The following is a 53,453-nucleotide window of genomic DNA, read 5'->3' as shown; positions in this document are numbered from 1 at the left end:
GCCGTTACGATGCTCGTCTCTTCGACCAGCGGGACGTGGTCGGCAACGGCCAGCAGGTCATGGAGAACCGCTGGAAGGGGAAACCTGCCCGCGACACCGTCTGCGATGGTATCGGTGCGCTCGGTGGTGACGATCGATCCTGCGCGCCATGACATGGCCATCGCGGGGGCGCCTTTGGGCTGGATGCAGACGACGTCCGTCGCCGGCGACAAGGTTTTGAAGACATGACCCACGCCTGTCGCCAGTGCGCCTCCGCCGAGCGCTAGCGCAATGACATCGATGCGATCGAATCCTTCCACGAGCTCCAGACCGATGGTGCCGGCACCTTCACAGGTATCGAGGTTCTCGCTGTCCTCAACGAGAAATGCATCGCCGTTGGCGGCGATTTCCCGGGCCCGCTCGCGCGCATTCTCGATATCGCCGTCCACGAGTTCGACAGCGGCGCCCAGCCGACGGATTCGATCGATCTTTGCGGCATTGGCACTTGTGCCTGCGATTACCGTAACCGGGATACCGCGCGCCCGGCCGCTATAGGCGAGTGCTTGCCCCAGATTGCCGGCACTGGCGCACACTGCGGCATTCGGCCCTTGGCTCGATGCGAGGCGTGACATGACGACCTCGCTCCCGCGCCCCTTGAAGCACCCTATCGGGTTGGCGGTCTCCAGCTTGACGATCAGCTCGCAGTCCAACAGCTCGCCGAGAGCGGGACACTCGAAGTGGGGCGTGTCGCGAAACACCTTTGAAATGTGGTGTCTGGCGTGCACGATGCGTCGGAAATCCAGTCGCGTGTCTGGCTCCGCGCCTTCGTAGCGTTCTGTGGGCTTTCCACTGATGGCCTGCATAGACGATCTCCGAAACGATGGAAAATCATACCAGCGTGTCGGAGTGCCCCCCGTCCTCGTGCGCAATCACGAAACGCTCCGGAGGGCGCCATCTGCCTGGCTAACGCCGCGTCCGCGCTTGCGCGGCAAGCCTGACAGCGGCATTGGCCGCGCCATAGCCGTCGTACCCGCCGCGCCGCTCGGCGATTTCGATCGAGAAGCGCCCACCGATCTGTTCCGTGTATGCGTGCAAGAACTCGCCGCCGCGCTCGTCGCGGTCGTACAGAATGTGATGCTCGCGCAGCGTTTCGATGAATTCGTCGGCTAACGCATAGCGGGCCGAAAGGTCGTCGTAATAGTTGCCCGGTATCCGCAGCATGGGCACGCCGTTCGCGCGGAAGGCGGCCAGCGCGCCGAAGATGTCCGGCGTTTTGAACGCAACGTGGTCCAGCCCGGAGCCGCGATAGGTTTCCAATGCTCTAGCCGCTGCCGTATGCCGGTCGAGCGATGCATTCAGCGCGATACGCACCGATCCGTCGCGGCTGCGCATCGCCTTGCTGCGCACGAGGCCATACGGATCGGGAACGAGCCACGCCGGTTCCGCTTCAAAACCGAACGCGGTCCTGAAAAATAAAATCCAGGTATCGAGCGAATCGCCCGGTAGCGAGAGGCTGACGTGATCAATGCCGGTGATCCTCGATTCGTGCGGCGTCGGGCTCGGCGTGAGGACGAAATCGGATTCGAACAGCGTGGGCGCACCCGGCGTCTCGTCGACGAAATATTGGAGGCTGCCATCCGGCGCGAGCACGCTCGGCAGCACGCGCTCGTTCGGGCCCACTCGTCCCGAGAACGGCTTGTAACCGAAGCTTGCCGCGTGCTCGAACGCAGCGCCGGCATCGTCCACGTGAAACGCCGACGCGCAGAGCGACAGGCCATGCCGCGCGTGAAACGCGCCGGCGAACGAATCGCGCTCGGCATTGAGCACGATTGCGGCCGAGCCCTGCTGAAACAGCGTGACGTCCTTCGAGCGGTGCTGGCCGGTACGCGCAAAGCCAAGCTTGCCTAACCAGTCCGTCAATTGTGCAACCGCCGCATCGTCGACGGCGAATTCGAGGAACTGGAAGCCGACGTGCGCAGGCGCTGCCGGCGGCGCGAACAGGGCAACACCGGGCGCAGCAGGCGTGTGGGTGTTTTCGAGCAGCGTGCGTGCGCAGTCTTCGAGATAAAGCAGCGAGCGATAGCCGTCCATCGCCGTACTGGCCGGCGGTGCGGCGCGAAATCCATCGTTGAATATCTCGAGCGAAAGCGGCCCCGCATAGCCCGATTCGACGACGCGCGCGGTAAAGCCTGCCACATCGAGGTCCCCCTGGCCGGGAAAGCAGCGGTAATGGCGGCTCCATTCGAGCACGTCCATCGCGAGCTTCGGCGCATCGGCAATCTGCACGAAGGCTATCCGGTGCCCGGGGATCGAGGCGATGCCGTCGATCGGATCGCCGAGCGACAACGTGTGGAAGCTGTCGAGGGCGAGCCCCAGATTCGGATGATCGACCGCATCGACCATCGTCCAGGCTCGTCCGTAGGTCTTGACGTGGCGGCCCCAGGCGAGCGCTTCGTATGCCACCACGATGCCAGCGCTTTGCGCCGCGCATGCCAGCGCGCCCAACTGATCGACGATGAGCGCTTCGTCGCCGATCGCATCGGGCGACACGTTGCTGCAAACGAGCAGGCGATCCGAACCGAGCGCATGCATCAGTTCGAACTTGCGCCGCGCACGTTCGAGATTGCGTGCGAAGCGCTCTTCGCTCACGCCCTCGAAGTCGCGAAACGGCTGAAACAGCACGATTTCGAGCCCCAGGTCATTCGCCGCGCGTCGGACATCGCCGGGCGTTCCGTCGAAATAGAGCAGATCGTTTTCGAAGATCTCCACGCCGTCGAAACCTGCCTGGCGAATGGCGTGCAGTTTTTCGAGCAGCGTTCCGCTGACGGAGACGGTTGCAATGGAGCGTTTCATGAAGGACTCCCGATCGCGCGGTTTGCGTGCTGCCGCAGCGGTCGATCAAGGAAAAATGTACGAGTTGATCACAGATTCATGCGCAGTAATGCCCATGCTGCACGCGTTCGGTCGATTGTATTCTAGGAACTAACTAGATGGTACAAATTCGTACAAACCCCAACCGACAAGCGCGGGAAAAAGCGCGACACTTGCGTCCGACAGGAATCAGGATCCAGGAGTCAGTCGTGACAAGGACAATCGAACGCTCGTTTCTGGTCGGTTTGATCGGCTCGGGCATAGGCGGATCGCTATCCCCGGCAATGCACGAGGAGGAGGCCCGCCGCCTCGGGCTTACGTACGTGTATCGCCGCATCGACCTCGAAATGCTGCGCCGCGATGTATCCGCATTGCCGAATCTGCTCGAAGCTGCCCAATCGATGGGATTCGATGGCGTAAACGTGACGTATCCGTGCAAGCAGGCCGTCATCGAGCTGCTCGATGAGCTTTCCGACGACGCGCGCGCGCTCGGGGCCGTCAACACCGTGCAGTTCAAAGGCGGGCGCCGCATCGGCCACAACACGGACTGGTCCGGATTTCGCCGCGCCTTCGAGCGCGGTCTACCCGGCGCATCGTGCGAGCGCGTCGTTCAGCTCGGGGCGGGCGGAGCGGGTGCGGCGGTGGCGCACGCTGCGATGACGATGGGCGCGCGCGAGCTCGCGCTCGTCGATGTCGACCCTTCTCGGGCGCGGGCGCTTGCGGCCGAGCTGCAAGTGCGTTTTCCGCAAGCGCGGGTTCATGCGATCGACGGCTCGCCGGCGATGCTGGGGGATGCGCTTGCGGCGGCCGACGGCCTCATTCACGCGACACCTACCGGAATGGCGAAGCATCCCGGGCTCCCGCTTCCGTCGGAATTGCTGCACCCGCGCCTGTGGGTGGCCGATGTCGTCTATTTCCCGATCAAGACCGAGCTGCTGAGCGCGGCAGAAGCGCTGGGGTGCCGCACGTTGACCGGCGGCGGCATGGCTGTCTATCAGGCTGTCGAGGCATTCGAGATTTTTACGGGCATCGCGCCGAATGCCGAACGGATGTTCGAGCACTTCCAAACCTTGCTGCGCTGAACATCGGACCCTGGCGCCGCCGCGTTACCGCACTCCCACCACACTTATTCGATCGATACTGACAGGAGACATCAACCATGCGACAGCAGATTCCTTCCGGCGTGCCGGGGCAGCCGCCAGCCGCCGAACGTACGGCCTCGAGCACCATGCGCCGTTCGTCCGCGCGCTACGAGATCCTCGCGCTGCTCGCAATCGGTACGATGATCAACTATCTCGATCGGACGGTGTTGGGCATTGCGGCGCCGCAGCTCACCAAGGAGCTCGGCATCGGCGCCGCGGTGATGGGCATCATGTTTTCCGCTTTTTCGTGGACCTATGCCGCCTCGCAGATCCCGGGCGGGATCTTTCTCGACCGGTTCGGCAGCAAGCTCACGTATTACATCGCGATGACGTTCTGGTCGGTCTTCACGCTTGCGCAAGGTCTTGTACACGGAGTGGGATCGCTGCTCGCGTGCCGGCTCGGACTCGGCGTTTCCGAATCGCCTTGCTTTCCGACCAACAGCCGCGTCGTGGCAACCTGGTTTCCCCAGCGCGAGCGGGCGTTGGCCACCGGGACTTATACGGTCGGCGAATACATCGGTCTTGCGTGCTTCAGTCCGTTGCTGTTCGCGTTGATGGGCGCTTACGGATGGCGCTCGTTGTTCTTCGTGGTGGGCGCGGCCGGTATCGTCTTCGGTCTCGTCTGGTGGCTCTTTTATCGCGAACCGCACGAACACCCGCGTGCCAATGCGGCCGAGATCGAATACATCGAGGCGGGCGGTGGTCTCACGCGCGACGAGCGCAACCGTGCACGCGCATCGAGCAGCTTTTCGTGGAGCACGATCGGCGAGTTGCTCAAGCATCGCCAGCTCACGGGGATTTGCCTTGGCCAGTTCGCCGGCAATTCGACGCTGGTCTTCTTCCTGACGTGGTTCCCCACCTATCTGGCCACTGAACGGCATATGGGTTGGCTCAAGATCGGCTTCTTCGCCATTTTGCCGTTCATTGCGGCTTCGATCGGCGTGATGTTCGGAGGGTGGTTGTCCGACTCGCTGCTGCGGCGCGGGAAGTCGGCGAACGTCGCGCGCAAGCTGCCGATCATCACCGGGCTCCTGCTCGCGTCCACGATCGTGCTGGCCAACTATGTGAAGAGCGACACGGTCGTCATTGCGATCATGTCGGTTGCGTTCTTTGCGCAGGGCATGGCCGCGCTGGGCTGGACGCTCGTTTCCGACATCGCGCCCGAGGGCTTGCTCGGTTTGACCGGCGGCATCTTCAACTTCGCGGCGAACCTCGCGGGCATCGTCACGCCACTCGTGATCGGCTTCATCGTCGCGGCAACGGGATCGTTCGTCGGCGCGCTCGTTTTCATCGGCGTAGTCGCGCTGATCGGGGCGCTCTCGTACGTATTCGTCGTCGGCGATATCAAGCGGATTTCGCTGGCGTCATAACCGCCCCCGCTCACCGCGGGACCGGGGCATCTTACGGCGGCGCAATGCCGCCGTCGCCGCTGGTGCGTCTACGCTGATTGCATCACGGCTCGCGAACGAAGCGCAGCACGGCATCGACGATCATGTCCCGATGCCGTGTCCGCAACCGCGGATGCGACGGGTCACGGCCGAACGCCGCGCCGAACGTATAGCGGTTCGACACGCGGTGAAAGCAGAACGAACTGATGAGCAGGTGCAGATCGATCGGATCGATATCGGGCCGAAAGCGTCCTTCGGCGGCCCCGCGCGCGAGCAAATCTTCGATCGTATTGACGATGCTGACGTTGCGGCTTTTGAATGCCTTCAGCTGCGTGATGTATTTCGCGCTATGGACGTTCTCGATTGCGATGAGCCGAACGAAATCGCGGTGCTTGTCGTGATAGTCGAACGTGAATTCGACCAGGCGGCGCATCCCTTCCTCGGGCTCCAGTTCTTCGACGTTGAGCGCTTGCTCCAGCGTGCGAATATCGCCGTAGACTTTCTCGAGCACGGCTTCGTAAAGCCCTTCCTTGCTCTCGAAGTAGTAATAGAGCATGCGCTTCGTCGTATTGGTTCGCTCCGCAATCGCGTCGACGCGCGCACCCGAAAGCCCCATCGCGGAGAACTCCTGCGTGGCGACTTCGAGGATATTGCGCTTCGTTTCTTCGGGATCGTATTTGCGGCGGGCTTCGGCGGGTAGCTCATTACCGTTGGACACGGTTGCCTTGACGGGGGCCTTTTTCATTTTGCGCGGGTGCGGCTATGACGGCGCATTCTAGCATGCGTCGATCACCGGCCGCGCCGCGTCAGCAGGCCTTAGCCCGCCGCGCGGGCATGTTCGAGCGCTTGCAGATTGCCTTCGCCGAAACCATGATGACCGCGACGCTCGACGACCTCGAAGAAGATTTCGGTGGGCCCCCGCCTGACGAACGTTTGCAGGAAAAGCCGTGGCGCGCCATTTTCCTCGATCGCGCCGTCGACCAGGACGTTACGGCTGCGCAGCGCCTCGATATCGAGCCCATGCCCCGGCAATCGGGCGTCGATTTCCGCGTAGTAGCGCGGCGGCGGTTCGAGAAACTCGAGTCCGTTCGCACGTAGCTTATCCACGCAGCTCAGGATGTCGTTCGTCGCAAGGGCGATGTGCTGCACGCCTTCGCCGGGATGATCGGGCAGATACTCGTGCAAGAGCCGCGTGCGCTGCGTGCCTTCTTCGTAAAGCGGGATCGTGATGCCACCGCAAGGCGACTGCATGACGCGCGAATCGGACGAAACATGCCAGTCGGCGTGCAACTCGTGAATCTCGCGAAAGTCGAGCATCTCCCGATAAAAGTCCAGCCACTCGGAGATTCGCCCCGCACCGACCATCTGCGTGAAGTGATCGACCTGCGACAGGCCGGCGTCGCTGCCGGTCGTTGCGCTGCCGGTCGCAGCGGGGAGCGGGCGAAAGTCGATATCGAAGATCGTCTGGTCGCCGGTCGCGCCGCCGCGGCCGTGCCACCGATCCACGAAGTAGATGTGCGAATTACCGATGCCTTGAATCGCGGGAATCACGAGTTCCGACTGACCGACGCTTTCGCCTTCGAAGGCCCATGCGCCACGCTCCGTCGCGCGCTCGAACGCGCGTTGCGCATCGTTCACGCGCACCCCGATCGCGCAAATGCCCGCTCCATACTCCTCGGCGTAGCGGGCCGCGAACGAGTCCGGTTCGGCATTGATCAGGAAGTTCATCGTGCCCTGGCGGTAGAGCGTGACGGCCTTGCTGACGTGTCGCGCGCGCGCCGTGAAGCCTAGCTGCTCGAAACGCCGCGCAAGCGCGTCGGGCGCGGGCGCCGCGAACTCCACGAATTCGAGTCCGGCGATGCCAAGCGGATTGGATGGCGCGCTGTCACCGACGAGCGGCTTTGCGGACGAATCGGGAAAGTCGGTGATCATTGGGACAGCCTCCTCGGGCTCATGCAGCGCTTGCCGCGACGCGTAATTTTAACCATTCAGTACATCTACCTGCGAGCCTGCCGGCGCACACAGCGTTTTTCGATCGGCCGGCCGGTCGGTGCAAACCCCGAAAGCGTGCGATCATCGCACGGAACATTGCGATCATCGCACGTCGTCCGCCGGAAATCCGTTGTCTGCGCAAGCTCGCCCGCTTATGCTCCGTGCAACTGTCGCACAGCGCGGTGCTTTGGGGTACCGCAGCCTCGAACGAACAGGCCAGGCGCGTTCGCGTCGATTCGAATAATCCGGAGACATCGTCATGATTCCAGCAGCTCACGCACTCGACAAGGCCGCGATCGATCCGTCGCGAAGCCGCGCGCGAAAAGCCGCGCTCGGCAGCTTCGTCGGCGCCGTCGTCGATTGGTACGATTTTTTGCTTTACGGCATCGTCGCCGCCCTCGTGTTCAACTCGGCGTTTTTCCCGAGCGTGGGACCCGCGATGGGCATGATCGCCGCGTTCGCGACGTTCGGCGTGGGTTTTCTGTTCCGGCCATTGGGCGGTGTCGTTTTCGGGCATTTCGGAGACCGTCTCGGCCGCAAGCGCATGCTCGTGTTGACCGTCATGCTGATGGGGCTGTCCACCGCATCGATCGGGCTTTTGCCGACATTTGCCAGCATCGGCTGGTGGGCGCCCGTGCTGCTCGTCGCGCTGCGGGCCATCCAGGGCTTTGCCGTGGGCGGGGAGTGGGGCGGCGCCGCGTTGATGGCCGTTGAAAGCGCGCCGGAAGGCAAGAAAGCGTTCTATAGCAGTGGTGTGCAGGTGGGTTATGGCGTCGGCCTGATTCTTTCGACGGGGATCGTTTCGATCATCAGCCAATCGATCGACAATGCGGCGTTCAAATCCTGGGGGTGGCGCCTACCGTTTCTGTTCAGCGTCGTGCTTGTCGGTGTGGCGCTGTGGATTCGCTCGAGCATGGAAGAGTCGCAGGAGTTCGTCAAGGAAGTCGAGGTCGGGCACCACAAGGCGCGCCTGCCGGTGCTCGAAGCGCTGCGCAACCATCCCGGCGGCTTCGCGCTCATCATTGCACTGCGGCTGGCCGAGTTGTTCACGATGTACATCGTGACGACATTCGCGCTCAGTTACTCGACGGCAAACCTCGGTATGTCGCGCGATCTTTTCCTGCATATCGGCTTGATCGTGGGCTCGGTCAGTTGCGTGACGATCCCGTGCTTTGCATGGCTGGCCGACAGGTTCGGGCGGCGGCGTGTTTATTTGACGGGCGCGCTGATCGGTGCGCTGGCGGCTGTACCGTTCTTCCTCGCGCTCGAAGCGCGCGCAACGCTGCCGATCGTGATTTTCGCGGTGTTGCTTGCCAATATCTCGCATGACATGGTCGTGAGCGTCCAACAACCGATGTTTACGGAGTTCTTCGGCGCTTCGTACCGCTATAGCGGCGCCGGGGTGGGCTATCAGGTGGCGAGTGTGGTCGGCGGCGGTTTTACGCCGTTCATCGCCGCGGCGCTCGTTGCCTTCGCGGGTGGGTCTTGGCATCCCGTTGCGGCTTACCTCGTCGTCGGCTGTCTGCTCTCGTTCGTCGTGGCATGGCGAATGGGCAAGCGTTGAGCGCGCTGTTGCGCAAAGCCGGGATCGCGGTCGTGCCCAGGGCCCGCGCGTATTCGTCCTGTCTGCGAGCCGCTCCATGAAGCGGCCGCCGGCCCTCGACAAGCGCGACTGGATCGCCGGGCTCGAGAAGGGGCTCGCCATTCTCGAAGCCTTCGATGACAAACACGCCCGCATGACGGCGACCGAAGCCGGGGTGCGTACGGGCCTCTCCCGTACCGCCGCGCGCCGCTATCTGCTGACGCTCGAGCATCTCGGCTATGTCTATACCGACGGCAAGCTCTACGGCCTGACACCGCGCGTGCTGCGAGTCGGCTGGTCGTATTTCGATTCGGCCCGTCTGCCTCGTCTCGTGCAGCCGTATTTGCAGCAGTTGAGCGCGACGCTGAAGGAATCGGTCTATGTGAGCGTGCTGGACGAATGGGAACTGGTGTTCATCGCGCGTAACGGCGCGTCGCGCGTCATGACCACGGGTTTCGTGCTGGGCGCGCGCGTGCCGGCGCCGCTTGCTTCGCCTGGCGTGGTGCTGCTCGCGCATCAGCCGAATCAGGACGCCATGAACGAATGGCTCGATACGACGGAGCTCGCGCCGTTCACCCCGTACACGATAACGGACAAGGCGCAGTTGCGCGAGGCGATCCGGCGCTCGCGCGCGGAAGGCTTTGCCGTCGTCGAACAGCAATTGCAGGTCGGCGTGCGAGGCATCGCCGTTGCGCTCAAGAACCGGCAGGGCGTTGCGGTTGCCGCGCTCAGTACCAACATGCCGATCGGCAAGGAAACGACTGAAGCGGCGCTGCAGCGCGTGCTGCCTTATTTGCAGGAAACCGCGCTGGCGATGATGAACGTGCTTTAGGGCGTTCGCGCGTCTGCCGCCTATTGGGCCGGGAGGTGGCGAGGCGCGGCATGGATTGGCTGCGGCGCTCTCAAAGCGCTTCGCGCACCGCGCGCAAAAACTGCTGCGTCCGTTCGTGCTTCGGTGCGGAGAAGAATTCCCGCGGCGGCCCTTGTTCGACGATCTTTCCCTGCGAAAAGAAACAGACGCGGTCCGCGAAGTCCTTCGCGAAACCCATCTGATGCGTGACCATCAGCATCGTCAGGTTGTGCTCCTCGCCGAGCCGGCGAATCACATTGAGTACCTCGCCGCAAAGCTCGGGATCGAGCGCGGACGTGACCTCGTCGAACAGCATGACTTTCGGCCGCATCGCCAGTGCGCGCGCGATCGCGACGCGCTGCTGCTGTCCGCCCGAGAGTTGCGACGGATAGTGATTGCATTTGTCGGCCAGACCGACGAGCGATAGCAGCTCGCGCGCACGTTCGACGGCTTCGTTGCGGGCGAGCCCCAGCGAGTGGATCGGCGCTTCGATCGTGTTTTGCAGCGCGGTCATGTGCGGAAACAGATTGAAGCTCTGAAAGACCATGCCGATCTTGCTGCGGACGGCGCGCAGGTGGCGCGGCGAGGCCGGCACGAGCTTGCCGCCGCTGCGCATGTGGGTGAGCGGTTCTCCGTCGACTTCGATCATGCCGCTCGTCAGCGGATCCAGCGTCATGAGCACACGCAGCAGAGTCGATTTGCCCGAGCCGCTGGGCCCGATGATCGCAACCTTTTCGTTCGGCGCGACATCGAGATCGAGCTCGTCGAGCACCGTCAGGGCGCCATAGCGTTTCGTGACACCGAGAAAGCGCACCATGGGTGCGGCTTGCGCTCGTTGCGGTGTTTGCGCGGCATCCTCGCCGCGCTGGGCGAGGGTGCGTTCGTCGTCTCGCTTCATCGGTTGCTCCATGACGGGCGTTGCGGGAGATGCGGTTAGATTGGTCGGCGTGTCGGACGAGGTTTTCATCATGGCAGCCTCACCGCGCGTTCGACACGACGCACGAGTGCGGCGAAGCTCACGCTGATGATCAGAAAGAAAACGCCGGCGAGCGTGATGGGCTCGAGATAGCGGAACGTCTCGGAGCCGATATTCTTCGCCTGCTGCATCAACTCGACAACGGTAATCGCCGACAACACAGGCGTGTCCTTGAACATGGCCACGAGATAGTTGCCGAGCGCCGGGATGACGGGACGAATGGCCTGCGGCAGCACGATGCTGCGGTATGTGCGCCAAGGCGATAGCGAAAGCGCGCACGCGGCTTCCCATTGCCCGCGCGCGACGCAGTTCAATCCCGCGCGATAGACCTCGGACGTATAGCATGCATAGTGCAGCGCAATTCCGATCGTACCGGCCGTCAATGCGGACATCGTGATCCCGTAGACGGGCAGCACGTAGAAGATGACATAAACCTGAATCAGCAACGGTGTGCTGCGGATGAATTCGACGATGAACGTCACCGTATAAGAGACAGGCTTGATGGGGCTGCGTCGCAGTACGGCGAAAACGAGCCCCAGCGCCAGCGCAATGGCGAAACCGACGAGCGTGATGAGAATCGTATAGACCGACGCGTGAAGCAAGGCCGGCAGAATGCGCTCGGCATAGCCGAGATCGAAAAGGCGGTCCGTGCCGTTCATTTGGCGCCTCCCCGCGCGACACCGTAGCCATGGCTGACGCGGCGCTCGAAATAACGCATGACGGTGGCGAGCAATTGCGCGAGCACGAAGTAGATCACGAGTGTCAGCGTGAAGATCTCGGCGGTCTCGAACGTCGCCTGGTCCAGCTGGCGTGCTCTGAACGAGAGATCCGAGAGCGTGATGAGCGAAACGAGCGAGGTGCCTTTGAGCAACTCGATCATCAGGTTCGTGGCGGGCGGCAGCGCGTTGATCATCGCTTGCGGGGCAATGATGCGTCGCAGCCGAGTCAGTGCGGGCAGGTTGAGCGCAAGGGCCGCTTCGTATTGTCCGCCGGGCACGGAGCGCAGCGCGCCGCGCAGGATCTCGGACCCATAAGCACCATAGTGCAGCCCGAGGCCGATGATCGCCACCTGGAACGGCGTCATGCTGATGGAGATCGGCGGCAACGGCAGGACGAAAAAGAACCAGAAAAGTTGCACGAGCAACGAGGTGCCGCGAAACACCTCGACGTACACGTTGCCGATCCAGCGCAGCGGCGCGAACGGCGAGAGTTTCGCCGCAGTCGCGACGCAGGCCATGACGATCGCGAGGAGCGTGCCGAGCGCGGCGATCTGCACCGTGACGAGTGTGCCGCGCAGCAGCAAGGGGAGCAATTCCGACATTGGACGTTTCCTCGTGTCCGGATGTTTCGGGAGCGGGCGGCGTTAGCTCGCGCGAATCGGCGGCACACCGCCGCTCAGCTACCGCTGCAGATCTCGGCCGCGGTTTTGGTCGTCAGATTCGACTTGTCGAAGCCGAACGGTGCAACCGTTTGCAGATGATCGGGAGTGCCGAGCCAGCTGTGCAGCACCTTGTCGACGGCGTCGCGCAAGTCCGTATCCTCCTGGCGAAACGCCAGCGCGCCGTAACCGGTGTGCTTCGGATCGTCGGTAAAGCTGGTGACGACTTCGACCTGCCCCGGGTCCTTCTTCGCAAGCGCCTTCATCGTGAGACCGGTGCCGACGGCGGCATCGACGCGGCGGGCGCGCACGGCCTGCAGTTGAGCGGTCGTATCGGGTACCTGCAGGAGCTGGTCCGTTTTCACGCCTTCTTGCTGCGAGTAGCCGACTTCGACGGTACCGGACATGACCGCAAGCTTCGCGTCGGGCAGTTTCGCGATGTCCTTGTAGCTTTGCAGCTTCTTCGGGTTGCCTTTTTGCACGAGCAGCGTGTCCTGGATCTGGTATTGCGGATCGGCGAACGCAACCTGCTTGCACCGTTCCGGGGTGATGTACATACCCGCGGCGATGACGTCGAAGCGGCCCGCCTTGAGGCCCGGAATCAGCGAGCCCCATTCCGTCAGCACGGCATCGACTTTCTTGACGCCGAGCTTGGCAAAGACCTTCTTGGCAATCTCCGGAGATTCGCCGGTGACGGTACCGTCGGGGGCAGTGTAGGCGAACGGGGCTTCGTTCGCGTAGCCGATGCGGACTTCGCCGGTACGCTGAATGCGTTGCAGCGTCGTTTCCGCGAACGCGCTCGGTACTAGCATGACGAAGCCGGCTGCGACGAGGCAACCGGCGATGAGCAATCCTGACAACTGGCTGAATCGATTGGCTTTCATGACATTCCCGAGCGTAGTGGGTGAGTCCGTTCGGCGACGAGCGCGCCGGCCTGATCAGACAAGGCCCGCGATCGGGCCGGCGAGATCGATGCCAAAGCCGTGAAACCTTGTCCTGAGCGCAGGATACAAAGCCATTTTTTTGTTCTCGATTGCTCTAGGACAATAATTCTCCCTGTGCGTTTTGTCACACCATGCGAAATGGGACGAGCGGAGGCAGACAGTGATCCAAGATTGGCGCGATGCGGTACGGGCGGTCCACGGCGTGGAATCGAAGTACAAACGGCTCGTCAAGGCCATTGCGGCGGACATCGAAGCCTCGGTGCTGACGGCCGGCACGCGGCTGCCGCCGCAGCGAGACGTGGCCGGCGAACTGCAAATCAGCGTGCAGACGGTCACCAACGCGTACAAGGAGCTCGAGCGCCAGGGGCTCATTCGGTGCGAGGTCGGGCGGGGCAGCTTCGTCGCCCCGCGCGTCACCGAAAAGATGGCCAACTACATGCTCGATACGGCCGAGCGCTCCGTCATCGATTTTTCGATCGCACGCATCATCCACACGCCGGAGCACGATGCGATGTGGCGCAAGATCTGCGCCAAACTCGCAAAAATCGAAGATCAGCCCTGGATTCGCGCGTTTCGGCCGATCGCCGGTTTCGAGCATCATCGGCGCGCGGGTGTGGCCTGGCTCGACGCGCTTCGCATGCCGGCGTCGACCGATACGCTGCTCGTCACGAATGGCGCTGCGCACGGCATTTTTCTCGCGCTCGCATCGCTCGTGCGGCCCGGCGATACCGTCGTCTGCGAAAGCTTGACCGATCACGGCGTGATCGGGTCGGCCAACGTACTTGGGTTTACCCTCAAAGGTCTCGAGATCGACGAGTTCGGCATCCATCCCGAGCATTTCGAGGAGCTTTGCGACAGCGAACGCGTGACGGCATTGGTCTGTACGCCCAATCTGAACAATCCGACCGTGGCGCTCATGCCTGAATCCCGGCGGCGCGCGATCGCGCGGATTGCGGAGCGCTATGGTGTTTATGTCATCGAAGACGATGTTTACGGTCCGCTGCTCACGAAGCCGCTGCCGCCGATTTCGAGCCTGATTCCCGAGCTCTCGTTCTATTGCACGAGCATGACGAAATCGGTGCTCGCGGGACTGCGCATCGGTTATCTGAGCACGCCGCGCCGGCTCGCGTTGCGCACCGAGAGTACGCTGCGCGTTTCGAGCTGGATGGCGACTTCGCCGATGGCGGAGATCGCCACGCGCTGGATCGACGACGGTACGGCTGCCCACCTCGTGCAGATACAGCGCGAGCGCCTCGCGCGCAGGCAGGCGCTCGTCGCGCAGATGCTCGGCAGCTACGTGCAGGGCAGCCATCCCCACGCACTCTCTGTATGGCTGCGCGTGCCGGAGCACTGGCAGGCCGATCATCTCGTGCGGGCACTGCGCAAGCGCCATATCGCCGTGACGTCGCCCGATCCGTTTCTCGTGCGCGGTGTCGAAAGCCGGCCGAATGCAGTGCGGCTGTGCGTGGGGGCGGAAGTCAGCGACGACGTCTTCGCCGAGGCGCTGCAGACCGTACGCGAAGTGTTCGAACAATATCCGCAGGTCCACGCGGTCGATTGACGGTATCGATCGAACGCGTGCGCCGAATCCGAAATGAACTAGGACAATCGAATTCGTTTTTCAGGACATTAGACTGGGCAGCACTGATGAGCCGCATGCCCTTGGGGCCGCGCTCGACTTTTATCGGTGTACCCGTCTATGTCAGTCATTTCGCTTGCCGATGTCTACCGTGCGCGGCGTCGCCTCATGGGCCGTGTCGTCCCTACGCCGCTCGTCGAATCCGCGCGCCTTTCCGAGCTCGCCGGCACCCGCGTCTACCTGAAGCTCGAAACGGTGCAGCCGACGGGCAGCTTCAAGATCCGTGGCGCGACCAACGCGCTCGCGCAATTGGTCGAGCGCGGTGTGACGCGCGTCGTCACCGCATCGACGGGCAATCACGGCCGGGCCGTCGCGCATGCCGCGCACGCGCTGGGTCTCGAGGCTACGGTCTGCCTTTCGTCGCGGGTTCCCCAGAATAAGGTGCAAGCCGTGCGGGCGCTCGGCGCGAAGGTATGTCTGGCCGGCAACAGCCAGGACGACGCCGAACGAGAAGCGGTGCGGCTCGCGGCGCAAGAAGGGCTCGCGTATGTCCCGCCCTTCGACGACCTCGACGTCATCGCCGGACAGGCGACGATCGGGCTCGAGATCATCGAAGCGCTGCCCGCCGTCGCGCAGATCGTGGTGCCGCTGTCAGGCGGCGGGCTTTTTTCCGGTGTTGCATTCGCGGCTCGGCAGTGCTGTCCCGACGTCAAGCTCACGGGCGTCACGATGCGCAGCGGCGCGGCCATGCACGCCAGCCTTGCAGCCGGCAAACCCGTATGCGTCGACGAAATCGCGACATTGGCCGATTCGCTGGGCGGCGGCATCGGTCTTGCGAATCGATACACCTTTTCGATGACGCGATCGTTGATCGACGATGCGCTTTTGGTCGATGAAGAAGCGATCGCACGAGCCATTGTCCATGCGTATAGGCACGAGCGGCTGATCCTGGAGGGCGCCGCCGCGGTCGGCATAGCCGCCGTACTCGGCGGTGCCGTGTCGGCTTCCACGCAGGCGCGCCGCGGTCCGATCGTTCTCATCGCAAGCGGCGCGAACATCGATATGGATCTGCATCGGCGCTTGCTGCTGGAAGCGCCAGACGTCGAACCGGAGCACGTCTTCTCATGAGCGACATTCTCATTGCCGGCGAAGCAACGCTTCGCGAACTCGTGCCGCTCGATCGCGCGGCCATCGATCAAGTGGAGGCGGCGTTCGTCTCTCTGGCGACGGAAGCGGTCGCCATGCCGCCGATTCTTCGATTGGACGTGCCCGCGCATCGCGGCGAGGTCGACGTGAAGACAGCCTATCTGCCGCGTTTCGAGAGCTTCGCGATCAAGGTGAGTCCCGGCTTTTTCGACAATCCGGCGCTGGGGCTACCGAGTCTGAACGGGCTCATGCTCGTGCTGTCGGCGAAGACGGGCGTGACGCAGGCGGTACTGCTCGACAACGGCTATCTGACCGCGGTGCGAACGGCCGCAGCCGGCGCCGTTGCGGCGCGCTGGCTCGCGCGACCGGATGCGAAGCGGGCAGCGGTCATCGGCGCGGGAGAGCAGGCACGCCTGCAACTCCAGGCACTGACGCTCGTTCGCGATATCGAGGCCGTGACCGTCTGGGCGCGCAAGCGGGCCTCGGCCGAGCGGTTGGCGGCCGATGTCCGCGGGACGCTCGGATTGCCTTGCGAGGTGATGTCGGACGTCGGTGCGGCATTGCGTTGCGCCGATATTGCCATCACGACGACGCCCAGCCGCGAGCCGCTCGTCGGTCCGGGCGATTTGCACCCCGGGCTCCATATCACGGCGATGGGATCGGACGCCGAGCACAAGAACGAGATCGCGCCCGCTGCGTTGGCGCAGGCGCGCTATATCTGCGACCGACTCAGTCAGACGCGCGTGTTGGGTGAGCTTCGCCACGCGATCGAATCCGGCGTGTGCGAACGGGACGCGGTATTCCCTGAACTCGGGGCAATCGTTGCGGGCCGCGCCGCGGGACGCACGAGCGCCGCCGACGTGACGATATGCGATCTGACAGGCACCGGTGCGCAGGACACGGCGATCGCGGCACTCGCGCTCGAGCGCGTGCGCGCGGCCGGGGCGGGTACCGCGTTTCGTAACGTATGAGAGTTGGAATGCGGTCTGTCGCGGTGCGGGGCAGACCGGGATCGATGCGAGAGGAGCATATGGCAGAAGACATCCGGCAACAGTTGAAGGGCGAACCCGTGGCGGCGGCCGTACGTCTGCCGTTCGAGCGGAGCGAATACGACGCGCGCATAGCCAAGGCGCGCCGCGCGATGGCGAACTCGGGAATCGATCTGCTGATCGTCACGGACCCAAGCAATATGGCCTGGCTCACGGGGTACGACGGCTGGTCGTTCTACGTGCATCAATGCGTCGTGCTGGCCCACGACGGAGAGCCGATCTGGTTCGGGCGCGGACAGGACGCGAACGGTGCCAAGCGCACGGTCTTCATGGACCATGCGCAGATCGTCGGCTATCCCGACCACTACGTCCAGTCGCGCGAGCGCCATCCGATGGACTACCTCTCGCGCGAGGTGATCGAGGCGCGCGGGTGGGGTGGGTTGCGCATCGGCGTCGAACTCGACAACTACTACTTCAGCGCGGCGGCCTTCGCGTCGCTCGCGCGCAATCTGCCCAACGCAAAGTGGGTCGATGCGACAGGACTCGTCAATTGGCAACGGGCCGTCAAGTCGCCGCGCGAAATCGAATACATGCGGATCGCGGCGCGCATTGTCGAGAAGATGCACGCGCACATCGTCGAGCGTATCGAACCCGGTATGCGCAAAAACGATCTCGTGGCCGAAATTTTTGCAGCGGGCGTGACCGGTGTGGGAGAACACGGCGGCGACTATCCGGCCATCGTGCCGCTTTTGCCGACGGGCGCCGATGCGGCCGCACCGCATCTGACCTGGGACGACACCCCCTTCGCCCGCGATGCGGGGACGTTCTTCGAGATTGCCGGATGCTACCGGCGCTACCACTGCCCGCAATCGCGCACCGTCTATCTCGGCAAGCCGCCGAAGCATTTCGTGGAGGGCGAGCGCGCCGTCGTCGAAGGCATCGAAGCGGGCCTGCAGGCCGCGAAACCGGGCAATACCTGCGAGGACATCGCCAACGCATTCTTCGCCGTACTCAGGAAATTCGGCATCGAGAAGAACAGCCGCTGCGGTTATCCGATCGGTGCAAGCTACCCGCCCGATTGGGGCGAGCGCACGATGAGCTTGCGCCCCGGCGACAAGACTGTACTGGAGCCCGGTATGACGTTCCACTTCATGCCGGGGCTGTGGCTCGACGATTGGGGGCTCGAGATCACGGAGAGCATTCTCATCACGGCGAACGGTGTCGAGACGTTTTGCAACACGCCGCGACGGCTCTTCGTGAAGGAGTGAGGGACGATGCGCGCTTCCCCGATTCAACCGACGATCGACTTCGAAGCCGAAGGCGAACAGCACGGTTTTTTGAAGCTGCCCCACTCGCACGATGCCTCCGCTTGGGGGGCGGTCATGATTCCGATCACGGTGATCAAGCGCGGCGCGGGGCCGACGGCGCTCATTACCGGCGGCAATCATGGCGACGAGTATGAAGGACCGATTGCACTGTCGAAGCTGGCTTCGACACTCAAGGCGAGCGAGATTGCCGGGCGGGTGATCGTCGTGCCGTTCATGAACTACCCTGCGTTTCGCGCGGGCACCCGTACCTCGCCGATCGACAAGGGCAACCTCAATCGCAGCTTTCCGGGGCGTCCCGACGGCACGGTGACCGAGAAAATCGCCGACTATTTTCAGCGCCATCTGCTGCCGCTCGCCGATTACGTGCTCGATATTCACGCGGGCGGCAAGACACTCGACTTCGTACCGTTTGCGGCGGTTCACGTATTGCCGGATGCGCAACAGCAGGCCCGTGCCGACGCCGCGATGCGCGCATTCGGTGCGCCCTACTCGATGCGTATGCTCGAACTCGACAGCGTGGGACTCTTCGATACGGCGGCGGAAGAGGCGGGCAAAGTCTTCGTGACGACGGAACTCGGCGGCGGTGGAAGCGCAAGCGCGTCGAGCGTTCGCATTGCCGAGCGCGGCGTGCGTGGATTTCTCGCTCACGCCGGCATCTGCGATGCCGATGCCGGCGCTCGCGCGGCACCGCGCACGACGACGTTGCTCGATATGCCTGATGGGGATTGCTACACGACGAGCGAGCACGATGGCTTGATCGAGATGTGCAAAGACCTCGGCGATACCGTCGAAGCAGGGGAAGTGCTGGCGCGCGTCCACGACATCACGCGTACGGGCGCGCGGCCCCGCGAGTACCGCGCGCGCCGCGGCGGCATCTTCGCGGCGCGTCACTTTCCAGGTCTGGTCCGGGTGGGCGATACCATCGCGGTGGTGGCCGAGGTCGTCGAACGCGGCATCGCGACGCACTGAGCAGGCGGTCGAATTCACGACGAAGAGCACGCGATGAACGGGAACGGATACAAGCTCGACCGCTACGATCTCGTCATCCTGCGCGTGCTGGCGCGCGACGGCCGGATCACCAAGTCGCGTCTCGCGGAGGAAGTGAATCTCTCGATCTCGCCGGTGTGGGAGCGCGTGCGCCGATTGGAGGACATCGGACTCATCCGCGGCTATCGGGCCGAGATCGATTGGGTGGGAGCGTTCAAGGGAAGCCGCATCGTCGTCGAAGTCACGCTCGCGCGCCACACGGCTCACGATATGCGGCGCTTCGAGGAGCGCATCGCGGCCGCGTCCGAGGTCCAGCAGTGCTATGCGACGGGAGGCGGGGTCGACTATGTCATGCATGTCGCTTCGCGCGATATCGATCACTACCAGCGTTTCATCGATTCGCTGCTCACCGACGAGCTCGGAATCGAGCGCTATTTCACTTACATCGTGACCAAGGTCGTCAAGGCTTCTCCAAGCGACGCGCCGCAGTGGGTCGTGGCGGCGGGCGCGGAGTCCCCCGGCAATTGATCCGGTTTTGCCGCGCTCGGAAAAATTCGTGCAACGGGCCGTTCAAACGAAAAAAAGTGCTTGTGCAGCGGCACAAAACCAAAAATGTCGCGGAGCGTCGGCCGATACAGTGAGAGACATGGATCGATCGACGAAGGAGTCTTCCATGTTGCTGGGCCATCCCGTACTAATGAAGTCGCTTTGCTACATCGACGGACGGTGGGTGCATAGTGACGATGCCAAAACGGTCGCCGTGCTGAATCCGGCGGATCAAAGCCTGCTCGGTCATGTGCCGATGCTGACGCACTCGCAGATCGAAAGCGCGATCGCGGCGGCGCAACGCGCATTCGAGCGTTGGCGCTGGACGCCAGTCAACGAACGCGCGGCGGCGCTTTCGCGTTGGCACGAGCTCGTTGCGCGGCATCGCGACGATCTGGCAGCGATCGTTTCTCTCGAGCAGGGCAAGCCGCTCAAAGAGGCGCGTGGCGAAATCGCCTACGCGGCGAGTTTCATCGACTGGTTCGCTCACGAGGCCAAACGCCTGGCCGGACGCAATATCGCGGCACACATCGACGATGCGCACCCCGGCACGGTCATCGAGCCGGTTGGCGTGGCGGCGCTCATCACGCCGTGGAACTTTCCGGTCGCCATGATCACGCGCAAGGCCGCCGCTGCCCTTGGCGCCGGGTGCACCGTCGTGATCAAGCCGGCCCACGAGACACCGTTCTCGGCCCTGGCGCTCGCGCAGCTCGCGGAAGAGGCTGGATTTGCTCCGGGCGTATTCAACGTGGTGCTCGGCGATCCTCAGATGGCAATGGAGACGCTCGTTCGCGACGCGCGTGTGCGAGCCGTGAGCTTCACGGGATCGACACGCGTCGGTGCGCTCGTGACACGCGCCGCCGCGCGGGCCGGCATCAAAAAGATCGCGCTCGAGCTGGGCGGCAATGCTCCATTCGTCGTCGCGGCGGATGCGAATCTCGAGCAAGCCGTCACGGTTGCCGTTGCGGCGAAGTTTCAGACCTCGGGCCAGGATTGCTGCGCGGCGAACCGGATCCTCGTCGCGCGCGAGCTCTACGACGCATTCGTCGAACGTTATACGCAGGCGGTTCGCGCATTGAAAGTCGGTCCGGCATTCGAAGCCGATGTCGATATCGGTCCGCTCATGCATCAGGCGGCATTCGATGCGACGCTGGCACGCGTGGCCGACGCACGCCAACGCGGCGCGCGCATTACGACGGGCGGCGCGCCGCATCCGTTGGGCGGCTGGTTCTTCGAGCCGACGGTGATCGCCGATGCGGCGCCTGGCATGCGTGTCTACGACGAGGAAAACTTCGCGCCGATCTCGGCCGTCTCATCGTTCGATTCGCTCGACGAAGCGATACGACGGGCGAACGACACCGACTATGGCCTCGCCGCCTACGTCTGTTCGACGAATGTGAACACCATTTTTCAGCTCATTCGCCGGCTCGACTTCGCCATGGTGTCGGTCAACGGCGCGCGATTCACGGGTGCGCCGATTCCGTTCGGCGGCATGAAGGCTTCGGGCCTCGGCCGGGAAGGCGGGAGCGAGGGCTTCGAACCGTTCGTCGAGACCAAATATTTCTGCCTGGGCCAGCTCGGCCTCCCGGCGAGCGAAGCCGCCGCATTCTGAAAACCTGATGCAGCCCGAACTTTTTTGGAGAATCCCATGACTGAATTCGAACGTCTCTTTGCGGCGGACCGCGCCCACTTCATGCACCCGTCGACGCATGCCCACGATCACGCCGCCGGCGTGCTGCCGGGGCGCATCGTCACCGGGGCAAAGGGAATACGTATCGAGGACCACGAGGGGCGCTCGTATATCGACGCCTTCGCGGGCCTGTATTGCGTCAACATCGGCTACGGGCGCACGGAGGTGGCCGAGGCGATTTACGAACAGGCTAAAAAGCTTGCTTATTACCACACGTACGTCGGCCACTCGACCGATACGGTGATCGAACTGTCCGCACGCATCATCGACTGGGCGCCCCAGGGCATGAAGAAGGTCTACTACGGCATGTCCGGCTCGGACGCGAACGAAACACAGATCAAGCTCGTCTGGTACTACAACAATGTGCTCGGACGCCCCAACAAGAAGAAGATCGTTTCTCGCGATCGCGGGTACCACGGTTCCGGCATCGTGACAGGTAGCCTGACCGGTCTGGCGAGCTTTCATCAATGCTTCGATCTGCCGATCGACCGCGTCAAGCATACCGTTTGTCCGCATTGGTACCGCAAGGCGCCGGCCGGCATGAACGAAGCTCAATTCGTCGCCTACTGTGTGGACGAACTCGAAAAGCTCATCGCCCGCGAAGGCGCGGATACCATCGCCGCATTCATTGGCGAACCCGTAATGGGTACGGGCGGCATCGTGCCGCCGCCGGCCGGCTATTGGCCCGCCATCCAGCAAGTCTTGAAAAAGCATGACATTTTGCTGATTGCCGACGAGGTGGTATGCGGTTTCGGGCGACTCGGCTCGAAAATGGGCTCCCAGCATTACGGCATTCAGCCCGATCTGATCACGGTCGCGAAAGGACTGACGAGTGCCTATGCACCGCTTTCCGGCGTGATCGTCGGCGAACGTGTCTGGGACGTCATCGACAAAGCCTCTAGCGAGTTCGGCGCGATGGGGCACGGATGGACCTACTCGGGTCATCCGATTTGCGCGGCGGCGGCGCTCGCCAATCTCGATATTCTCGAGCGCGAGCGCATTGCCGAAAATGCGGCATCGAGCGGAGCCTATCTGCTCGAACGGCTGCATGCGGCGTTCGACGCTCATCCTCTCGTCGGCGAGGTGCGGGGTGCGGGCATGTTGGCCGCGCTCGAGTTCATGGCCGACAAGGACGAGCGGCGTGCGTTCGATACGGGGCTCAAAGTCGGCCCGCGAGTATCGGCCGCGGCGCTGCGGCGCGGACTCATCGCCCGCGCCATGCCCCATGGCGACATTCTCGGCTTCGCACCGCCGCTCATCACGACGCGTGCCGACGTCGACGAGATCGTGCGCCTCGCGCGTGAAGCGGTTGACGAGGTCGCGTCGGAACTCGCCGCTGCCGCGGCAGCGGCGTAAGGCTGCGCGAGCACCGTATCCCCGATCTGCCGAGTCCCCTTTTTTGCGCCCCTTTGCGGGCGCGAAGAGGGGGTTTTGTCTTTTCTTTTGCTTTTTTTTCCGATATCGACGAACGATTCGCAATAATCGCTGCGGCAATGTGCGAATGAGCGGGCGCGAGCATTGCTAGTGCGCGTGTCGAGCGCAATAACGCATATTCGAACCTGGCCGAATGGATGAATATTTCACCGCGCCATTCCACAATTGCCGCAAGCACCGCTAGAATGCGTTCCGTTTGGCTTCTGATATTGGAGGAAAGAGTCCGTGTCGACCTACAAAGAACTACTTGCGAAAAAGCAGGAATTGGATGCGCAAATCGAAGATGCGCGCCGCGCCGAAGCACAGCATGCGCTGCACCAGATTCGCGAAACGATTGCCGCATTCGGCTTTACGCCCGAAGACGTTTTCGGTACGCGCCGTAAGGCCAAACCGACCAATCGCGTGCCGCAATTTCGCGATCCGGAAACCGGCGAAACCTGGGGCGGCCGGGGACCGCGGCCCCGCTGGCTGAAAGGGAAGGACCCCGAGCAATTCCGCGTCGCGCGCTAAAGCCCGCTCTCGCCGGGGCCGCTCAGACGATGGCGCCGGGCAGGAATGCCTCGAGTTTGTCGATCAGCGTCGAGCGGCAAAACGGCTTCACCATGAAATCGGCTGCGCCCGCTCGAACGCTTTCCAGGACCACGGTGCGCCGACTTTCGCCGGCCACCATGATGATCGGAATCTGCGCCAGGGGCTCGACGGATTTGAGGCGGCGGGTCAGCTCCATTCCGCTCAGGTCGGGCAAGTCCACGTCCGTGAGCACGAGATCCGGGCGGCGAGCCCGGATCGCGCGAAAGGCCTGCGCGCCGCTCGCGGCGCAAGTCAGATCGACACGCGTGCCTGCGAGCAACCGTTCGAGCGTGCAGCGCTGCAATCCATCGTCGTCGACGGCTAGCACGTGCGGGCGCAGGTGGCCCGTGATGGCGTTCATCGCGTGCGCCGCGCGCAATTGCGGCCCGAGCGCACTCGCCAACGCCTGGGCGGCGCGGCAAAGCGCGTCCACCGATTCCCCCAGCCGATCGAAGTGACTGCGCAACGCGTCGCCGTCGCCGTTGCGGCAAGGCGTTGCCGCGGCCACCGTGTGCGTCACGTCGACTTGCGCGGCGAACGAGCGGGCGTAGCGTTCCAACGCGGGCTCGAGGCTTGCCAGATGACGCGCATAGGCAGCCAGCCGGCCTGCGGCCGGCGCGTCCGATTGGGCGTTCGACAGCAGGTGCAGCGCATGGTCGATGGCCAGGGCGAGGCGCGGGCCGTCATGGGTCGCGGGCCAGAAGACGACGTAGTCGTCGAATGTGCCTTCCTTGCACGCGTCGTAGACCCGCCGAACATCGTCGGGGCCGCACAGCACGATCGTTTTGTGAGCGGTCTCGTGAACGAGCGTGCTTTCGCCGTAAAGCCGATCGCAGCAACGCTTCGCGCCATCGAGCGTATCGAAGGCCAGCACGAGCACGTTCGGGCGATAGACTTCGAAGTCCGAAGCGATGTCGGCGGGGTTCGTCGAGACGCGCACTGCGGCGAATGTGTCGGCCAGCCTCCGGGCGACGGGCACGGCGTGGTGCACGGTATCGGCTGCAACAAGAATACGCGGATCGTCTCTCAACGGGCTCACCCCTCGGCGCGTCGAGCGCGGGTGCGGCCCCAATGCCTGCCAGCCGACCCTCGTGGCTACGACGGCAAGGCTTGCGAGAGCGCGCGTGCGGCTTCGACGACCTTACTGTAGGCCGCGCCGAATCGAGTGCTCAGTTCGGTAAAAGACATATCCACCGCTTCCCTTGCATCGCTTTCGATGCGCGCGCAGAGCTCGCCGAGGGCGAGCGCGCCGATCGAACGCGACGAAGATTTCAGCTTATGAGCGACGGCAGCGGCCTCAGGGGCGCGTCGCGCGCTCAGATGCTCGAGCAGTTGCTGCGCGAGAGCGGCGGAGCATTCGATGTATTCCGAGAGCAACGCCTGCACCGTTTCGTTGTCGTCGCCGACGATTCCACGCAGGACGCTCAAATCGACGACGGACGAGAAATCGCAGGCTTGCGCCGATTCGACGACGGTGGTCTCTTGCGGAGCGCCGGCTGGCTCGGCGGTGAGGTTATCGGGCGGCGCAGTGTGCTGCGAGGGTGCGAGCCATTGTTCGATAGCCTGCTGCAGTAGTACGAGCTTGAGCGGCTTCGTCAGATAGTCGTCTATGCCGAGCGCTTTGGCGCGGCTCGCCTCCCCATGAATCGCATTGGCCGTCAGTGCCACGATCGGCACGCGCTTGCGTGCTTCGCTGGCCTCCTGGGCGCGGATGGTCTGCGCCAGTTCATAGCCGTCGCGATTCGGCATGTGCAAGTCGGTGAGAATGAGGCCGTACGGTGCCGCAAGCCACATTTGCAGCGCTTCTTCTCCATCGGTTGCCATATCGGCCGTGTAGCCGAGCAATTCGAGCTGTCGCCCGATGACCTTGCGATTGATCTGGTCGTCTTCCGCGACGAGTATCTTGGGCGCGTTCGGCGCCGCCCTCGCGTGCTGACCTTCGGCAACCGCGGCGTCGCCGCGGGCGCTGCAGTGCGGTGCGCTGCGCCCCGCTGCCAGCGCCAGCGCATCGACGAGTGCGCGTCGGCGCAACGCCTGCGCGCCCGCCACCACGGTACCGTCGGGTTCCGACTGCAGCACGAGGCTGCGTCCGGAGGAGATCAGGACGCGGCCCTTCGCCGAGATGGCTGCGCTGTGCCGCATCGCTTCGCCGCAGACGAGGAGTGCGGCGCCGCCGGCGATCGCGAGGCGGTGCTGAGCGTCCTCGACATCCTCGGCGAGTTGCACGTTGACCCCGGCGCTGCGCAGGTAGGTGGCAATATCGTCGGCATTGAATTCGGTTGAGGGCGCAACGATGCACGCGAGTCCGGACAGATCCTGCTGTACGCGCGCCGGTGCATCGGGAACGCGTTCGAGCGGCAGTCTGACGATGAACGTCGATCCCGCGCCGAGTTCGCTCGTCACCGTGATGTCGCCGCCCATCAGTGCGGCGAGCCGGCGACAGATCGCGAGTCCAAGTCCGGTTCCGCCGAAGCGGCGCGTCGTCGAAGTCTCGGCCTGACTGAAGGGGCGGAACAGTTGGGCTTGCATGTCCTGCGACATGCCGATGCCGTTGTCCGAGATCGCAAAGCGAACCGTCGCGCCATCCGGAGCCTCGGGCTCCACCCGCAGCGATACATGCCCAGCGATACCTTCCCGCCCGCCGGAGAATTTGATTGCGTTGCCGACCAGGTTGTAGAGGATTTCCCGCAGGCGGGTATCGTCGGAGAACACGAGCGCGGGCAGCGCGGGCGACACATAGGTGCGCAGCGCAACGCCGCGCGCATCGGCCACTGTGGCAAGCGAAGCAGCCAGCCCATCGACGACATCCTCGATCGCAACGGGCACCGACTCGATCTGGAGCTTGCCGGCTTCGATCTTCGAAAAGTCGAGAATGTCGTCGATGATCCGCAAAAGCGCGGACGCGCAATCGCGGATCGTGAATACCATTTCCTTTTGATCGGCTGTCAGCGGCGAGCGCGCGAGCACTTCCGTCATGCCGATGACGCCGTTCATCGGCGTGCGAATCTCATGACTCATCGTTGCAAGGAACGCGCTTTTCGCGCGCGAGGCGGCTTCCGCGTCCGAGCGGGCCTGGTCGAGCTGTTCGGCTTTGGCTATCTCGCGCTGATGTGCGGCGGCGAGACTGCGCACGAGACCGCGAGTGCGACGATCGGCGAGAACGATCAAGAGCGACAACAACACTGCCGCGATCAGCAGGAACATGCTGCGCAAACGCCATGGCGCGAGAAATTCCTGGGTGGAGTAGCCGACTGCCACGGCAAGCGGGTAGTCGGCAAGCTTCCGATAGCTGACGATGCGGTCCTGGTCGTCCATGTACGACGGCATGTGCAAGTCGCCGGAACGGTGCTGTTCGAGCGCGCGCCGTAGCAGATTGCCGGGCGGCAAGGTTGCGCCGATCGACTTGGACTGGCCCGTCCGAAGCGCGCGGATCACGTAGTCGCGCGTTCCCACGACCGTCACGATGCCATCCTTGCCGATGCGCAGACCGTTATAGAGCTCCGTGAAGTAGGAGGGATCCACCGATACGACGACGACACCGAGAAAATGCCCGTCGTGGCTGTTGATTCGCTGCGACAACTGCAACGAAGGTTTGCCGCTTGCACGCCCGACGATGGGCTTGCCGATCACCAGTGCTGTGCTCGCGTTGTGCAGATGGACCTTGAAATGCTCTCGATCGGAAAGATCGATTGGCTTGAAGCCGGGAATCGTCGACGCACGCAGGAAGCCCTGGGAATCGATGACGGCCACTTGGACGAATACGTCGAGCTTCAGCAAGCCCGAATCCACGTAATAGGCAAGGGGGATCGAAACGCCGTCATTTTGAACCTGCCACGAAACGAGCGCGGCGACCTGTTCGGCTTCCCGCATGACGCGCACGGTATGAGCGGCAAGCGCGTCGGAAAGCGCGGTCGCGCCTGCGCGAGCGTTGCTCATTTCCACATGCTCGTCCCATGCGGTCAAGATGCCGAGCGCAAGCCAGAGCGCTGCAATAAGCAGGTAACTTTGCAGCCCCAGGCTGCGGGTGCGCAAACCGCCCCTGGCATTTGCGCGGCGACGCGGTCGTGCCTGCGGCGTTTCGATATGCGGACCGGTTGTGGCATCCACCATTTGATCGACAATCCCCCGGAAAACCGTCGACCCGGTGCCAAACGGGCGCGACTATCTCCAATAACGGCGCGACGCCGCAAAAGTTGATACGGGATTGCCGCAGGGGTTGAGGACCGGCCCTACTCGGCGGGCTTGTCGCCTGTCAGCGGCGCCACGATGTCGAGCCGATAGCCATGCCCATAAACGGGGGTGAGTCGGAACCCATTTTCGGGGCGGAGCTGGAGTTTCGAACGAACTCTGGACATGTGGGTGTCCAGCGTGCGCGATATGGCATCGGGGGGCTGCCCCCAGACTACGCCGCCGATATGTTCCCGCGACAGGATGCGTCCGATGTACTGAAACATGAGCAGTGCGAGGTCGAACTCACGGCTCGTCAGTTCGATCGGCACGCCTGCGAGAAAACACGTCCGGGTCGCCGCATCGATCCGATAACGGCCGACTTCGATCGGTGCGGGCGTCGATGCCGTATTGGGGCGCGTGCGGCGCGCAAGCGCGTCGATGCGCGCGATGAATTCGCCCTCGCGGATGGGCTTGATGATGTAATCGTCGGCGCCCGCGCCCAGTGCCGACACGATGTCGCGTTCCTCCGAGCGGCTCGTCATGAATATCACCGGCACGCGCTCTGTCAGGTTGGAGCGTGCCCATTGCAAAACCTGATGTCCCGTTACTCCCGGCACCTGCCAATCGAGCAGCAGCATGTCGAAGGTTTCGCGCTTCAGTTGGCGAATCAGCTGGCTTCCATCGACGAATATCCGGCATTCATGGCCTTTGTCAGACAAAATCTCGCTAACACGTTCAATCTGGCTTTCATCGTCTTCCAGATAGGCAATCTTCACTGTCCACTCCCGGTGATCGGGCCAACGGGTTCTCGTCGAAATGTCCTTTTGCAGGGCTCGCGCATTTTAGCGCCGGATGCCACGACGAGCACTACGCTCCGCCGCGCTCAAGCGCAAAATGGATCGCAGTTAACAATTGTTAAGAGTTCGTGGCATGGGAGGCAAACGTTTGTAGTCGATGCGAGCAGTCGCGATCGATCGGAAAATCGACGATGGACGGGATTACCCGTGCCCCAAATGGGGCTAATGGATTGGCTTGTAACACGCAAATCGTTGAAAAAATGAATAGGTCTGCGTAATATCTGGAGACTCCTACTTTTTCCGTCTGATGCCACCGCAACCTCGTCAATATCTGCGTCGCGTAAAATACTGGCCGGCGGCCCATTCAATCGAGCCGTTTGCAGCTCGCACGATGGCGTTGACGGTCTTATTCGCGTGCCTTTCATGTGTGCCGCCCGACGTTTTCGCGCAAGCGCCAGCAAATCAATCGGCGATGATTTCTTATGCGGCGCAGCGCGGCGATACGCTATATACCGTTGCGCAAAGGTACCTGCAAGAAATCGATGATTGGCGCGTAATTGCGCGCATCAATCGGGTGCCGGCTCCCCGGCAACTGAAGCCTGGCACCACGCTGCGCCTTCCCGTCGCGTTGTTGCGGCGCGAGCCGCTCGCTGCGCGTGTCGTTGCCACGAGCGGAAATGCGACTTACGCAATCGGCAACGCCCCGCCGTTGCCGCTCGTGCCCGGCGTCTCGCTGAGCGAGGGCGATTCGATCGCGACCGGTAAAACCGGGTTTGCGACGATCGAGTTCGACGACGGCTCCCATGTCAGTCTTGCCCACGAAACGGTGGTGACGCTCGCAACATTGACTCGCACGCTGCTCGGCGAGGCGAGCGAACGCCGCCTCGAGTTGCGGCGCGGCGAAGTCGAAAGCGAAGTGACGCACGCGAAGAAGCCGCGCGACCGGTTCGAGATACGCGCGGCGCCGATTGTGGCGGGCGTGCGCGGAACCCACTTTCGGGTGAACGGCGGTGAGCAGACGTCGGCGGTCGAAGTGCTCGACGGCGCCGTTGCGGTCGCCGCGGCTGCGGCTGCAGCACCCGCTAACTCGTCGCAAGGCGATGGCACGCTGGGCGTGCCGTCCGCGGGCGCCCAACTGGTGCCGGCCGGCTTCGGCAGCCTGACCCGCTCGGGGCGCGCAGTAGGAACACCGGTCGCGCTGTTGCCCGCGCCCGAGCTCGTGCATCCGGGGCGCATACAGGACGGCGCGGAAGTGGACTTCGAACTCGCGGCGCTCGAGGGGGCGCGCCAATACCGGGTCGAGATCGCACGGGACGCCGGCATGTTGGACCGGCTGAAGGAGACACGGATCGAAGCACGCGGCGAAGCACCGCATGCGAGCCTGGGCGAACTACCGGACGGCAACTATTTCGTGCGCGTTTCCGCCATCGATGACGCGGGCCTGGAGGGAATGGCGCGCGTGTACGCACTCGAGCGCCGCCGTATGCAGCTCGCTGCCTCGGCGATGCGTTCGCCGGGCTCGCGCGAATACACTTTTCGCTGGTTCGCGAGCCGCACTGGCGTGCCAACGCGATATCGTTTCATCTTGTCGCGCGACGAAGATCTGCGCGAGCCGCTGGTCGACGAAGTCGACATATCGACGGACCACATCGTCGTCGCGGGGCTGCGCGAGGGCGTTTATTACTGGACCGTCGTAGCTGAACAATTCGAGAACGGCCAATTCTACGAGACGGCATCGCGCGTGCGTTCATTTACGCTCGCCAAGTGAACGAGTTCTCAAATGAGCCATGACTCGGTGCGCGGATCCCCGGCGAGCTCGAGCAATGATGAATCCTCTCGCCGATGGGGCCCGGAGGCGAAACGTTATCTGATCGAGTGGTTGGCGATAGGCTTTTTCACGATCCTGATCGTCGTGCTGGCCGTCATGAGGCAGGCGACGGCCGGGCTCGATCGCATGGTGTACGACCACATGCTGTCGTTTTCTTCACGCCCCGTGGTGCCCGACATCGCGATCGTGGAAATGGACGACGAAAGCATTGCCAAATTCGGGCGCTGGCCGTGGCCGCGCGACCTGCAAGCGCGCGTTCTCGACGCCGTGGGAAAAAGCGGCGCGGCGGCTGTGGTCTACGACGTGCTGCTCACGGAGCCGACGCCGAACGACCAGGTCCTGGCCGATGCCATCCGTGCCGTGCCGACGTATCTTCCGGTGTTGCTCGCCCACGCGGAAGACCGCGCGTCGGACATCGCCGTCGTGCCCGTCGGGCCGATCGCGCGGGCAGCGGCGGGAATGGGGCATATCGACCTGGACGCCGATCCCGACAGCGTTGTCCGCTCGATCGATCCGGACGAGGGCGGGGATGCGTCGCGCTGGCCGTATATCGATATGCTCGTCTACGACGCCATTCGAAGCGGCAAACTTCCGCTGGCGCACGGACGCTACATTGCGCGCGACGCTGCCGGGGGCATGCTGCCGACGCACCCCGTATTGATCCCGTTCGGTTCGAACGCGTCCGCACGTCTACGTATCTCGGCAGCCAAGCTGTTGAGCGGTGCCGTGGCCCCCGGGGCCTTGCGCGGAAAGATCGTTTTTGTCGGCGTGACCGCGGAGGGCCTGTCGGGCAACTACGCGACGCCCGTTTCGGGGAGGATCGGCACGTTGTCCGATGTCGAAGTCCACGCTGAAGTGCTGGACGCATTGCTGTCGGACCGCATCATCTCGCCCGTGACGGCCGGCTGGGTCGTGGCGGCCTCGCTGATTCCTTTGGTGGTGCTGCTCGCGGGCGTGTTCGTGCTTTCGCCATGGCGCTCGCTCGTATTGACCCTCGCGCTGGGCGCAGCATCGCTCGCGATGAGCGCGCTGCTGCTGCATGGGGCGCGCGTCTGGATTCCGCCCGTGCCCGCCTTGCTCGGATTGAGCGTGCTCTACCCGTTGTGGAGCTGGCGCCGGCTCGAAATGACGATGTCCCGCTTGCGCCGCGAACTCAGGCAGCTCGACGCCGAACCGCACCTGTTACCTGAGTCACCGGCGCCGTCGCAACGCTTCGGCGGCGATGTGCTCGAGCGCCAGATCGCGCTCGTCGAGCGTGCCGCGCACCGCCTGCAAGATATGAAGCGTTTCGTGTGGGACAGTCTGAACAGCGTGCCCGAACCCGTGATCGTAGCGGATAGACAGGGCATCGTCGTACTTTCCAACAAGGCCGCGCGCTCGCATTTCGTACGTATTGCCAGCCCTGACCCGCGGGGCCGTCCGCTTACCGATGTACTCGGCGAATTCACGCTGATCAAGGCGATCGGAGCGGGGCTCGAAGAAGAGGCCGAACTGCGCGCGCGTTGGCCGGCAGTGCTGGATCCGAGAGGGCCTCGCGTCGGTATCGTGAAGCGTGGACTGGAGGTGCGCGATCCGTCCGGGCACGACTATCTGCTGCGTTACGCCCGTTGCAGAAGCGAGCAAGGCGAAGAGTCGGGCAGCTGGGTGGCGGGGCTCGTCGAAGTGACGGCGCTTCACGCGGCAGAGCGGGGGCGCGAAGATGCGCTGCGCCTGTTGTCGCACGATATGCGCTCGCGGCATGCATCGATCCTCGCGCTCGTCGAGCTCGAGCGCACGAGCAGCGACTCGGAGCGTACGCGCATGTTGCTGGAACGCATCGAACGACACGCGCACCGCGCACTGAAACTCGCGGACGATTTCGTTCAGCTCGCGCGTGCCGAATCGCAGACCTATTCACTCGAGCCGACGAATCTCGCCGATATCGTCGCCGACGCCGGCGACGAGTTGTGGCCGCAGGCGCGCACCAAGAGCATAGGCGTCGATATGAATCTCGGCGACAGGGAATACTGGGTAGCGGCCGATCGATCGCTCATGACGCGTGCTATCGCAAACGTCATCAACAACGCGATCAAGTACAGCCCGAACGATACAGTGGTCAAGGTATCCGTGGCCGCGGCGCCGCCGCACCGCGTCCAATGCACGGTCGCCGATGAGGGCTATGGCATCCCATTGGCGATGCAGCGTCATTTGTTCGAACCGTTTCGGCGGTTCCAGGCACCGGGGCAGCCGGCCTCCGGTGGAGCGGGGCTCGGCATGGCGTTCATCAAGACGGTGGTGATGCGGCATGGCGGCGAGGTACGCGTCGAAAGCGAGCCGGGACGCGGCACGACCGTCACGATATGGCTGCCGGCAGCGGACGAGCCGGCTGCCGAATAGCGGTCGGCGGATGCACAGGGACGCTGACGGTAGCGCCAAGAGAAAAGAGGAGATTGAATTTTGAAAGCGGGATGGTTCGCAATGGGGTTTGCCGTGGCGATGCTGGCGGGGTGTGCCGGCATCGAATCGGATGTGAGGGCGTCGTTACCCGACGCGTCGGCCCTGGACGCGGGGCCGCGCACTTATGTGCTTGCCGATTCGCCCGTGACGCCGGCCAGCGCGGATGCCGCTCGGTACGAGTCGGCCATTGCCGATGCGCTTGCGACGCACGGCTTCGATGCGGCGCCCGAGGCTCGCGCGCGTTTGCGCGTTTCGTTTGCCTATGACACGCATGCTCAGTCCGTGTCGATAGTCGATGACGCCTGCGCGGCGCAAGCGCCGTGCGAGCCGCGGCAGCCCGCATGGTCGTTTCGATGGCCCGGCCGCGAACGCTTCGTCCACTCGTTGACGTTGCGCTTTTTCGATCGTGCGTCCGGCCGGGAAGTCTATAAGGTCAGCGCATCGAGCCGCGATGGCGAGGCCGAATCGCCTTCGGCCATCACGTACCTCGTGCAAAGCGCATTCGCTCGGATGCCTTATAACGGCAGTTCCCGCTGGCGTGTCCGATTGCGCCCTGGCGAGAACGGAAATATGCCGTCGATCGTATCCATCGCACCCGATTCACGCTGACGCGCATCCCGAGGCGCATTCAGACAGAAGGGTTCGAATATCGCGGAACCGGTTTTCAAACGTTTGCGGAATGCCGATTGAAAGAATGCGGCGACGCGAAACCGAATAATCGACCATAGGGACCGCAATCTTCCGTAGAATGCAAAAGCGCCGCTGCGAGGCCGTCGTGGCGGCGTCCATTGCCGACTGAGAGACAACGAGAGAGCGGGCCAATACCATGAGCGAAACGACAGGGCTCACGAAAGAACGCGACGCACCCGAGCAGATCGTCCGTGGCGTCACACGTTGGTACGCCGGTTTCCTGGTGATTGCATTCGCCTTGTTACCGGCTTATTTGATTGCCTACCTGCATTTTTTTCAGGATCCCCGGCTTTTATTCGAAGACCACACGTTCCACGAGATTGCGATTGCACTCGCCACGTTGGAAGGGATTTTCGTCTGCTACGTGACATGGCAGTGTTACCGGCGCTCGGGCGATCCGATCTTGCGCTGGTTGACACTGGGTTTTGCGGGGTTTGTCATCGTCTACGCGCCGCATGGCGCATTCACTCCGCTCGCACACCACGACATGTGGCTGTTCCTGTTGTATGGCCCGGTTTCACGGCTCGTGATGGCGGTTCTGTTGTTTATCGGCTTGCTTTCGTACCGTGCGGACTCCGAGCCCGATCCGGCCGCGCGACGGCATGACCGCATGTTCTGGGCCGCATGGCTCGTGGGCTTCGTCGTCGTCGATTTGCTCGTTGCGGTGCTCGCCAATACGCCGTTCGCCGGTACGCTTGCGACCCGGCTCATCCTCGAAGGCGGCGCGATGCTCGTATCGCTCGTGAACGTCGGCTGTCTTCTTGCCCGGAGAATCCGCTCGCCGCTGATGCAGATATTTGGAATCTCGGTGATGGCTTTCGCGTTGTCGTCGCTGGCATTCCTGCTTGGCAAGCCCTGGAATCACATGTGGTGGCTTGCCCATGCAATCTTCGCCGGCGGTTTCTTTCTGCTCAGCTATGGAATCGTTCAGGCATTCCATGCGGCCGGCTCGTTTTCCGCCATCTACAGTCGCGAGGAATTGATGGCGCGTTTGCAAGAGTCGATGGCGCGAACGGAAACTGCGCTGCGCGAGCTGCAGCGCAGTAACGTGAAGCTGGAGCAACTCGCCGTGGCGGATCCGCTCACCGGTGCCGTCAACCGCAAGGCGTTCATCAATCGGATCGAACGGGAAATAGAACGGGCCAAGCTGGGCAGCGCGCCGTTTTCGTTGCTGGCGCTCGACCTCGACAATTTTCGACGCATCAACGATCGGTTCGGCCGGGATATGGGCGATCAGGTGCTGCGTAACGTGGTCGACATCTGTCTCGATGCGATCCGTCCATTCGAAGGCGTCGCCCGCGTCGCCGGCGAGGAGTTCATGGTGCTGATTCCGCGCGGCGCGCTCGATACCGCGCTGATGGCCGGCGAGCGAATTCGCGCGGCGGTGCAGGCAACGCCGTTCGTAAGCGGCAACGATCGCTTTTCCGTCACGGTCAGCATTGGCATTGCCCAGTTCCCGCACGACGGCACGACGAGCGAGGCGCTCATGCGTGCCGCGGACGAGCGGTTGAGTCGCGCAAAGGATCACGGCCGCAATTGCGTGATCGCGGTCTAGCACGGCGGACGTGGCCGCCTCGATGGATCTTCTCGAACCGCTGCGCGCTCGTTGAGCTGTCTGAGCTGTCTCAAGCGCGAGGTTCCCCGGCGTGCGCGGCGGGTGCGAAAGCGCACATCGCGAGCGGCGCCGCGGCAAGCGCGGCGCTTGCCCAAAACGTAGCGGGCGCGCCGTATCGTTCCCAAAGCCAGCCGGCCAGTATGCTCGAGAGCAGCATCGATGCGCCGCTGACCAGATTGAAGATGCCGAACGCCGTGCCCCGTAGCGCGGCCGGCGATGCGTCGGCTACCATCGCGGCGAAAATGCCTTGGGTAAAACCCATATGCAGCCCCCATAGCGCCACACCGGCAAAGACGAACGGTGCGGACGCTGCGTGGCCCAGTGTCAGGTCCGCGCCCATCAGCAACGCAAGGCCGGCAGCCAGGAGGACGCGGCGGTCGAGCCGGTCCGAAAGCTTGCCCACAGGGTAGGCCGACAGTGCATAGGTCAGGCTCATGACCGCCATCACCGCAGGCACCCAGGCGAGATCGAAGCCTGCCTGTTGTGCGCGCAGGACGAGAAATGCCTCGCTGAACCGCGCGAGCGTGAATGCCGCGCCAACGACGACGACGAACCAATAGCGGCCCGGGAACCCCCGCACAGCACGCCACTCGAGCGGCGAGCGAAACGTCCGGGCGCCGGCCGGGAGCTCGGGTTCTTCGACGCCGAAGAACAGCAGTCCCACACAAATGAAGGCGGGAGCAACGGCGAACCACAGCACGGTGCGAATACGGTCATCGAAGGCGAACATCAATGCCATGGCCAGCAACGGGCCCGCAACCGCGCCAACCGTGTCCATCGATTGGCGCAGCCCGAAGCAGGCGCCGCGAATATCGGGTGGCGCCACATCGGCCACCAGCGCGTCGCGAGGGGCACCGCGTATGCCTTTGCCCAGCCGATCGACGAGACGCGCGATCGCAACGACGAATGGCGTGGTTGCCAGCGGGAAAAGCGGCTTGGTCAACGCGGCGAGTCCATAACCCACCAGCAGCAAGCCTTTGCGTTTTCCCAGCCAGTCGCTCAATGGCCCGGAAAACACCTTGACGATCATCGTCGTTGCTTCCGCGGCGCCCTCGAGCGCACCGAGGGCAACCACGCTCATGCCCATCGTCGATACCAGAAAGATCGGCAACAAGGCGTGGATCAATTCCGACGACAGGTCCATGAACAGGCTGACGAATCCGAGCGCCCAGACGGTGCGGGGTATGCGGGGGCGGCTCAGTGAAGATCGCGGTGCATTCATCGGCAAGTGTGCTTTCGGTGGGGGGCGTAGGCGCTCGGCCACGGGCAGGTGGGCGAGGAACCGATTGTGTCATGAACCCTTCATTCGATAGGGGCGAGGCCTGTCATCGCGTGGCTGACGTCGCTTCGCTTTGCTTCGCGTCGCGTTGCGTTTCTTCGCTTCATTGCTTCGGTGTCCCAAACAACCGGGTAGCGTTTCGGAGCGAAGCTGCCGGCGAAAGCTGTTGCGGCAACACCGACGAAGCCAGAATGGAGCACCCGGATGGACGACGACGACATCGTGCTGCTATCGACTGGGGCAGGCGAAAGTGCGGGAGGCCCGCAAGCGGCGTTCTCGTACCATGCGGCCGTGGGACACATGAAGCGCCCGGGTGCATTGTTCATGTACATGGCGGTCATTCAGCCTGGCGAGAACATTCCTGCTCACGCGCACCCCGAAGGAACCGAGACGATCCTCTATGTGCTGGGCGGCAACGTCGAGCATCGGTATGGCCGCCGTATGAACAAATCGATGCTGAATCGGCCCGGCGATTTTGTCTATATACCCGGTGGGGTGCCGCACCAACCCGTCAATCTCAGTTCGTCCGAGCCGGTGAGGGCAATCGTGGCTTGCAATTTCGATCTGAGTATAGAAGGCAATTCGATTCCCTATTCGAACGAAGAATAAACGAAGGGATAAACCCGGGTTTTTCGACGGCTGACATGGAAGGGGCGCGCGGATCGATTCGCCGACGGGCGAGTGTTTTCGCCGCGCCATGCGATATGAATCGCGCAGGCACCGACACAATGCGACGAAGCGCTCACGCTGCGTCCATGTGTCAAGTCAGGTGTCTTGCCGATGAAGAATCCGATTTCCAGCCTTCGCGCCTGGCTCGGCACGTCGACCGTGCCCTCCCGTACGGGCGAGTCCCAACACGCAACGCAGGAACGCGCGGGCTCGAGCCGCAAAATGACTGTCGCGCCGGCACTCGGTGCACTGAAGCGGCAGAACGCGCGGCGGGTGATGCCGGATGCGATTCCGTCTTCATCGCATCGCCCCCCGCCGAGTTCGTCGTCCGACGACGAAGAACTCCGGGAGGCGGTCGCGGCAATCCGCGCGGCGGCGGTCTGGACACCGCCGTCCAGCAGAGCCGAGTCGCCGCGTGTCTCGCTGAGCGATCGGTCGCGCTTGTCGTCGGCTCGAATCGATGCGTCGCCGGGCCGCGACACGCACAGTGTGCGCACGGAAGGCAGTAGCGGCCATCACCGGGCCGATTCCCAACCAATCGACGAGGATCGCGAAGCACTGCTCGACATGGCGTGGGACGTCGACTTCCCTTCCGCGCGGATGAACGAGATCCTCGCGCGCTCGCCCGAGCTCGTGGATGCACCTGATCACAGCGGTGCCACGCTGTTGATGAATGCACTGACGGGCGGCAACGTCGAGTTTGCGAAAACGTTGATCGACCACGGCGCGGACCCGAATGTGCGCGACGAGCTGGGTAACACGCCACTGCATCTGGCCGCCGGGCGCGGCACGGAAATCGTGTCGCAGTTGCTTGCCGCTGGCGCGGATCCGAGTGCAACGAATAATCGTGGTGCGACGGCGTTGTTCGATGCGCGCTCGCCCGACGTCGTCCATCTGCTGCTGCGTGCCGGCACGCCTATCGACGCCCGCGACGAGAACGGCAATACGGCCATCATGCGGCTTGCGCAGTCGGGTACGCGCCCCACAGTGCTCGCTCTACTCGAACACGATCCGGACATCAATGTTCGCAACAGGTCGAATCGCACGTTCGCGCAGCTTCTGACAGCGCGCTTGGGCGGCACGGCGGAAGTCATCCCGAAAACGGCGGCCGGGGCCAAGGCGGTTCTCGAGCTGGGCGCACGCGAAACGCCGTTTCTGGGCGATCTGCGCGACCGCAAGCCGGCGTTAGCCGGCACGTTGCGCCCAAGCGCACGGGTGGCTCCGGAGGAAGAGCTTCGTATCCAGCCCGAGCTCAAGATGGCGGCTTCGCCAAACGCGAAGAGGCCAGCGATCAACTCTCTGAAGTCCGGTCCGAAGCTCAGCTTCGTCAACGATCCGAAGCGAGCGTTCGATGAGCTCAGCCATCGTGATGTCGAGGCCCTATCGGAGGCACTCGGTTTCGGCAAGCTGTCGTCGGACCCTGGCAAGTACATGCAGAAAAAGGCGGCGGTCCGCGCGACATTCGCGCGATTCAGGGCGGACATCGAACGATTTCTCGCCGACTACGATAACGCCGCACTCGATCATGATGCGCTGAACGCCCCCCTATCGCGGGAAGAGCGCGCCGAGCTCAGGAGCGTAATGGACATCGCCCATTTGCGAGTCGCCGCGGAGCGCGGACCGGGTGGGGGACTTCTGGAGCCGTTGCGTCTGCGCGTTTTCTTCGGCGGTACGCAAAACATGCGGGACTTCAAGCAGGACATCGGTAGTGCATTCGGCCGGATCGGGGAAGTCGACCGCGCGGCCAAGCGAGCGGGCGAACTGTTCGCGAAGATCCTGTCGCACCCGGACCATGTGCAGCTCGACTTCGTTGGCGGGCATTCGATGGGCGGTGCGATGGCACAAACGTTTCTCGCGTCCGTCGAAAGCCGGGTTCTGCTGCCGAAGCAGCCTTCGATGATCCTGATGGACCCGCAACTGCTGAACAATAACCAGGCTCGCCGTGCAACGAAGGGCGGCACGCTCGAAGTCGACTATGCGCAGCCGCGCGGCGTGGCGATCACGCTCGATTACGCGAACGATCCCCGGCGCGGGCTGATGGGAATCATGAAGGGGCCGGGCGGCTATCGTTACCCGGGGCTCGTCCAACTCAAGCTCGGTCTCACCGATACGGATGGCTACCGCGCGAGCCGGCCCGAAACGAGTGGCCCGCCTGGATTGGGCTATCACGTCGATCCGCAACAGTTTGCGAATGCGCTCTCGCGCTTTTGCGCGGATCGGGAACAGGAGATTCTCGACAATCCCGCCCTCGACCATCTGCGCGCACCGAACTGGACGCGGCCCGCGGGACCGGTGCGGACCTCCAATACGCTGCCCGCGGTTGCGCGACGCGCACGCAGACCGATGGAGCCGATCGTCGAAGACGAGGAGTCGGCAAGGGAGACTTAGGGCCCGTGAACAGGCCCGTGGGCAGTGCGCGAATTCGGCGGCATGCGTTCGAATCCATTCGCTGCATTCCTCGCAGTTTCGTTACTGGAATCGAGCCATACCGCGAGGCTCGTTCATTGTTCCGCGATTAGGAAATGGAGCTTGTGAATGGTAACGAGAACTTCGCGGCAGGACATTTCTCAGGCGCCTGCCGAACGCGCTACCGATGGCGCGCAAGGAGATCCGCTGACCGCCCCTCGCGACAGTAATGCCGCTTCTTCGTCGCGCTCGTTGAGCGCGACGGCGTCCGCGGTACTGCGCCATTTTGCTTTGAGAAACAGCGCCGCGCCGTCGAGCGCAGCGCCTGCGCCGCGAGCGCCGGTGCCGCCTCGGGAGACGAGTGCCGCCGAGGCTGGCGATCGAGCCGAACCCGAACCGGTGCCGCGCGAATCGAGCGAAGCCGCCGAAGCGTTTGGAAGCCGCCGCTGGTTCTCCCGCAGGCGCGGCCCCCGGATGCTCACCCCAGGCTGGGTACCGCCCGGGGCAGCCGCGCCTGAACGCGCATCGCCCGAGCTCGTTCGAACGCGAGCGGCTCATCATCGACGAAGCATGTCGGAGGCCGACACGTTGCCGCTGGCCGGAGCCCAAGTCCCGCACTTTTCCGCCGCCGCCTGGGAGGACGCGTTCCTTCACAACGGGCAAACGGCTCGTTGGGCCATGCGTTCAGTCAACGCACACCTGCGCCGCGCCGCCGAGGCACCGTTGGAGATCCGCTGCAGCGAGGACCTCGCGAGGCTGAAGCACACGGAGCTGCGGCCGCAAAGCGTGCGCCTGAGCGGTATGTTTTCGGTCGACGATTTGGCGGGGCTACCGCCGTCGTTGCGCCATGTCGATCTGAGAGAGTGTCGGGGCAGCGCGATATCGAAGGCCGGACTCGAACATTTGGCCGAGCTGCCGCTGTCATCGCTCAACGCGGCTCGCGCGGGAATCGACGACGAGGGTGCACGAATCCTCGCGAATATGCCGACACTCATCGCGCTCGACTTGAGCGGGAACCGGATCGGCGACAGGGGCGCTCGCGCATTGGCGGCCAACCGCTCGCTCGTCTCGCTCGACGTGAGTCGCAACCGGCTGGGCAGCGAAGGGACGCGTGCGCTGGCAGCGAGTCGAACGCTGAGCGCATTGAACGTCAGTCGCAACGAAATCGGCAGGGACGGTGTGCGGGCGCTCGCGGCGAATCGCTCGCTGCGATCGCTCGATGTGAGCGGCAACCTGATCGGAGACGACGGCGCACGTCTGCTGGCAGGCAGTTCGTCGCTCACCTCGCTCAACGTGAGCGACAACGGGCTGAGCGACGCGGCAGCACAGTCGCTTTCGCGCAGCCGCTTGCTGAAGTCCCTCAACGTCAGCCACAACCAGATTGGCGAGCCCGGCGCTCGAGCGCTCGCGCAGAGCGCCTCGCTGATTTCGCTCGATATAGGCTCGAATGCGATGGGTGACGAGGGCGCGCGTGCATTGGCGCACAGTACGTCGCTGGTTTCCGTGGACGCAAGCCATAACGACATCGGTGCGCCCGGTGCGCGTGCATTGGCGGCCCTCGGCTCGCTCGCCACGCTGAGCGTGAGCGGCAACCGAATCGGCGACGAAGGTGCCGAAGCGCTCGCGGCGAGCCGCTCGCTCGCCGCGCTCGACGCGAGCTTGAACGGCATCGGCAGCTCGGGTGCACAGGCACTCGCACTGTGCCGCTCGCTCAGATCGCTCGACGTGAGCGGCAACCGGATCGGCGAGGGGGGCGCCCGCGCATTGGCAGGCAGCAGCACGCTGAGTTCGCTCAGCGCCAGCGGCAACGAACTCGACGACGCGGCCGCGCGCGCATTAGCGGAAAGCGGTTCGCTCACTGCACTCGACGTGCGACTCAACGAATTCGGCAGGCCGGGTGTGCTCGCGCTACGAGCCAATGCGCGTCTGACGACGCTTTTGATCTGATTCACGGACGCTCACTACGAATTACCGTAAAACACAATTCACGAGCGCACCTGCGTACCGGAATGCCTTTCTCTCGCATATCAAAATTCCGTTGACAGGCGTTGCGCGTCCATGGAAACTCACTGACATGCTTACGCCGACCCATTTCGCCATTTTCATTAACCACCCGATGAACGCCCGCTGGGGCGCATCATCGGGGGCGTACGCGCATTAGCTTTATTTCGAATGCACGACAAGGCCCCCCGGAAACGGATGGGGCCTTTTTGTTTTGGTGGCTTCCTCCGTCTGCCGGCTCAATCGACGGAGAGAAAGATGACCGAAAGTACCCCGCAGTTCGATTGCCGCGTTTTACCCGTTGGGCGCTCGCTCGACGCCGCCTCCGAATGGATGGTCGTCGTCCATGCCGCGCTCGCACCCGCCAGCGCCGTATCGTGGCGCATGACGGTCGACACCGAGCTGCGGGCGCAAGGCGCACCGGTCTGGCTCACGCGAGCGGGCCATCTCGACGACTATTGGCTGCGCCCCGGAGACGTCATCCGTCTGTTGCGCGGCGAGCGGGTCTGGCTCAGCGTTGAAGGCGATTCGGCTGCACATGTCACGCTGACGAGCGAATGGCGCGAACGGCGCCCGTTGTTGCAGCGCTGGCTAAGGCGGCTTCAGCTCTTATTGGCGGGTGGGATGCCTCAACGTGCCTGAGTCATGGTGGGTGGGGGTGAATGAGCTCCGGACATGAATCGTGGATCGTGAATGAGCGCGAATGGCAGGCGACATCCAGGCTCGCGGCTGAATGCGCTCGTTCGCCGCGTACAATGCCGCTTCGACAACCCTGATTCGCGGAATTCAAAAGCATGGCCATGAAGAAAACCGACCTTGAGAAAAACAAGGCACTGAAGCTCACGCACTCGATGAAACAAGCCCATTCCGAGCGTTTCGGCAAAGCCGCGGCCGATGCGCCGCTCAATCGGCGCGAGCAGCGCAAACTGGATCAAGCCAAAGGGCTCGTCCCATTTGCATGCAAGCTCGATGGCGAATTGGTCGGCCGTCTCAAGGAGATGGCCGCCACGCATCCGGAAGGAATATCGGGTGTCGTCGACGAGCTGTTGCGGCGTGCGTTGAACGAAAGCCGCGCTTGACGAACGCCGCGGTGACCGCCGGACCTACCGTACCGGCGCGCCATCGCGCGTGACCTCGAGCGCAGTGCCTTCGATGTAATCGACACGAATGTTTTCGCCGACTTGTAGCCCGTCGAGAAAACGATCCGTTGCTGCCTGCAGTGTCATGGGGCCGCTCGGACCGCGCAGCGTCAACAGCCGCCGGCCCCGATCGATGGCGAGCACGGTCGCCACGGCCTGTACGCGATGAACCGTTTTCGTCATGCCCCCCGAGGCGGGAGTGACGGTCTGCGTATCGAGGCGTTCGCGTATTGCCCCTTCGGCCGCGCGCTCGGCGCTGAGAATCAGCGCACGCGTATAGGTGATCGCAACGTGATCGCCGATGTGCAGTCTGCTGACATTGCCGACCGTCTTGTCGACCACGACGTCGACTAGCGAGCCGTCCTGTTTGCGGAGCGTCAGCGTATTGGTGTTCATGTCGATCTTTTCTATCACAGCGTCCGTGTGGGTTGCGGTGGTGCCCGAAAAGAGGCCGGGCTGCCCCGGCACACTGGTTTCCTGCGCGCATGCCGTGCCCGCGGAAAACGTCAGGGCGGCCGGCAGGATAACGAGGCCAATTAAATCGATACACCGCACTTGCCTTGACACTTCGACCCTCCCATCACTCGAATGCGCTCGACCGCGCTCGCCGATCCGTTTGATCGATGCGAGCCGGACGCGTCAGTTTACTCGCGACAAAACTGGCGAAACCGCCATTGATCCGGCACGCAGGCGACACTTCGTTTTATTCATACGAAAGCGCGCAGCGGCGCGATATGCGTTGACGGACAACGCGATGGACATCGATCGTAACGAGTCGTTCCGCGCTGGTCCGGTATCATCTGGCGAAGCCCGTTGCATGGGTATATCGATACTTCCACTGTCCATCGAGGAGTCCTCCATGGTTCCTACCGTCGCGCAAAAGCGCGCTGCGTTTCGTGCCTTACATGCTTCGGGTTGCTTCGTGCTGCCGAATGCCTGGGATATCGGCAGTACGCGATATCTGCAGAGCCTCGGTTTCAAAGCCATTGCAACGACGAGTTCGGGATTCGCCTGGTCCGTCGGTCACGCGGACAATACATTGGCGCTCGAGCGTGTACTCGAGCATCTTCGTAACGTCGTGGCGGCCACCACTCTGCCCGTCAATGCCGATTTCGAAAACGGTTTTGCCGAGGATGCCGCCGGCGTCGCGCGAAACGTCAGGCTCGCACTGGATACGGGCGTGGCGGGCCTGTCGATCGAAGACTCGACGCGAGACCCCAACGCGCCGCTGTTGCCGTTGCCGATGGCGGTCGAGCGCATGCAGGCTGCACGCCGCGCGATCGACGAGGCGGGTGGCGATGCCCTGCTGATCGGCCGTGCCGAAAACTTCATTGCAGGCGTGCCGAACCTCGATGATGCGATCGCGCGGCTGCGCGCCTATGCCGAGGCCGGCGCGGACTGTCTTTATGCGCCCGGTATCAAGACCCGCGAGCAGATTGCAGCGGTCGTCGCGGCCGTCGCACCGAAACCGGTGAATGTGCTGATCGGTTCAACGTCCGAATTCACCGTCGACGATCTCGCGGCGCTCGGTGTGCGGCGCGTCAGCGTGGGCGGCGGGCTGGCGCGCGCGGCGTGGGGAGGGTTCATGCGGGCGGCGAGCGCGTTGGCCGAGGGACGCTTCGATGGGTTCGCCGATGGGGCGTCCGGTGCGCAGCTCGATAGCTTGTTTCGCGATGGTGTTTGAACGCTGTGCACGGCCCGTCTTCAACGAGATGTACGTGCGGTATTCGACCCTGGCTTTAAACCGATATTAGGCGCAAACGATGACTCTTTCTCCGTTTCATTTGGCAATTCCCGTCTACGATCTGCCCGCCGCGCGCGCGTTCTACGGCAAAGTCTTCGGACTCGAGGAGGGGCGCTCGAGCGAGCGATGGGTGGACTTCAACTTCTTCGGTCATCAGTTGGTCATTCACGAACATCCGAAGACGCCGTCGCAGCAGCACGCCCATACCAACCCGGTCGATGGCCACGATGTGCCGGTCCCTCACTTTGGCGTCGTGCTCGGTTGGGAGGACTGGGAAGCGCTTGCCGAGCGGCTGAAGTCGTCCGGCACCCGTTTCGTGATCGAGCCGTATGTTCGTTTCGAGGGGCAGGTCGGCGAACAAGCGACGATGTTCCTGCTCGATCCCTGCGGCAATGCGTTGGAATTCAAGGCGTTCAAGGACATCGGGCAACTGTTTGCGAAGTAGGTGGGTTGTTTCGCCTTCCGTGTCATACGGGCTTGCGCAGCGGCGAGTGACCGGCCCAAGGCGTCCCTGACGCGGCACCGCCGGCTCGCGAGGGTTTACCTGCATTCATTGTCGGGCGAATGTGCCCGATAGACGAATAGGGCAACGCCAGCCGCAGGCGATAAAAAATGATGCGCAACAACCGGTCGTGGAAGGCAATATCCGAGAGAAGGCACTGGGTGGCGGTCGGCGTGGGCGTGGCGGCGCTGGCGGCCGTGGTCGTCTTCGTTTGCGGACGCGGCGGCTGGCTGCAGGGTCGAGCGGTCGGCGTCGTGCTGGCCTTGTTGGCCGTGGCCTGCGCGGCGCTCGGCGGCTGGATGCTCGCACGCATCGACATGAAGCGTCATTTGGACCGGCTCGCGGATGCAACCACGAGGCTGCGTACGCGGCAATTCGGTACGTCCGTCTCGGCTCAGGTGCACGAGGCGCCTTTTGGCCGGATTGCCGTCGAGCTGGACGAGCTCGGCTCCGAGCTCGCGCGCCATGAACGGCAGTGGCAGGCATCCTTCCGGCGTGAAGCGGGCCAGATCGAGGTATTGCGGCGAATTGCGCAGAACGATCCTCTCGATGACGCCCTCGTGCTGCTGACTCGCTTTGCCGAACATCAGATAGAGGGGGCCCTCGCCTCCGTTGTCATCGTCGATCCGGCGACGTTGCGCGTCACATCGTGCATCGCGCCGAGCTTGCCCGCGTCGTACACCGACGCGCTCGTCGGCTTGCAATGCGCATCGGGCGTGGGCTCATGCGGTACGGCCATTGCGGAGCGGCGCATCGTGGTGGTCGACGACATTGCCACGGATCCGCTCTGGAAGGACTATCGGGCACTCGCTTGCGCACACGGATTGGGTGCCTGCTGGTCTCATCCGATTATCTCGACGGGCCACCGCGTGCTCGGCTCGTTCGCGCTGTATGCACGCACGGCGCGCGCCCCCTCGACGGAGGATATTCAAATCGGGCAACTGAGCGCGGAGATCGCCGCCCTCAGCATGGAGCGTAACCGCACTGCCCAGGCGCTGATGCAATCGGAAGCCGAGTACCGCTCGCTTTTCGAGCGCAACCCGAATCCTATGTGGGTTTGCGATGCCCGCACGCGCAGATTCCTGGCGGTCAACGACCGTGCAATTGCACACTATGGCTTCACGCGCGAACGTTTCCTTGGCATGTGCGAGGCGGATCTCGAGCTGCATCCGCATGGCCCGTCGCGCGTGCGCGAGCAGGGGGGCGAGCTGCCCGACGGCGCCGCACGGCTGCATCGAAATTCGAGCGGCCAGGAGCTCCTGGTCGAAATCGCCTACTTCGCATTGAGCTTTTCGGGCAACGATGCGTCCCTCGCCCTCATCACGGATGTGACGTATCGCCGTTCTCTCTCTCGCACGATCCGCGAACAAAACGAGCTTTTTGCTTCGCTGATGGATTCGACGGTGGAGGCCATCTACGGCCTCGATAGCGAAGGGCGATGCACGTTCGCCAACGGCGCCTGCGAACGTTTGCTCGGGTATCGCGCGGACGAGCTCGTCGGTATGCATATGCATACGCTGATTCATCGTTCGCAGTACGAAGCAAGCGTTCACGGCGCGCGGGGGTGCAAGCTGCATGCGCTACAGCAGCCCGGCACACACACTCATCTCGACGACCAGGTCTTCGTGACGAAGGCCGGCGCGGTGCTGCCGGTCGAATGCTGGGCGTACCCGATGATGAAAGGAGGCGCGGTATGCGGCACCATCGTGACGTTCCTCGATACCACCGAAAGGCGCTTGCAGCAGGATGCGCTGCGTTGCCAGGCCACGCTCGATATGCTCACGGGGCTGCTCAATCGAACGAGTTTCGTCGATTTGCTCGAGCAGCGTGTGCAGAGTTGTTTGCTGAGCGGCGCGCGCCTGTTCGTCGGGTTGGTCGATCTCGACGGTTTCAAGGAGATCAACGATTCGCTCGGCCACGAGGCGGGCGACCAATTGTTGCGTGAGGTCGGAAGCCGGCTGCTGCTCGAATTGCCCGACGGCGCGGCGCTCGGCAGGCTCGGCGGCGACGAATTCGCGTTCGTCGTCGATACGGTCGACCATGCCGAGTTCGGCGAACTGTTGAAGCGCCTCGTGCAGGTCATGCGCGAACCCTTTAGGATCGTCGGCATGGACGTGCAGATCAGCGGCAGCATCGGCGCCGCCGCGTTGCCCGACACCGGTAGAGACGTCAAGTCGCTGATGCACAACGCCGATGCGGCCATGTACCGGGCCAAGCGCGAAAGCAGCGGATTCGTCGTCGGCAGCGAAGTCGAATCGGGCAACGAGCGCAGGCTGCTGATGAGCCGGCTTCGCCATGCGTTGCACAAGCAGGAGTTCGTGCTGTACTTCCAGCCGAAGGTCTCGTTGCGCGGTGCGGCACATTGCGAGATCGAGGCGCTGATTCGCTGGATGACGCCCGATCGCGGCATGGTCGCGCCATCCGAATTCATGCCCATCCTGGAACTGAGCGACCTGATTCATCCGCTCACCCAGTGGGTCATCGAGACCGCTATCGAGGAAGTCCTCGCACTCAGCCGGCACGCGCCCGATCTCACCGTGGCCATCAACATTTCGACTCGAAATTTGCTCGATGTCCGGTTTCCGGAGAAGGTCAAGGATCTGCTCGACAAGCACGGTTTCCCGCCGGAAAAGTTGAAGCTCGAGGTGACGGAGAGCGCGGTGATGGCCGATCCGAACCGATCGCTGAAGGCGCTCACGGAGATTCATGAGCTTGGCGTCGGCCTCGCGATCGACGATTTCGGAACGGGTTATTCGTCGCTGTCGTATCTGCAGCGTTTGCCGGTGGACGAACTGAAGATCGATAGATCGTTCGTGGTGGAAATGGCTGGCAACGATGCGGCTCGAACGATCGTGCAATCGATTATCGGGCTCGCCCACAGTCTCGGCATTCAGGTGACGGCGGAGGGCATGGAGACAGGCAGCGTACTCGACCAGCTGCGCAGCCTGGAGTGCGATTACGCGCAGGGTTATTTCATTGCGCGTCCCATGCCGCGCGCCGCACTGAGCGAATGGCTCGACCATTCGCCCTGGGCGGCCCCGGCGCGGGCGGCCAGGACGCCGCTCGGCGCGTCGATCCCCTGACGGCACCGATGTTGTAATGCTGCAACGCGGAAAACGCCTCAACCGCTTCTGGCAAGGGCAACAGAAAAATATTTGTGCGGCGCACTAGACGAAGCTAGGGAAAATACCTAGAATTCTGTCTAGGGAAAACCCTTATTCGATCGGGAGTCGCCATGAGCTTCATTTTTGCCCTGTTCCAAAAGGTCAGCGATTTGTTCGCGTCACCGCACCTGCCGCTCGACGCCGATTATTCGTTCCAGGCCCGCCACCGCGAGGCCGAGCGCGTGCGCCGTTCCCGCGCGACGTTCCTCGGCGTTCGCCTCGTCGACTGACCCGCGCCTCGCACCGGGCGCGCAAGACGCTGCCCGGTTCGGCCGGTTCCAGGCGATTCCAGGCGATTCGTTCGCACCCGCTGCGCTGGCGGGTGCCGGCGTTGGTTCGACAGCACCGCTCCGCGCGAATACGCGATCGCACCGTAATCGGTACAATCGCCGACTTCCCGCCGACGTATCCCCGAACGATGTCATGCAAACCCAGACCCACATCGAGTCTCGACCTCACGCAGTAAAACATGTCGGGCTGGTGTTGCTCGCGCTCGCGGTAGGCGGATTCGCCATCGGCACGACCGAATTCGCGACGATGAGCCTCTTGCCGCTTTTCGCCGACGGCCTTGGCATCGATGCCCCGACGGCCGGCCATGTGATCAGCGCCTATGCGCTCGGTGTCGTCGTCGGCGCACCCGCGCTGGCCGTACTCGGCGCGCGACTCGACCGACGGCTGCTGCTCATCGTGCTGATGGGAATGTTCGCCCTCGGAAACGGTTTGTCCGCCATCGCACCGAACTATCACTGGATGCTCGTATTCCGCTTCCTGAGCGGTTTGCCCCACGGCGCCTATTTCGGTGCCGCGGCCCTGGTTGCCACTTCGCTCGTGCCCGAAGATCGTCGCACCGTGGCGGTCGGCCGCATGTTTCTTGGGCTGACGTCGGCCACGATCGTCGGTGTTCCGCTATCGAATTGGCTGGGCCATGCAATCGGCTGGCGATGGAGCTTTGCGTTCGCGGGCCTGCTCGGCGTGCTCACGATGACGTGTGTGCGCTTGCTGGCGCCCAAGGCACCGCCAGCGCCTGGCGCGGGTCCGCTGCGCGAACTGGGCGCGCTCGGGCGTTCGCAGGTATGGCTCACGCTCGGTATCGGGGCGATCGGGTTCGGCGGGCTCTTCGCGGTCTACACCTATCTGGCCGATGTACTCCATCGCGTGACGCACGTGTCGGTGGCAAGCGCCTCGCTCGTGCTGAGCGTGTTCGGCGTCGGTCTGACCGTCGGCAATCTGGTCATTCCCGTCTTCGCGGATCGCGCATTGATGCGCACGGTGGGGTGGTTGCTCGCCTGGAGCGCGGCGGTGCTGCTGTTGTTTCCGTTTGCCGCGTCGAACGTCTGGCTGCTGACCCTCGACGTATTCCTGATCGGCATCGGCGGCGCACTCGGCACGGTACTCCAGACCCGGCTCATGGATGTCGCCGAAGACGCGCAAGGTCTCGCTGCCGCGCTCAATCACTCAGCGTTCAATACCGCGAATGCCCTGGGCCCGTTTCTCGGCGGGCTCGCGATCGCGGCCGGCTTTGGCTGGACCTCTCCGGGGCCGGTAGGCGCGCTGCTCGCCCTGGGCGGCCTCGGCGTTTGGGCGCTGTCCGGTTTCATCGAGCGGCGCACCCTCGCTCGGGCGGTCCCGACGCCGTGCCGTGTGTGCGTCGAGTCGGACGCCTGATCGCTCGAAACATTCCGCAGCGCCGGCGGGCAATGACTTCAGCAGTCCGAAGTTCTGTGCGCTCCCGCGTTTGCCGTTACCCGAATCGACCGCGTGCCGCATCGGTTTTCGAGAACGAAGCGTTCGGAATTTGTCACTTGTCCACGGTTTAATGGCTTTTTAGGATCGGCTAGACCCATCGCGAAGCGGGTCACCGGCACCGCCGGTCCGCGCGCGTCGGCCTTTCACGTATTCTTCGGGCCAACACCATGCATGACGTGAACGCGCAGCGGCAGGCGCGCATCTGGGTTTTTGCGCTCCTCTATATCGGCTTTTGCATTTCCTATATCGACCGGGTCGCGATCTCGCTCTCGCTCGTTCATATCGGCAAGGAATTTCATCTGAGCCCGGCCGCGCTCGGCATAGTGCTCAGCGTGTTTTATCTCAGCTACGCGGCGATGCAAATCCCCGGCGGCTGGATCGCCGATCGGTGGGGCAGCAAATTGGTGGTGGTCACATCGATTGCCTTTTGGTCCTTGTTCACGTTGTTGACCGGACTGGCCTGGTCGCTCGCCTCGCTGATCGCCATCCGGTTTCTGTTCGGCTTGTGCGAGGGCGGTTATCCGTCCGCTTCGATCAAAGGCATCGCGGAGATCTACCCGCGCGTGGAACGGCCGAAAATGTCGGCGATGCTCGTCTCGTCGAACTATGTCGGCAGTTTCGTTGCACCGCTCGTCGTAGCGCCCCTGATTCTGACGCTCGGCTGGCGGCACGCGTTCTCGGCGATCGGCATCGCGGGCATTGTCTTCGCGCTGATTTACCTTTTCTTTGTGAAGGCCGTGAAGCCGTCGCGCGAGACGCCGTCCGGCCAACCGCCCACGCAGGCGCTCGCCGCCCGCGACGCAGCCGGCTCCCGTGCATTGCTCAGAATGCCGTTGATGTGGAAGGTACTGACGGTGTGGTTCGGTATGGGTATCGTCAATAAAGGGCTCGATGCGTGGATGCCTGCCTACTTGTTGACGGCTCGACATCTCGATCTCAAAGCCGTCGGCTTGCTGACGCCGTTGCCGTTTATCGCGGCAAGCATTTCGACGGCAATGGGCGGCTGGGTCATGACGCGTTTTTTCGATGGCAAGGAAAAGCGGCTCATGACGGCCTGTTGTGCGGTTACCGGCTTTTTCCTCTACGAAATGTATACGGCACAGACCATCGCCGGCGTTATCGCTTTTCAGGCGATCGTCTATTTTTTCAAATCGTTCGTGTTGGCGGTGGTCATTGCGTTGCCGACCAAAATCCTGCCTCAGCGGCTCGTCGGAACCGGCATCGGCATGGTGAATTTCGGTGGACAGATCGCCGGGTTCGTCGCGCCGGCCGTCATCGGCTTTCTCGTTTCCTACTACGGCACCTATGACGCGGCCTTCGGCTTTCTCATCGCTTCCACCGCGGTCGCGACGCTCGTCAGCCTGACGATCAGCGCAGCCAAAATACGCGGTGTACAGGCGGCCAACGCGCAGGAAGCGTAAGCGCCGCGGAAAATTGGACCGTGGTGTATGGCGCTATGATGTCGCGACTTACTCCGTCGCGCGCTTCGCACCATGAATGTGAATGCCAGAATTCTGCAGGAGGCGGCTGTCCGCTATTTCCTCGAAGTCGTCAATACGGGTTCGATCAGCGACGCCGCAAGCCGGCTTCACGTTGTGCCGTCGGCAATCAGCCGGCAGATTGGCCGGCTGGAGAGCGAACTCAACGTGACGCTGTTCGAGCGGTGCTCGCGCGGCATGGTGCCGAGCAAGGCGGGTGCGGTGCTCGCCGCCTACGCGCGCCGCTCGCTGCTCGACGCCGAACAGGTCAGCGCGGAGATCGAGGCGTTGCGCTGCGATGCGGCCTTCACGATCCGCATTGCCTGCACGGAGGGTTTCGTAGCCGACTTCCTGCCGCAAGCCATGGCCGATTTCAGATGCCATGAGCCGCGCGTCCAATTCGAGTTGAGCGTCGATTCCGCCGCTGGCGTGACACAACGCGTGCGCCAGGCCGATGCCGACATCGGTTTCACGTTCAGCCTGGGCCCCAGCGCCGATATCGAGGCGGTGTATTCGATGCCGTCGCCCGTGCTCGCGGTCGTGGGTTCGGCGCATCCGCTGGCGAGCGCCGAGTGCGTCTCGTTTCGCGAATTGCTCGCCTATCCGCTTGCCATTCCCGCCGCGAATTCGACGTTGCGCAAGCTCATCGATATCTACTGCTCCCGCGAGGGTGTCGCTTGTAAAAGCGTGCTCATGAGCGAGACGCTCGAAGCGCTGTTGCGCTTCACGGCAGCAAGCGATGCCATTACCTTTTGCGGCGAACTCGTCATTCGCACGCGGCTCGCCGAGGGCAAACTTATTGCGCTGCCGGTGCCGGAACTCAACGTCAGCGATCGATCGATCGAGGTGCAAACACTCGCGCGTCGTCAGATCCCGCCACTGATGCGCGGCTTTCTGGATTTAATCTGCCGCGCGTTGCCGCCGTCGGGCGCGCTTGTCCAAAAGTGACGGGTGCGTTCGATATTCGTCACTGGCCCGGGTTCAGCGCTTGCGCTACATTCGCAACGAATGCCGAAATTTGCCAGGACGTCAGTGCTCATGTCGAATCGAAACGAATGGACCCGTTATAGCGCAGTGGCGCTTGCCGCGTTATTGGACGCGCGCGAGGTATCCGCTCTCGAGTTGCTCGAGGCATGTCTCGAGCGCATCGAGATGTTCAATCCCAAGGTGAACGCTTTTACCGCGACTTCGTTCGACCGTGCGCGGCGTGAAGCGCGCGAAGCCGACGCCGCTTTCGCCAGGGGAGAGCGCAAGGGCATCCTCCAGGGCTTGCCGATCGGCATCAAGGATCTGGAAGAAACCGAGGGGCTTCTGACGACCTATGGCTCGCCGCGTTTTCGCAACTACATTCCCGATGCCGATAATGTGCTCGTGAAACGGTTGCGGCAGGCCGGCGCGATTGTAGTCGGCAAGACCAATGTGCCCGAGCTCGGTGCCGGCGCGAACACGTTCAATCCGGTATGGGGCGCGACCGGCAACCCGTTCAACCCGTTGCTGAACGCCGGGGGCTCGTCGGGCGGGTCGGCGGCCGCGCTGGCGCTCGACATGGTGCCGCTCGCGAGCGGCTCGGATACGGGCGGCTCGCTGCGTATTCCCGCGGCCAAGTGCGGCGTGGTCGGTTTGCGTACCTCGCCTGGACTCGTGCCGAGCGACCGAAAGCCGCTTGGGTGGACGCCGCTTTCGGTGGTCGGACCGATGGGGCGAACAGTCGAAGATGCTCGTCTGCAATTGCTGGCCACATTGGGACCCTCCGATACGGATCCGCTCAGCTACGCGGTACCGGCCGCGGCGGGAGCTCGGCAGTGGACCGATCTGTCCCGGCTGCGAGTGGGTTACACCGAGGACTTCGGCGTGTGCGAGGTCGATTCCGGAATTCGCGCAGTGTTTCGCGAGCGCGTTGCGGCGCTGAAGCACAATTTTGCCTTGTGCGAGCCGCTCGATTTCGATTTTGCCGACGCGCACCGGTGCTTCGATGTATTGCGGGCTGAAGCGTTCGTCGCCGGACTTCAAGAGGCCTATGAAAGCGACCCCGATTCGCTCGGTCCCAACCCGCGCGCCAATTACGAAATGGGCATGCGCCTCTCACTCACGGATTGTGTCTGGGCGCATGCCGCTCAAACGCGGCTGTTTCGGGCTTTCCAGCGTCTTTTCGATCGATACGATGTGATTCTCGCGCCGACCACCCCCGTGTCGCCGTTCCCTTGGCGCGAGCCTTATGCGGCATCGATCAATGGCGTTGCGCTGGACCATTACTATCGTTGGCTGGCGCTGACTTACGTCGTCACGCTGGTCACGAATCCGGCGCTCGCTTTACCGTGCGGCGTCGATCACGCGGGCATGCCGTTCGGCCTTCAGGTAATCGGGCCGTTCCGCGGCGACTTCGAATTGCTGGACATGGCTCGCGCGTTGGAAGCGGTC

At 63.4% G+C, this 53,453-nt stretch carries 43 protein-coding genes; 30 read left to right on the top strand and 13 right to left on the bottom strand.

Features of this window, described 5'->3' with window-relative positions; all coding sequences use genetic code 11:
- A partial coding sequence (locus VGL01_RS26050) for a threonine ammonia-lyase (RefSeq protein ID WP_331574591.1) occupies positions 1-842 on the bottom strand: 842 nt, incomplete at its 3' end.
- Positions 843-942: 100 nt separating this feature from the next.
- Positions 943-2,832 (bottom strand): bifunctional sugar phosphate isomerase/epimerase/4-hydroxyphenylpyruvate dioxygenase family protein, encoded by a 1,890-nt coding sequence (locus tag VGL01_RS26045; RefSeq protein WP_331574589.1) that lies wholly within the window; start codon positions 2,830-2,832, stop codon positions 943-945.
- 227 nt (positions 2,833-3,059) lie between these two features.
- On the opposite strand from VGL01_RS26045, the gene VGL01_RS26040 reads away from it, so the two are divergent.
- Both VGL01_RS26040 and VGL01_RS26035 read left to right on the top strand, forming a co-directional pair.
- Positions 3,060-3,932 (top strand): shikimate dehydrogenase, encoded by an 873-nt coding sequence (locus VGL01_RS26040; protein WP_331574587.1) that lies wholly within the window; start codon positions 3,060-3,062, stop codon positions 3,930-3,932.
- Positions 3,933-4,009: 77 nt separating this feature from the next.
- Positions 4,010-5,362, top strand: coding sequence for an MFS transporter (locus tag VGL01_RS26035; RefSeq protein ID WP_331574585.1), 1,353 nt, complete (start codon positions 4,010-4,012; stop codon positions 5,360-5,362).
- A gap of 82 nt (positions 5,363-5,444) precedes the next feature.
- Here VGL01_RS26035 and VGL01_RS26030 read toward each other — a convergent pair whose 3' ends face one another.
- On the bottom strand, positions 5,445-6,125 hold the full coding sequence (locus VGL01_RS26030; RefSeq protein WP_331574583.1) for a TetR/AcrR family transcriptional regulator: 681 nt from the start codon (positions 6,123-6,125) through the stop codon (positions 5,445-5,447).
- A 71-nt stretch (positions 6,126-6,196) separates the two neighbouring features.
- Positions 6,197-7,312, bottom strand: a complete 1,116-nt coding sequence (locus tag VGL01_RS26025) for a 4-hydroxyphenylpyruvate dioxygenase family protein (protein ID WP_331574581.1) — start codon at positions 7,310-7,312, stop codon at positions 6,197-6,199.
- Between the two features lie 319 nt (positions 7,313-7,631).
- Between VGL01_RS26025 and shiA the strand changes: the two genes are divergently transcribed.
- Both shiA and VGL01_RS26015 read left to right on the top strand, forming a co-directional pair.
- On the top strand, positions 7,632-8,936 hold the full coding sequence (gene shiA / locus VGL01_RS26020; protein WP_331574579.1) for a shikimate transporter: 1,305 nt from the start codon (positions 7,632-7,634) through the stop codon (positions 8,934-8,936).
- Positions 8,937-9,012: 76 nt separating this feature from the next.
- On the top strand, positions 9,013-9,786 hold the full coding sequence (locus VGL01_RS26015) for an IclR family transcriptional regulator domain-containing protein (RefSeq protein ID WP_331574577.1): 774 nt from the start codon (positions 9,013-9,015) through the stop codon (positions 9,784-9,786).
- Between the two features lie 70 nt (positions 9,787-9,856).
- On the opposite strand, the gene ehuA is transcribed toward VGL01_RS26015, so the two are convergent.
- The 4 genes from ehuA to ehuB form a co-directional block, all read right to left on the bottom strand.
- Positions 9,857-10,702, bottom strand: a complete 846-nt coding sequence (gene ehuA, locus VGL01_RS26010) for an ectoine/hydroxyectoine ABC transporter ATP-binding protein EhuA (protein WP_414720361.1) — start codon at positions 10,700-10,702, stop codon at positions 9,857-9,859.
- Between the two features lie 68 nt (positions 10,703-10,770).
- A complete protein-coding gene (gene ehuD / locus VGL01_RS26005) occupies positions 10,771-11,439 on the bottom strand; it encodes an ectoine/hydroxyectoine ABC transporter permease subunit EhuD (protein ID WP_331574575.1) in 669 nt (222 codons plus the stop codon).
- Positions 11,436-12,101: an ectoine/hydroxyectoine ABC transporter permease subunit EhuC gene (gene ehuC / locus VGL01_RS26000; RefSeq protein WP_331574573.1), complete on the bottom strand. Its 666-nt coding sequence runs from the start codon at positions 12,099-12,101 to the stop codon at positions 11,436-11,438. Before ehuC ends, ehuD begins: the two co-directional genes overlap by 4 nt.
- Positions 12,102-12,175: 74 nt before the next feature.
- A complete protein-coding gene (ehuB, locus tag VGL01_RS25995; RefSeq protein ID WP_331574571.1) occupies positions 12,176-13,042 on the bottom strand; it encodes an ectoine/hydroxyectoine ABC transporter substrate-binding protein EhuB in 867 nt (288 codons plus the stop codon).
- A gap of 220 nt (positions 13,043-13,262) precedes the next feature.
- Here ehuB and VGL01_RS25990 point away from each other — a divergent pair, with 220 nt between their 5' ends.
- The 9 genes from VGL01_RS25990 to VGL01_RS25950 all read left to right on the top strand — a co-directional run bounded on the left by VGL01_RS25990 (position 13,263) and on the right by VGL01_RS25950 (position 23,311).
- Positions 13,263-14,663 (top strand): PLP-dependent aminotransferase family protein, encoded by a 1,401-nt coding sequence (locus VGL01_RS25990; RefSeq protein ID WP_331574569.1) that lies wholly within the window; start codon positions 13,263-13,265, stop codon positions 14,661-14,663.
- 138 nt (positions 14,664-14,801) lie between these two features.
- Positions 14,802-15,809: a hydroxyectoine utilization dehydratase EutB gene (gene eutB, locus VGL01_RS25985; protein ID WP_331574567.1), complete on the top strand. Its 1,008-nt coding sequence runs from the start codon at positions 14,802-14,804 to the stop codon at positions 15,807-15,809.
- Positions 15,806-16,798, top strand: coding sequence for a cyclodeaminase (locus tag VGL01_RS25980; protein ID WP_331574565.1), 993 nt, complete (start codon positions 15,806-15,808; stop codon positions 16,796-16,798). The genes eutB and VGL01_RS25980 overlap by 4 nt, the downstream gene beginning before the upstream one ends.
- A gap of 59 nt (positions 16,799-16,857) precedes the next feature.
- Positions 16,858-18,084 carry an ectoine hydrolase DoeA gene (gene doeA / locus VGL01_RS25975; protein WP_331574563.1) on the top strand — a complete coding sequence of 409 codons (1,227 nt, stop codon included), beginning with the start codon at positions 16,858-16,860 and terminating at the stop codon, positions 18,082-18,084.
- 6 nt (positions 18,085-18,090) lie between these two features.
- Positions 18,091-19,113 carry a N(2)-acetyl-L-2,4-diaminobutanoate deacetylase DoeB gene (gene doeB / locus VGL01_RS25970; RefSeq protein WP_331574561.1) on the top strand — a complete coding sequence of 341 codons (1,023 nt, stop codon included), beginning with the start codon at positions 18,091-18,093 and terminating at the stop codon, positions 19,111-19,113.
- 33 nt (positions 19,114-19,146) lie between these two features.
- Positions 19,147-19,659, top strand: coding sequence for an Lrp/AsnC family transcriptional regulator (locus VGL01_RS25965; RefSeq protein ID WP_331574559.1), 513 nt, complete (start codon positions 19,147-19,149; stop codon positions 19,657-19,659).
- 145 nt (positions 19,660-19,804) lie between these two features.
- Entirely contained in the window at positions 19,805-21,289 is a 1,485-nt protein-coding gene (locus VGL01_RS25960) for an NAD-dependent succinate-semialdehyde dehydrogenase (RefSeq protein WP_331574557.1), read from the top strand.
- Positions 21,290-21,325: 36 nt separating this feature from the next.
- Positions 21,326-22,723 carry an aspartate aminotransferase family protein gene (locus VGL01_RS25955; protein ID WP_331574555.1) on the top strand — a complete coding sequence of 466 codons (1,398 nt, stop codon included), beginning with the start codon at positions 21,326-21,328 and terminating at the stop codon, positions 22,721-22,723.
- Positions 22,724-23,026: 303 nt separating this feature from the next.
- On the top strand, positions 23,027-23,311 hold the full coding sequence (locus tag VGL01_RS25950) for an H-NS histone family protein (RefSeq protein ID WP_331574553.1): 285 nt from the start codon (positions 23,027-23,029) through the stop codon (positions 23,309-23,311).
- 22 nt (positions 23,312-23,333) lie between these two features.
- Here the strand turns inward: VGL01_RS25950 and VGL01_RS25945 are convergent, their stop codons facing one another.
- The 3 genes from VGL01_RS25945 to VGL01_RS25935 form a co-directional block, all read right to left on the bottom strand.
- Complete coding sequence (locus VGL01_RS25945) at positions 23,334-24,410, bottom strand: response regulator (RefSeq protein ID WP_331574551.1); 1,077 nt, start codon at positions 24,408-24,410, stop codon at positions 23,334-23,336.
- 56 nt (positions 24,411-24,466) lie between these two features.
- Positions 24,467-27,307, bottom strand: coding sequence for a hybrid sensor histidine kinase/response regulator (locus VGL01_RS25940; protein ID WP_331574549.1), 2,841 nt, complete (start codon positions 27,305-27,307; stop codon positions 24,467-24,469).
- A 293-nt stretch (positions 27,308-27,600) separates the two neighbouring features.
- Positions 27,601-28,317 carry a response regulator transcription factor gene (locus VGL01_RS25935; protein WP_331574547.1) on the bottom strand — a complete coding sequence of 239 codons (717 nt, stop codon included), beginning with the start codon at positions 28,315-28,317 and terminating at the stop codon, positions 27,601-27,603.
- A 493-nt stretch (positions 28,318-28,810) separates the two neighbouring features.
- Between VGL01_RS25935 and VGL01_RS25930 the strand changes: the two genes are divergently transcribed.
- The 4 genes from VGL01_RS25930 to VGL01_RS25915 all read left to right on the top strand — a co-directional run bounded on the left by VGL01_RS25930 (position 28,811) and on the right by VGL01_RS25915 (position 34,847).
- Positions 28,811-30,106 carry a FecR family protein gene (locus VGL01_RS25930; RefSeq protein ID WP_331574545.1) on the top strand — a complete coding sequence of 432 codons (1,296 nt, stop codon included), beginning with the start codon at positions 28,811-28,813 and terminating at the stop codon, positions 30,104-30,106.
- A 12-nt stretch (positions 30,107-30,118) separates the two neighbouring features.
- On the top strand, positions 30,119-32,542 hold the full coding sequence (locus VGL01_RS25925; protein ID WP_331574543.1) for a CHASE2 domain-containing protein: 2,424 nt from the start codon (positions 30,119-30,121) through the stop codon (positions 32,540-32,542).
- A gap of 60 nt (positions 32,543-32,602) precedes the next feature.
- Positions 32,603-33,211, top strand: a complete 609-nt coding sequence (locus tag VGL01_RS25920; RefSeq protein ID WP_331574541.1) for a DUF4136 domain-containing protein — start codon at positions 32,603-32,605, stop codon at positions 33,209-33,211.
- A 217-nt stretch (positions 33,212-33,428) separates the two neighbouring features.
- The gene (locus tag VGL01_RS25915; RefSeq protein WP_331574539.1) at positions 33,429-34,847 is read left to right on the top strand and encodes a GGDEF domain-containing protein; all 1,419 of its coding nucleotides are present in this window, start codon (positions 33,429-33,431) and stop codon (positions 34,845-34,847) included.
- A 70-nt stretch (positions 34,848-34,917) separates the two neighbouring features.
- Here the strand turns inward: VGL01_RS25915 and VGL01_RS25910 are convergent, their stop codons facing one another.
- Positions 34,918-36,129 carry an MFS transporter gene (locus VGL01_RS25910; protein ID WP_331574537.1) on the bottom strand — a complete coding sequence of 404 codons (1,212 nt, stop codon included), beginning with the start codon at positions 36,127-36,129 and terminating at the stop codon, positions 34,918-34,920.
- A gap of 261 nt (positions 36,130-36,390) precedes the next feature.
- On the opposite strand from VGL01_RS25910, the gene VGL01_RS25905 reads away from it, so the two are divergent.
- From VGL01_RS25905 to VGL01_RS25885, 5 genes are all read left to right on the top strand, one after another.
- Complete coding sequence (locus tag VGL01_RS25905; RefSeq protein ID WP_331574535.1) at positions 36,391-36,795, top strand: cupin domain-containing protein; 405 nt, start codon at positions 36,391-36,393, stop codon at positions 36,793-36,795.
- Between the two features lie 171 nt (positions 36,796-36,966).
- Positions 36,967-39,243, top strand: coding sequence for an ankyrin repeat domain-containing protein (locus tag VGL01_RS25900; RefSeq protein WP_331574533.1), 2,277 nt, complete (start codon positions 36,967-36,969; stop codon positions 39,241-39,243).
- Between the two features lie 588 nt (positions 39,244-39,831).
- The gene (locus tag VGL01_RS25895; protein ID WP_331574531.1) at positions 39,832-41,208 is read left to right on the top strand and encodes a GALA protein; all 1,377 of its coding nucleotides are present in this window, start codon (positions 39,832-39,834) and stop codon (positions 41,206-41,208) included.
- A 312-nt stretch (positions 41,209-41,520) separates the two neighbouring features.
- A complete protein-coding gene (locus VGL01_RS25890; RefSeq protein ID WP_331574529.1) occupies positions 41,521-41,904 on the top strand; it encodes a DUF2917 domain-containing protein in 384 nt (127 codons plus the stop codon).
- 152 nt (positions 41,905-42,056) lie between these two features.
- A complete protein-coding gene (locus VGL01_RS25885; protein ID WP_331574527.1) occupies positions 42,057-42,341 on the top strand; it encodes a hypothetical protein in 285 nt (94 codons plus the stop codon).
- A gap of 24 nt (positions 42,342-42,365) precedes the next feature.
- Here the strand turns inward: VGL01_RS25885 and VGL01_RS25880 are convergent, their stop codons facing one another.
- Positions 42,366-42,968, bottom strand: a complete 603-nt coding sequence (locus VGL01_RS25880) for a hypothetical protein (RefSeq protein WP_331574525.1) — start codon at positions 42,966-42,968, stop codon at positions 42,366-42,368.
- A 292-nt stretch (positions 42,969-43,260) separates the two neighbouring features.
- On the opposite strand from VGL01_RS25880, the gene VGL01_RS25875 reads away from it, so the two are divergent.
- From VGL01_RS25875 to VGL01_RS25840, 8 genes are all read left to right on the top strand, one after another.
- On the top strand, positions 43,261-44,085 hold the full coding sequence (locus VGL01_RS25875; RefSeq protein WP_331574523.1) for an isocitrate lyase/phosphoenolpyruvate mutase family protein: 825 nt from the start codon (positions 43,261-43,263) through the stop codon (positions 44,083-44,085).
- Between the two features lie 79 nt (positions 44,086-44,164).
- Entirely contained in the window at positions 44,165-44,590 is a 426-nt protein-coding gene (locus VGL01_RS25870) for a VOC family protein (protein WP_331574521.1), read from the top strand.
- A gap of 167 nt (positions 44,591-44,757) precedes the next feature.
- Positions 44,758-47,730 (top strand): bifunctional diguanylate cyclase/phosphodiesterase, encoded by a 2,973-nt coding sequence (locus VGL01_RS25865; protein WP_331574519.1) that lies wholly within the window; start codon positions 44,758-44,760, stop codon positions 47,728-47,730.
- Positions 47,731-47,882: 152 nt separating this feature from the next.
- Positions 47,883-48,041: a hypothetical protein gene (locus VGL01_RS25860; RefSeq protein WP_331574517.1), complete on the top strand. Its 159-nt coding sequence runs from the start codon at positions 47,883-47,885 to the stop codon at positions 48,039-48,041.
- Positions 48,042-48,234: 193 nt separating this feature from the next.
- Positions 48,235-49,476, top strand: a complete 1,242-nt coding sequence (locus VGL01_RS25855; protein WP_331574515.1) for an MFS transporter — start codon at positions 48,235-48,237, stop codon at positions 49,474-49,476.
- 248 nt (positions 49,477-49,724) lie between these two features.
- A complete protein-coding gene (locus VGL01_RS25850) occupies positions 49,725-50,978 on the top strand; it encodes an MFS transporter (protein WP_331574514.1) in 1,254 nt (417 codons plus the stop codon).
- A gap of 78 nt (positions 50,979-51,056) precedes the next feature.
- The gene (locus tag VGL01_RS25845; RefSeq protein ID WP_331574513.1) at positions 51,057-51,983 is read left to right on the top strand and encodes a LysR family transcriptional regulator; all 927 of its coding nucleotides are present in this window, start codon (positions 51,057-51,059) and stop codon (positions 51,981-51,983) included.
- A gap of 90 nt (positions 51,984-52,073) precedes the next feature.
- Positions 52,074-53,453 (top strand): amidase (locus VGL01_RS25840; RefSeq protein WP_331574511.1); only part of this gene is annotated, 1,380 nt, incomplete at its 3' end.

The sequence above is a fragment of the Trinickia sp. genome (assembly GCF_036503415.1).
Taxonomy (GTDB): domain Bacteria; phylum Pseudomonadota; class Gammaproteobacteria; order Burkholderiales; family Burkholderiaceae; genus Trinickia.
Note: the sequence above shows the minus strand (reverse complement) of the source record. Positions and strands in the feature narration are given on the sequence as shown.

Coding starts and splice junctions, on each gene's coding strand:
- VGL01_RS25865 (WP_331574519.1), top strand. CDS start 44,758: ATGATGCGCAACAACCGGTCGTGGAAGGCAATATCCGAGAGAAGGCAC.
- ehuC (WP_331574573.1), bottom strand. CDS start 12,101: ATGTCGGAATTGCTCCCCTTGCTGCTGCGCGGCACACTCGTCACGGTG.
- VGL01_RS25930 (WP_331574545.1), top strand. CDS start 28,811: ATGATTTCTTATGCGGCGCAGCGCGGCGATACGCTATATACCGTTGCG.
- VGL01_RS25965 (WP_331574559.1), top strand. CDS start 19,147: ATGAACGGGAACGGATACAAGCTCGACCGCTACGATCTCGTCATCCTG.
- VGL01_RS25910 (WP_331574537.1), bottom strand. CDS start 36,129: ATGAATGCACCGCGATCTTCACTGAGCCGCCCCCGCATACCCCGCACC.
- VGL01_RS25925 (WP_331574543.1), top strand. CDS start 30,119: ATGAGCCATGACTCGGTGCGCGGATCCCCGGCGAGCTCGAGCAATGAT.
- VGL01_RS25980 (WP_331574565.1), top strand. CDS start 15,806: ATGAGCGACATTCTCATTGCCGGCGAAGCAACGCTTCGCGAACTCGTG.
- VGL01_RS25915 (WP_331574539.1), top strand. CDS start 33,429: ATGAGCGAAACGACAGGGCTCACGAAAGAACGCGACGCACCCGAGCAG.
- VGL01_RS25905 (WP_331574535.1), top strand. CDS start 36,391: ATGGACGACGACGACATCGTGCTGCTATCGACTGGGGCAGGCGAAAGT.
- ehuA (WP_414720361.1), bottom strand. CDS start 10,702: ATGAAGCGAGACGACGAACGCACCCTCGCCCAGCGCGGCGAGGATGCC.
- VGL01_RS25940 (WP_331574549.1), bottom strand. CDS start 27,307: ATGAGCAACGCTCGCGCAGGCGCGACCGCGCTTTCCGACGCGCTTGCC.
- VGL01_RS25870 (WP_331574521.1), top strand. CDS start 44,165: ATGACTCTTTCTCCGTTTCATTTGGCAATTCCCGTCTACGATCTGCCC.
- VGL01_RS26025 (WP_331574581.1), bottom strand. CDS start 7,312: ATGATCACCGACTTTCCCGATTCGTCCGCAAAGCCGCTCGTCGGTGAC.
- eutB (WP_331574567.1), top strand. CDS start 14,802: ATGTCAGTCATTTCGCTTGCCGATGTCTACCGTGCGCGGCGTCGCCTC.
- VGL01_RS26035 (WP_331574585.1), top strand. CDS start 4,010: ATGCGACAGCAGATTCCTTCCGGCGTGCCGGGGCAGCCGCCAGCCGCC.
- VGL01_RS26015 (WP_331574577.1), top strand. CDS start 9,013: ATGAAGCGGCCGCCGGCCCTCGACAAGCGCGACTGGATCGCCGGGCTC.
- VGL01_RS25900 (WP_331574533.1), top strand. CDS start 36,967: ATGAAGAATCCGATTTCCAGCCTTCGCGCCTGGCTCGGCACGTCGACC.
- VGL01_RS25960 (WP_331574557.1), top strand. CDS start 19,805: ATGTTGCTGGGCCATCCCGTACTAATGAAGTCGCTTTGCTACATCGAC.
- VGL01_RS25855 (WP_331574515.1), top strand. CDS start 48,235: ATGCAAACCCAGACCCACATCGAGTCTCGACCTCACGCAGTAAAACAT.
- VGL01_RS25955 (WP_331574555.1), top strand. CDS start 21,326: ATGACTGAATTCGAACGTCTCTTTGCGGCGGACCGCGCCCACTTCATG.
- ehuB (WP_331574571.1), bottom strand. CDS start 13,042: ATGAAAGCCAATCGATTCAGCCAGTTGTCAGGATTGCTCATCGCCGGT.
- VGL01_RS26045 (WP_331574589.1), bottom strand. CDS start 2,832: ATGAAACGCTCCATTGCAACCGTCTCCGTCAGCGGAACGCTGCTCGAA.
- VGL01_RS25875 (WP_331574523.1), top strand. CDS start 43,261: ATGGTTCCTACCGTCGCGCAAAAGCGCGCTGCGTTTCGTGCCTTACAT.
- VGL01_RS25850 (WP_331574514.1), top strand. CDS start 49,725: ATGCATGACGTGAACGCGCAGCGGCAGGCGCGCATCTGGGTTTTTGCG.
- VGL01_RS25885 (WP_331574527.1), top strand. CDS start 42,057: ATGGCCATGAAGAAAACCGACCTTGAGAAAAACAAGGCACTGAAGCTC.
- shiA (WP_331574579.1), top strand. CDS start 7,632: ATGATTCCAGCAGCTCACGCACTCGACAAGGCCGCGATCGATCCGTCG.
- VGL01_RS25890 (WP_331574529.1), top strand. CDS start 41,521: ATGACCGAAAGTACCCCGCAGTTCGATTGCCGCGTTTTACCCGTTGGG.
- ehuD (WP_331574575.1), bottom strand. CDS start 11,439: ATGAACGGCACGGACCGCCTTTTCGATCTCGGCTATGCCGAGCGCATT.
- VGL01_RS25860 (WP_331574517.1), top strand. CDS start 47,883: ATGAGCTTCATTTTTGCCCTGTTCCAAAAGGTCAGCGATTTGTTCGCG.
- VGL01_RS25895 (WP_331574531.1), top strand. CDS start 39,832: ATGTCGGAGGCCGACACGTTGCCGCTGGCCGGAGCCCAAGTCCCGCAC.
- doeA (WP_331574563.1), top strand. CDS start 16,858: ATGGCAGAAGACATCCGGCAACAGTTGAAGGGCGAACCCGTGGCGGCG.
- VGL01_RS26030 (WP_331574583.1), bottom strand. CDS start 6,125: ATGAAAAAGGCCCCCGTCAAGGCAACCGTGTCCAACGGTAATGAGCTA.
- doeB (WP_331574561.1), top strand. CDS start 18,091: ATGCGCGCTTCCCCGATTCAACCGACGATCGACTTCGAAGCCGAAGGC.